Origin of the sequence: Fibrobacter sp., from assembly GCA_012523595.1 — a bacterium.
In the GTDB taxonomy this organism is placed as follows: domain Bacteria; phylum Fibrobacterota; class Chitinivibrionia; order Chitinivibrionales; family Chitinispirillaceae; genus JAAYIG01.
The window spans coordinates 1-57,671 of the sequence record JAAYIG010000212.1 but is presented as its reverse complement, the minus strand read 5'-3'; the positions used below and the strand labels follow the sequence as shown (position 1 = coordinate 57,671).

59 protein-coding genes (1 of these 59 running past the window's edge) are annotated in these 57,671 nt (G+C 45.6%); 34 read left to right on the top strand and 25 right to left on the bottom strand.

The features are described from left to right. Positions 1–641, bottom strand: partial view of an Ig-like domain-containing protein gene (locus GX089_15060; protein NLP03813.1) — the 5' end (the start) only. 1,021 nt of this gene lie to the left of the window's left edge; the window shows 641 of its 1,662 coding nt (coding positions 1–641); it begins with the start codon at positions 639–641; its stop codon lies off the left edge, out of view. 164 nt (positions 642–805) lie between these two features. Between GX089_15060 and GX089_15055 the strand changes: the two genes are divergently transcribed. Further along, a complete protein-coding gene (locus tag GX089_15055; protein NLP03812.1) occupies positions 806–2,125 on the top strand; it encodes an ATP-dependent 6-phosphofructokinase in 1,320 nt (439 codons plus the stop codon). Between the two features lie 72 nt (positions 2,126–2,197). On the opposite strand, the gene lepB is transcribed toward GX089_15055, so the two are convergent. Together lepB and GX089_15045 are read right to left on the bottom strand one after the other, a co-directional pair. Beyond that, the gene (lepB, locus tag GX089_15050) at positions 2,198–3,205 is read right to left on the bottom strand and encodes a signal peptidase I (GenBank protein NLP03811.1); all 1,008 of its coding nucleotides are present in this window, start codon (positions 3,203–3,205) and stop codon (positions 2,198–2,200) included. A 168-nt stretch (positions 3,206–3,373) separates the two neighbouring features. Next, positions 3,374–4,153, bottom strand: coding sequence for an inositol monophosphatase (locus GX089_15045; GenBank protein NLP03810.1), 780 nt, complete (start codon positions 4,151–4,153; stop codon positions 3,374–3,376). A gap of 388 nt (positions 4,154–4,541) precedes the next feature. Between GX089_15045 and GX089_15040 the strand changes: the two genes are divergently transcribed. From GX089_15040 to GX089_14965, 16 genes are all read left to right on the top strand, one after another. Continuing rightward, complete coding sequence (locus GX089_15040) at positions 4,542–5,096, top strand: hypothetical protein (protein ID NLP03809.1); 555 nt, start codon at positions 4,542–4,544, stop codon at positions 5,094–5,096. 188 nt (positions 5,097–5,284) lie between these two features. Further along, positions 5,285–5,728, top strand: coding sequence for a single-stranded DNA-binding protein (locus GX089_15035; GenBank protein NLP03808.1), 444 nt, complete (start codon positions 5,285–5,287; stop codon positions 5,726–5,728). A gap of 227 nt (positions 5,729–5,955) precedes the next feature. Next, positions 5,956–6,621 (top strand): hypothetical protein, encoded by a 666-nt coding sequence (locus GX089_15030; protein ID NLP03807.1) that lies wholly within the window; start codon positions 5,956–5,958, stop codon positions 6,619–6,621. 273 nt (positions 6,622–6,894) lie between these two features. Next, entirely contained in the window at positions 6,895–7,383 is a 489-nt protein-coding gene (locus GX089_15025; protein ID NLP03806.1) for a DUF177 domain-containing protein, read from the top strand. A gap of 37 nt (positions 7,384–7,420) precedes the next feature. Then, positions 7,421–7,600 (top strand): 50S ribosomal protein L32, encoded by a 180-nt coding sequence (gene rpmF / locus GX089_15020; protein ID NLP03805.1) that lies wholly within the window; start codon positions 7,421–7,423, stop codon positions 7,598–7,600. A 31-nt stretch (positions 7,601–7,631) separates the two neighbouring features. After that, positions 7,632–8,588 carry a phosphate acyltransferase PlsX gene (gene plsX / locus GX089_15015; protein NLP03804.1) on the top strand — a complete coding sequence of 319 codons (957 nt, stop codon included), beginning with the start codon at positions 7,632–7,634 and terminating at the stop codon, positions 8,586–8,588. A 60-nt stretch (positions 8,589–8,648) separates the two neighbouring features. After that, positions 8,649–9,551: a ketoacyl-ACP synthase III gene (locus tag GX089_15010; GenBank protein ID NLP03803.1), complete on the top strand. Its 903-nt coding sequence runs from the start codon at positions 8,649–8,651 to the stop codon at positions 9,549–9,551. A 20-nt stretch (positions 9,552–9,571) separates the two neighbouring features. Continuing rightward, complete coding sequence (fabD, locus tag GX089_15005) at positions 9,572–10,495, top strand: ACP S-malonyltransferase (protein NLP03802.1); 924 nt, start codon at positions 9,572–9,574, stop codon at positions 10,493–10,495. Between the two features lie 28 nt (positions 10,496–10,523). After that, complete coding sequence (gene fabG, locus GX089_15000) at positions 10,524–11,264, top strand: 3-oxoacyl-[acyl-carrier-protein] reductase (protein NLP03801.1); 741 nt, start codon at positions 10,524–10,526, stop codon at positions 11,262–11,264. 73 nt (positions 11,265–11,337) lie between these two features. Further along, on the top strand, positions 11,338–11,562 hold the full coding sequence (locus GX089_14995) for an acyl carrier protein (protein ID NLP03800.1): 225 nt from the start codon (positions 11,338–11,340) through the stop codon (positions 11,560–11,562). Positions 11,563–11,639: 77 nt separating this feature from the next. Next, a complete protein-coding gene (gene fabF / locus GX089_14990; protein ID NLP03799.1) occupies positions 11,640–12,896 on the top strand; it encodes a beta-ketoacyl-ACP synthase II in 1,257 nt (418 codons plus the stop codon). Next, the gene (gene rnc / locus GX089_14985) at positions 12,847–13,683 is read left to right on the top strand and encodes a ribonuclease III (GenBank protein ID NLP03798.1); all 837 of its coding nucleotides are present in this window, start codon (positions 12,847–12,849) and stop codon (positions 13,681–13,683) included. Before fabF ends, rnc begins: the two co-directional genes overlap by 50 nt. Next, positions 13,664–14,818, top strand: coding sequence for an acyl-CoA dehydrogenase (locus GX089_14980; protein ID NLP03797.1), 1,155 nt, complete (start codon positions 13,664–13,666; stop codon positions 14,816–14,818). Before rnc ends, GX089_14980 begins: the two co-directional genes overlap by 20 nt. Before the next feature lie 95 nt (positions 14,819–14,913). Further along, positions 14,914–15,576 carry a ribulose-phosphate 3-epimerase gene (gene rpe, locus GX089_14975; GenBank protein ID NLP03796.1) on the top strand — a complete coding sequence of 221 codons (663 nt, stop codon included), beginning with the start codon at positions 14,914–14,916 and terminating at the stop codon, positions 15,574–15,576. Next, a complete protein-coding gene (locus GX089_14970; GenBank protein ID NLP03795.1) occupies positions 15,551–16,504 on the top strand; it encodes a hypothetical protein in 954 nt (317 codons plus the stop codon). The genes rpe and GX089_14970 overlap by 26 nt, the downstream gene beginning before the upstream one ends. Before the next feature lie 60 nt (positions 16,505–16,564). Beyond that, positions 16,565–17,707 (top strand): class I SAM-dependent RNA methyltransferase, encoded by a 1,143-nt coding sequence (locus GX089_14965; protein NLP03794.1) that lies wholly within the window; start codon positions 16,565–16,567, stop codon positions 17,705–17,707. On the opposite strand, the gene GX089_14960 is transcribed toward GX089_14965, so the two are convergent. The 3 genes from GX089_14960 to msrA form a co-directional block, all read right to left on the bottom strand. Beyond that, entirely contained in the window at positions 17,704–18,609 is a 906-nt protein-coding gene (locus GX089_14960) for a DUF2156 domain-containing protein (GenBank protein NLP03793.1), read from the bottom strand. The two genes, GX089_14965 and GX089_14960, sit on opposite strands and share 4 nt — an antisense overlap. A gap of 115 nt (positions 18,610–18,724) precedes the next feature. After that, entirely contained in the window at positions 18,725–19,051 is a 327-nt protein-coding gene (locus GX089_14955) for a 4a-hydroxytetrahydrobiopterin dehydratase (GenBank protein ID NLP03792.1), read from the bottom strand. Continuing rightward, the gene (gene msrA, locus GX089_14950; GenBank protein ID NLP03791.1) at positions 19,048–19,596 is read right to left on the bottom strand and encodes a peptide-methionine (S)-S-oxide reductase MsrA; all 549 of its coding nucleotides are present in this window, start codon (positions 19,594–19,596) and stop codon (positions 19,048–19,050) included. Before msrA ends, GX089_14955 begins: the two co-directional genes overlap by 4 nt. Positions 19,597–19,693: 97 nt before the next feature. Here msrA and waaF point away from each other — a divergent pair, with 97 nt between their 5' ends. Next, a complete protein-coding gene (gene waaF, locus GX089_14945) occupies positions 19,694–20,641 on the top strand; it encodes a lipopolysaccharide heptosyltransferase II (protein NLP03790.1) in 948 nt (315 codons plus the stop codon). Between the two features lie 7 nt (positions 20,642–20,648). After that, positions 20,649–21,353 carry a hypothetical protein gene (locus GX089_14940; protein ID NLP03789.1) on the top strand — a complete coding sequence of 235 codons (705 nt, stop codon included), beginning with the start codon at positions 20,649–20,651 and terminating at the stop codon, positions 21,351–21,353. Positions 21,354–21,359: 6 nt separating this feature from the next. Here GX089_14940 and GX089_14935 read toward each other — a convergent pair whose 3' ends face one another. Genes GX089_14935 through GX089_14920 form a run of 4 tightly spaced genes read right to left on the bottom strand, consistent with a single transcriptional unit; the run spans position 21,360 to position 25,384 of the window. Then, positions 21,360–22,085, bottom strand: coding sequence for a 16S rRNA (uracil(1498)-N(3))-methyltransferase (locus GX089_14935; GenBank protein ID NLP03788.1), 726 nt, complete (start codon positions 22,083–22,085; stop codon positions 21,360–21,362). 2 nt (positions 22,086–22,087) lie between these two features. After that, entirely contained in the window at positions 22,088–22,849 is a 762-nt protein-coding gene (locus GX089_14930; GenBank protein ID NLP03787.1) for a lytic transglycosylase domain-containing protein, read from the bottom strand. Beyond that, a complete protein-coding gene (locus GX089_14925; protein ID NLP03786.1) occupies positions 22,849–23,472 on the bottom strand; it encodes an STAS domain-containing protein in 624 nt (207 codons plus the stop codon). The genes GX089_14930 and GX089_14925 overlap by 1 nt, the downstream gene beginning before the upstream one ends. After that, the gene (locus tag GX089_14920) at positions 23,462–25,384 is read right to left on the bottom strand and encodes a DUF1926 domain-containing protein (protein ID NLP03785.1); all 1,923 of its coding nucleotides are present in this window, start codon (positions 25,382–25,384) and stop codon (positions 23,462–23,464) included. The genes GX089_14925 and GX089_14920 overlap by 11 nt, the downstream gene beginning before the upstream one ends. Before the next feature lie 169 nt (positions 25,385–25,553). Here GX089_14920 and GX089_14915 point away from each other — a divergent pair, with 169 nt between their 5' ends. Continuing rightward, complete coding sequence (locus tag GX089_14915; protein NLP03784.1) at positions 25,554–28,445, top strand: pyruvate, phosphate dikinase; 2,892 nt, start codon at positions 25,554–25,556, stop codon at positions 28,443–28,445. Between the two features lie 60 nt (positions 28,446–28,505). Here GX089_14915 and thpR read toward each other — a convergent pair whose 3' ends face one another. After that, positions 28,506–29,045 (bottom strand): RNA 2',3'-cyclic phosphodiesterase, encoded by a 540-nt coding sequence (gene thpR / locus GX089_14910; GenBank protein NLP03783.1) that lies wholly within the window; start codon positions 29,043–29,045, stop codon positions 28,506–28,508. Positions 29,046–29,156: 111 nt separating this feature from the next. Here thpR and GX089_14905 point away from each other — a divergent pair, with 111 nt between their 5' ends. After that, a complete protein-coding gene (locus tag GX089_14905) occupies positions 29,157–30,734 on the top strand; it encodes an NAD(P)H-hydrate dehydratase (GenBank protein NLP03782.1) in 1,578 nt (525 codons plus the stop codon). A gap of 127 nt (positions 30,735–30,861) precedes the next feature. Here GX089_14905 and GX089_14900 read toward each other — a convergent pair whose 3' ends face one another. From GX089_14900 to GX089_14870, 7 genes are read right to left on the bottom strand one after another with little or no spacing between them, the layout of a single operon-like run. Then, complete coding sequence (locus tag GX089_14900) at positions 30,862–31,083, bottom strand: T9SS type A sorting domain-containing protein (GenBank protein ID NLP03781.1); 222 nt, start codon at positions 31,081–31,083, stop codon at positions 30,862–30,864. 49 nt (positions 31,084–31,132) lie between these two features. Further along, positions 31,133–31,312: a hypothetical protein gene (locus GX089_14895; GenBank protein ID NLP03780.1), complete on the bottom strand. Its 180-nt coding sequence runs from the start codon at positions 31,310–31,312 to the stop codon at positions 31,133–31,135. A gap of 53 nt (positions 31,313–31,365) precedes the next feature. Further along, positions 31,366–31,584, bottom strand: a complete 219-nt coding sequence (locus GX089_14890) for a hypothetical protein (GenBank protein NLP03779.1) — start codon at positions 31,582–31,584, stop codon at positions 31,366–31,368. A gap of 55 nt (positions 31,585–31,639) precedes the next feature. Beyond that, complete coding sequence (locus tag GX089_14885) at positions 31,640–32,395, bottom strand: type III pantothenate kinase (GenBank protein NLP03778.1); 756 nt, start codon at positions 32,393–32,395, stop codon at positions 31,640–31,642. A gap of 10 nt (positions 32,396–32,405) precedes the next feature. Next, on the bottom strand, positions 32,406–33,140 hold the full coding sequence (locus GX089_14880; GenBank protein ID NLP03777.1) for a biotin--[acetyl-CoA-carboxylase] ligase: 735 nt from the start codon (positions 33,138–33,140) through the stop codon (positions 32,406–32,408). Continuing rightward, positions 33,137–34,006, bottom strand: a complete 870-nt coding sequence (gene nadC, locus GX089_14875; protein ID NLP03776.1) for a carboxylating nicotinate-nucleotide diphosphorylase — start codon at positions 34,004–34,006, stop codon at positions 33,137–33,139. Before nadC ends, GX089_14880 begins: the two co-directional genes overlap by 4 nt. Beyond that, positions 34,003–36,141, bottom strand: a complete 2,139-nt coding sequence (locus tag GX089_14870; protein NLP03775.1) for a hypothetical protein — start codon at positions 36,139–36,141, stop codon at positions 34,003–34,005. Before GX089_14870 ends, nadC begins: the two co-directional genes overlap by 4 nt. Before the next feature lie 212 nt (positions 36,142–36,353). Between GX089_14870 and GX089_14865 the strand changes: the two genes are divergently transcribed. Further along, positions 36,354–37,979: a glycosyltransferase family 39 protein gene (locus GX089_14865; protein ID NLP03774.1), complete on the top strand. Its 1,626-nt coding sequence runs from the start codon at positions 36,354–36,356 to the stop codon at positions 37,977–37,979. 54 nt (positions 37,980–38,033) lie between these two features. Here the strand turns inward: GX089_14865 and GX089_14860 are convergent, their stop codons facing one another. The 4 genes from GX089_14860 to thiC form a co-directional block, all read right to left on the bottom strand. Then, complete coding sequence (locus GX089_14860; GenBank protein NLP03773.1) at positions 38,034–39,389, bottom strand: hypothetical protein; 1,356 nt, start codon at positions 39,387–39,389, stop codon at positions 38,034–38,036. Positions 39,390–39,709: 320 nt separating this feature from the next. After that, entirely contained in the window at positions 39,710–40,840 is a 1,131-nt protein-coding gene (locus tag GX089_14855) for a ribose-phosphate pyrophosphokinase (protein ID NLP03772.1), read from the bottom strand. A gap of 16 nt (positions 40,841–40,856) precedes the next feature. Continuing rightward, positions 40,857–41,699, bottom strand: a complete 843-nt coding sequence (locus GX089_14850; GenBank protein NLP03771.1) for a hypothetical protein — start codon at positions 41,697–41,699, stop codon at positions 40,857–40,859. 11 nt (positions 41,700–41,710) lie between these two features. After that, positions 41,711–42,991: a phosphomethylpyrimidine synthase ThiC gene (thiC, locus tag GX089_14845; GenBank protein ID NLP03770.1), complete on the bottom strand. Its 1,281-nt coding sequence runs from the start codon at positions 42,989–42,991 to the stop codon at positions 41,711–41,713. Positions 42,992–43,297: 306 nt separating this feature from the next. Here thiC and GX089_14840 point away from each other — a divergent pair, with 306 nt between their 5' ends. Next, a complete protein-coding gene (locus tag GX089_14840; GenBank protein NLP03769.1) occupies positions 43,298–43,696 on the top strand; it encodes a hypothetical protein in 399 nt (132 codons plus the stop codon). A 106-nt stretch (positions 43,697–43,802) separates the two neighbouring features. Here GX089_14840 and GX089_14835 read toward each other — a convergent pair whose 3' ends face one another. Continuing rightward, positions 43,803–44,120, bottom strand: a complete 318-nt coding sequence (locus GX089_14835; GenBank protein NLP03768.1) for a hypothetical protein — start codon at positions 44,118–44,120, stop codon at positions 43,803–43,805. Here GX089_14835 and GX089_14830 point away from each other — a divergent pair. The 8 genes from GX089_14830 to GX089_14795 all read left to right on the top strand — a co-directional run bounded on the left by GX089_14830 (position 44,119) and on the right by GX089_14795 (position 54,043). Beyond that, positions 44,119–45,483 (top strand): BamA/TamA family outer membrane protein, encoded by a 1,365-nt coding sequence (locus GX089_14830; GenBank protein ID NLP03767.1) that lies wholly within the window; start codon positions 44,119–44,121, stop codon positions 45,481–45,483. The two genes, GX089_14835 and GX089_14830, sit on opposite strands and share 2 nt — an antisense overlap. A gap of 229 nt (positions 45,484–45,712) precedes the next feature. Continuing rightward, the gene (locus GX089_14825) at positions 45,713–47,107 is read left to right on the top strand and encodes a hypothetical protein (GenBank protein NLP03766.1); all 1,395 of its coding nucleotides are present in this window, start codon (positions 45,713–45,715) and stop codon (positions 47,105–47,107) included. A gap of 25 nt (positions 47,108–47,132) precedes the next feature. After that, positions 47,133–47,378 (top strand): hypothetical protein, encoded by a 246-nt coding sequence (locus GX089_14820; protein NLP03765.1) that lies wholly within the window; start codon positions 47,133–47,135, stop codon positions 47,376–47,378. Beyond that, positions 47,365–49,854, top strand: coding sequence for a DUF3536 domain-containing protein (locus GX089_14815; GenBank protein ID NLP03764.1), 2,490 nt, complete (start codon positions 47,365–47,367; stop codon positions 49,852–49,854). The genes GX089_14820 and GX089_14815 overlap by 14 nt, the downstream gene beginning before the upstream one ends. Before the next feature lie 139 nt (positions 49,855–49,993). Further along, on the top strand, positions 49,994–50,227 hold the full coding sequence (locus GX089_14810; protein ID NLP03763.1) for a hypothetical protein: 234 nt from the start codon (positions 49,994–49,996) through the stop codon (positions 50,225–50,227). A 748-nt stretch (positions 50,228–50,975) separates the two neighbouring features. Further along, entirely contained in the window at positions 50,976–52,754 is a 1,779-nt protein-coding gene (locus tag GX089_14805) for a BamA/TamA family outer membrane protein (protein NLP03762.1), read from the top strand. Positions 52,755–52,944: 190 nt separating this feature from the next. Next, positions 52,945–53,130 (top strand): hypothetical protein, encoded by a 186-nt coding sequence (locus tag GX089_14800; protein ID NLP03761.1) that lies wholly within the window; start codon positions 52,945–52,947, stop codon positions 53,128–53,130. 124 nt (positions 53,131–53,254) lie between these two features. Further along, positions 53,255–54,043 carry a UDP-2,3-diacylglucosamine diphosphatase gene (locus GX089_14795; GenBank protein NLP03760.1) on the top strand — a complete coding sequence of 263 codons (789 nt, stop codon included), beginning with the start codon at positions 53,255–53,257 and terminating at the stop codon, positions 54,041–54,043. Here the strand turns inward: GX089_14795 and GX089_14790 are convergent. Next, positions 54,004–54,495, bottom strand: coding sequence for an HIT domain-containing protein (locus GX089_14790; GenBank protein ID NLP03759.1), 492 nt, complete (start codon positions 54,493–54,495; stop codon positions 54,004–54,006). The genes GX089_14795 and GX089_14790 overlap by 40 nt on opposite strands. Before the next feature lie 17 nt (positions 54,496–54,512). After that, complete coding sequence (locus tag GX089_14785; GenBank protein NLP03758.1) at positions 54,513–55,457, bottom strand: hypothetical protein; 945 nt, start codon at positions 55,455–55,457, stop codon at positions 54,513–54,515. Positions 55,458–55,789: 332 nt separating this feature from the next. On the opposite strand from GX089_14785, the gene GX089_14780 reads away from it, so the two are divergent. The 3 genes from GX089_14780 to GX089_14770 form a co-directional block, all read left to right on the top strand. After that, positions 55,790–56,485 carry a hypothetical protein gene (locus GX089_14780; GenBank protein ID NLP03757.1) on the top strand — a complete coding sequence of 232 codons (696 nt, stop codon included), beginning with the start codon at positions 55,790–55,792 and terminating at the stop codon, positions 56,483–56,485. Further along, a complete protein-coding gene (locus GX089_14775; GenBank protein ID NLP03756.1) occupies positions 56,482–56,682 on the top strand; it encodes a hypothetical protein in 201 nt (66 codons plus the stop codon). Before GX089_14780 ends, GX089_14775 begins: the two co-directional genes overlap by 4 nt. A gap of 27 nt (positions 56,683–56,709) precedes the next feature. Then, positions 56,710–57,671: hypothetical protein (locus GX089_14770; protein ID NLP03755.1), on the top strand; the 962-nt coding region annotated here is incomplete at its 3' end.

The following is a 57,671-nucleotide window of genomic DNA, read 5'->3' as shown; positions in this document are numbered from 1 at the left end:
ATGTAAACCTGTTCGGTTACAGGCTGCAGGCGTGAGTCATTGTTCAAATCGAGATAACCGATTATTGTGTAAATTCCAGTTTTTATGTTGTTAAAACTGAAGTGACCTGTGCTGTCTGTCTGCAGGAGATATGACGGGGGGCCGGAAAACCCCGAATCGGCTTTTTCCTTAGGAGAGAACAGTGCGATTCTGGGCTGCAGAAGGTTTTTTGATGGGTCAACAACGCATCCGCTGATTGCCCCGCTGTCAAGAGTCGGACCTGTGGAGAAAATGAGGCTGTAAGGGGTTGTCACAGGGTTGCCCCTGAGATCCTTCAGCATCGAACCTACTTCCACATGGTAAGTTGTGGATTCTGCCAGTTCTGTAACCGGTTTTATGATCAGTGAATTGCCTTTTATTTTGGATTTAAACTCAACCGGAGGAAAGATCGATATACCCTTATCTGATTTTTTATCGATCCATTCGGAAAAGGTGAATCTGATTTCTGTGTTCCTGTTGACATTTACCGATTTTAAATCCGGACTGACAGAGAGGACAACCGGACCGGTCTTATCATCCGGACCGCCTCCTGGTGTCATCTGATGTGCACAGGAAAGCACAATCAAAAGGCAGAGTGTTGAAATGATTCTTTTATTGAGCATCACTGAAAAATAACTTAATAGCCGATGTTTTCACAACTTACATGGAATCAGAGATTCCGGGAAACAGGAGGGAAAAGAATTATATTAAGGTATACAGTAGAAACTGAATTATCCGAGCAGATAAGGAAATCCTTTAATCAAGTAATCAAGGTCAGAACCAAGATATGAGTTTCATTATCTCCACACTGGGATCCGCTAAAGTACCCTCACCTGTTTCTTTATCTAAAAAGATGGGTGATATGATCGCAAACTATGTTTCCGATGACGAGCTGATTATTTACGGTATTAATGCTCAGCCTGGAAAAACCTACACTCCCAAGAGAGAGGAGCTTGTGGAGAAAGCCGGGCCCCGTGAATATATCTACTTCGATCCATCCAAAGTGCATGCGGGGATTGTCACCTGCGGGGGGCTTTGTCCGGGTTTGAATGATGTTATCAGAGCTATAGTGATGACTCTGTGGTATCAGTATGGGGTACGTAAAATTTCCGGTATCAGGTTTGGATACAGGGGATTTATTCCGGACTATGGTCTGCCTGTAGTTGAACTTAATCCCGATGTTGTATCTGATATTCATCGCATGGGTGGAACAATTCTGGGATCATCGAGAGGAAATGGCGAGCGCACGTCCGACATCGTCGATTCTATTGAACGGATGAACCTGACGATTCTATTTACTATAGGTGGCGATGGGACACAGAAGGGTGCCTTGAAGATTGCTGAGGAGATTGAACGGAGGTGCCTTAAAACTGCTGTGGTGGGAGTTCCCAAGACGATTGACAATGATCTCAGTTTTATTGAAAAGTCCTTTGGTTTCGAGACCGCGGTTTCCAAGGCTGTAGAGGCGGTTTCCGGGGCACATGTCGAGGCACACGATGCTGTAAACGGAATAGCTGTTGTCAAATTGATGGGGAGAGAATCGGGTTTTATAGCTGCGCATACTGCCCTTGCCTCCAACGATGTCAATTATGTTCTTGTCCCGGAAATCCCTTTTGATCTGGATGGGGAGAAGGGACTCCTTGCGAATCTCAAGAAGAGGCTTGAGCGTCGTAAACATGCACTCATTGTAGTTGCCGAGGGAGCCGGACAGGAGCTTTTTCCCGATTCCGAGGTGGAGCGTGATGCTTCAGGGAACAGAAAACTGGGAGATATCGGGTTATTGCTCAAACAGAGGATATCCTCCTATTTCAAGGAGCAGAATATTGAGATCAATTTGAAGTATCTTGACCCCAGTTACATAATCCGCAGCACGGAATCCAATCCCAGTGATTCTGTTTACTGCACACGTCTTGGGACAAACGCAGTACATGCTGCAATGGCGGGAAAAACCAAGATGCTGATCAGCCTTATACATAATACTTATGTACATGTGCCGATGAAGCTGGCGGTATCACAGCGTAATAGGATCGATCCTGAGAGCCCTCTATGGCGTGATGTTGTGCATGCGACCGGTCAGCCGGCGTTGATGAAAAATGTGGAAGTTTAAAATTTGACAGAAGTATAGAAGGAATCTTGCCCGCCTCAGAAGAAATCATGAGGCGGGCTTTTCTGTATCTGCTTAAATCCCGTCCCAGGATCTGATCAGCTTGCCTATGCGATCCCATCGGATCTTCAGAGGAAGCTGCCAGGCAGGGATATGTTTATCGAGCGAAAAGTAAAGAATGAAGGCTTTGGCCTTTATGTAGTTGCGGTTCAGATATCCCCAGTAGCGTGAATCCAGAGAATTGTCCCTGTTATCACCCATCATGAAGTAGTTGTCATACTTGACCTTGTATTCATCGACAGGTTTGTCACCGATATAGATCATCTTTCTAATATCAACTTCCCTGTCCGGAAATGATTGTTTTACATAAGAAAGCAGGTCTTCGAGTACAGTCCAGTCATCATGCTCGAATTTTATATCGCTGAATGCGATGCGGAATTCCTGTTTTGTAAAAGGATCGATCATCCGGATTGTCTGATTGTTTGAGAACTCTCCATCGAGGTAAAGCTGAAAGTCCGCTCTGACTTTGGCACGCGGGTTTTCCTGACGCATAAGATGTTTGAGAAACAGAAACTCCCTTGTATCCAGATCAGCGACTTTTATGATGTCGCCTTTGGCGGGTATTCTCAGAGGTCTGAAATTTGTAATTCTGCTGTCAAGTTGACCGTCATTGAGATACTTACCCCTGGGTGGTATCTGAATCTCTTTGCCGTCTACAATAAGCTTCTTCCCGTGGATTTCGATTATTGACCCCGGTCCGGCGACACACCTTTTGATATAATCTTTCTTGTCGGTACCAGGATATTTGAATATGATTACATCACCGGTTTTGGGATCTGTTACTGCAGGGAAACGGGTGGTTATCCCAAGCTCCTGGGAGAATGGTACGATAGGGGCGCCGTACATGAATTTGAGGCCCAGAAGGAAATCTCCAACCAGCAGACTGTCTTCCATGGAACCTGTAGGAATTTTAAATGCCTGGATTACATATACTATGGCGATCAGCGCCATAATGAGTGCGGAACCCATCTCACGGATGAAATGAAGAATTCCGGCTTGCTCAGATCGTCTGGTATTGGACAAAACGCCCTCCGCTTCGGGTTACAGTTGACAGGAACAGGTATATAATTCGAAATGAATCGGTGAATATTTTACTCGTACTTCTGCCTTGCGTGGTTTCTGTGTAGCATTATCCGTGCCGGGTTTAAAATATGTCATTAGCGAATCCGGATGATATGAAAAGTGAAACATTCACTGTATTTCCTTCGGTTCCCGGAAAAAATCCAGTACCTGGCTGTGCAGAATGCCATTTGAGATTACGAAAGACCCGTTATACACGGAATGGTTTCCGTTTATGTCTGAGAATTTGCCTCCTGCCTCTGTTACAATGCAGGCTGCGGCAGCGCAGTCCCATGCTTTATCCAGCAAGTTGACAGCAAAATCAATTTTTCCTGCTGCCGCACAGACATAGGAAAATGCATCCATGAAACCGTAATTGTAATCACATTTGCTGAGAAGTGAGAGCAATTGTTTGCCTGCCCGGTAATCGGATTTTTCCAGAAACCCAAGGGCACTTCCCATCGAGTTTTCCAAACGCTCAACTGTGGAGACGTGAATCTTCTGATCGTTGAGAAAGGCTCCTCCGTTCCTGAATGCCCAGCAGGTTAGAGACATTGCCGGAAGGAAAATCACTCCCAGAGATGGAATCCCGCCATCTTCAAGAGCGATAAGCACGCTGAATGTCGGTATTCCCCTGATAAAAGGGCGTGTGCCGTCGAGCGGGTCAACTATCCATCTTCTGCCGCTTGTTCCATTGTGATTGCCGGTTTCCTCTCCAAGGAATCCGTCCTGAGGAAAAATTTTCAGAAGCTGGTCACGGATCATTGCTTCACATTGTTTGTCAATTTCTGTGACCGGTGAGCGGTCTTCCTTTAATTCTATGGTTTTGAGCTTGTGCTGGAATTGAAGCTGTAAGTCTCCTGCATTTTTAGCGATGTCAAGTGCAGCCGATATCTCTGATTTGTAATTCATTTCTACCTCGGGAACCTGGAAACCTGGACTCAGGAGCCTGACATGGAACGTGACCTGCGGGGGCTATTTGCATGCCGGTTGCTGAAATCTGAATAAAATACAATAAACCGGCAAGCGACAGTTCATTTTCCTGATATTTCGGTTATTGATGGATATATTGGCAAGCAAATATAGCATTTTATAAATCCTGCACTTATCGGGGGCGGAATTGAAATCGGAACTATGTATTTTCATATAATAAATTAGGTATGGAAGAAAAGAAGGAACAGATATATAATAAGGAAAGTGCCGGTCTTCGGCGCTGTTGACGGGGTAAAGCTGCATGGCTTCGGGCCTGTAAAGCGAAATGTTTTCCGGAACAAGAAGGACCAGGAGTAATGATTGATATATGAGATCGGGCTGTATTAATATGGCAGGCTTGATAATGGTTGTTTTTCCGTTTTTCATCCTGGCTTCAGAAGTGCCGACAGTTGAAGTGCGGAAAAATCCCCAGGTCAGTCCTCCGAAGATTCAGAATGGGACCATAACTCATTTCCTTTCTATTCCTTTTGATACTTGTCCTGGTGATTACTGGGTTTACTACAATACTTCCTCAGGGAAGATGGTGATTGATTTTTACGGCGTTCAGATCAAATCAGAGAAGCTTGACAGTCTGAAAAATCCGATTGTCGGGGACTTTGAGATAAAAAACATGGAATCTGTGATGTCGCTATCTGGAAAGAGATCTCAGATTTTGTTCTCGCTTGAGAAGGGATGGCATTATGATGCCAGTGTTGCCCCGGAGAATACTCTTCAGCTTAAACTCTGGAGAAAGCTGAAGCAGCCGGAAGTTCTGAGAAAAAAACAGTTCAATATTGCTGCTCCTATTACAATTACCCTTATCGGGGCAGGAATTATCTCCTTTGGCCTTATGGCTTTTACTGATCAAACCACTAACCACTGATTAACCTGATTAAATCTGATTATCTGGTTTGATGATTTTTCTTGATCAGCTAAATCATCTTATAACAGGTAATTGTTGTACAAGATATTTAATCAGTTTAATCAGCGGTTATTACTTGATTTCTATCTTTCTTGAGATCATATTAAGGTACTACATTTATCGTACCCATCATTATTTTAGGAGGTCTTATGATTGGGGTAAACAAAGCCATTCTCATCGGGCACCTGGGGAAAGATCCTGATGTTCGTTCAACAGCAGGAGGACAGCCTGTTGCCACTTTCTCGCTTGCAACTTCCGAGAGATTTACTGATCGTAATGGCCAGCGCCAGGACCGTACCGAGTGGCACACTGTTGTGGCTTGGGGAAAACTTGCGGAACTGGTTGGACAGTATCTGAAAAAAGGGCGCAGTGTATATGTGGAAGGGAGAATCACAACCAGGTCCTGGGATGATCGCGACGGTAATAAGAGATACAAAACTGAAATAGTAGCTACCCAGATTCAGTTCCTGGGTGGAAGCGGCAGCGGACCAAGCCCTGAGACGGATTCCTCATCTTCTAACGCATCATCCTTTGATATGAATCAGGCAATGCCTGAAACTGCTCCGATGGTAGAGGAGGACCTGCCCTTCTGACGAATTCAGGGGGCCGGGAATTTGTGCCCGGCTCCTGATCAGTATTGTTGGTTTAAGAAGAATTTTTTGTTCGTTCTGGGTCAGTATTGGAATTGGAATCGATGCCGATACTGATACCGACCCCGATTAAGAGAACAAACACCTGCATAAACATTGCTAAAAGCAAACAATAATTTCTATATTATATTCTGTTCAGTTGAGTTTTATTCTCCTAAAAAGGAAGTTTAATGCAGATGACAGTAGAAGTGCTTTTGCTGGCGGTCGCTTGTGGAATAACATTACTGGCATACATGATCGCAATCAATGCTCATGGTCCCACACGCCTTAGTCTGTCATATTTTATCGCTACGGTTATGCTGGCAGGAACTGTCTGGGGCATTGTAAAGTATGTCAACACTGACCTGGATGCCAAAAAAATGGAGGAGTTCAAAAGGCTGGAGGCGGAGAAGCGGATAGCCGAAGAACGGATCCAGTCGCAGGAAGAGGCATTGAGGGCAAACAAGGAAAGAACAAATTACATCACCAGGATCAATTCTATCATTTCTATGGGAACTGGCTATGCGTCCTCTATGATCAGCGCTGATCTTCAGGACAGAAGCATCGATCTGGATGCTCTAATCCGCAGGGCTGTTGAGGCGAGAAAGAACACTGATCAATTGAAAAATGATTTTGAAAAGGTTGCTGCCAGTGACTCGCTTTTTCCAGGACCAACTCCGCTTATAAAAGAGGCGATGGGATTACTTGCTGAGGCTTCCTACTATTATCGCTCCTACTACTATTCCGAAGATTCGGAGCAGGAGAATCTCCGGGAGAAGATCCTTCGTCAGAAAGCCAGGGCTGCATACGATAAATTTCAGAAGGCCAACGCTTTGATCGCTTCATCGGGAAATTAACTGGTATTTTTCTGTTGCTTCTCTGCCGGTGATATAATTGATTGTCGGGGTCGATTTTCTTTTCTGATCTTGAAAACACCTCAGAGAGGAATTATTTTGTAGAACTTTATATCCGGATCCCGCAGTCAAGCTGGAGAATAATACCTCGCGCGCATTCTTCCTCAAGTGCTGGTTGCAGGAATCGGGTTAAGGCACCATAATAAAAATCCGGTAATTCCTTCGGGGGATATCCGAAATACTACGTGTGGTATTAGATTTTTATTAAGGAGTGATATGAAAATCGATTTACGGACAATTCCGGAAGGCTATTCGAAAATTACTCGAGATTCTGATCTGGAGTCTGTGAAATCCGATCTGCCTGGATTTGCCGAGAAAATCAGGTGTCATGCAGAAGTCAACCGTTCGGGATCGCAGATTTTCATGCATCTGTGGTACAGCGGTGTGTTCGATGTAGAATGTTCAAGGTGTCTTAATGTTTTTAAGCTGCCGCTCAATGGTGATATTCGGCTGATATTGAGAGAACAGCAGGGCAGGTTTGGTGCTTCTCTGGATGATGATGAGGTTGATTTTTATTTTGACAACCGCACTGATCTTCTGGACATCAGTTCATCGATTTACGATGAGATAATGACAAACATGCCTCTCAAGCCGTTGTGTTCAGAGGACTGTAAAGGGATTCACCTGGAGACCGGTAAAGAATCAGAGCAGGAAGCGATTGATCCCAGATGGGAAGCTTTAAGACGCTTGAAGAATAAAGAATAGAAATAGTATATACAGCATATTTAAATAAGGAGGAGACATGGCTGTTCCTAAAAAACATCACTCCAGAACCCGTCGTGACAGGCGGCGCAGTCATCTGGCCTTAAAGCCCTCAAAGCCGGTGTTGTGTTCGCACTGCAAGCAGCCCAAGACTGCGCACAGGGTTTGTCCAAATTGTGGCTATTATGCCGGGATGGAAGTCAGGCCGCCGGAAGATTAATAAAAGTAAGGCAATTCCTGGTATAGCAGCAATGGAAAATATTCGCCTGGCCATTGATGTTGAAAGTGGGGATTTTGGGCCGAAGGTAATCATTGCCGGTCTTTCGGAGGCGCTCAGGGATGGGGGTATTCGTTTCAAGGCGCTGTTGTGCGGAAATGGAAGCCGGATCAGAGATGCACTGGATGAGGCTGGTATTAATGATCCAGGAATTGAGATTGTTCATTGCTCCGACTCCATTTCTCCTCATGACAAGAGGGCCAGGGTGTGGCGGCAGCGTGTGGATTCCTCTATTATCAGGTGTATCACACTGCAGAAAGAAGGGAAAGCTGATGCTTCAGTCAGTGCCGGAGATACCGCTATTCTCATGGGTGCGGCATTATTTATTTTGGGACGGTCTGAAGAAGTGTCGCGGCCTGCTTTGGCTGCTTTCCTTCCAACGACCCGGAAAAAGCCGGTTCTCCTTTTAGATGTTGGGGCAAATTTGAACTGCAGGGCAGAGCATCTGGTTTCTTTCGCAAAAATGGGGCACAGCTACGTCAGCAGGTATCTTAACAAGAAGGCTCCTTCAGTTGCACTGCTCAATATCGGTAAGGAATCGCACAAAGGAACAAGAGCTGTTTGGAATGCTGATCAGATCCTCAGAAGTGAAGTAAAAGACTACATAGGTTATATCGAAGGTGATGGGGTTTTGTCTGGAACTGCTGATGTAGCGGTTTGTGACGGTTTTATAGGAAATGTACTTCTGAAAACCTGTGAGACTTTCCATAAGCTTGTTAAATCTGTTCTTGGGCGCAATGATGAGATGAGGAGCCGGATGGCTGTGCTGGATCCGGAAAACTACGGAGCAGTACCATTTCTGGGAATAGGTGGTACAGTGCTCAAAGCACATGGCGGATCCTCTTCCCGCGCAATAGCTAATGCTGTTCTTACTGCTGTAAGAACAGCAAAAAATGATGCCGTCTTCTCTGGCGACCGAAAGGTGTTGTAAGTGGCAAAATTTAATCGCGCAAGGATTGTTTCAGTTGGCTCATTTGTTCCTGAGAATGTGATGGATAACCGGGAATTCGAAAAGTTCCTTGACACATCCGATGAATGGATTGTAACCCGGACTGGAATCCGCCAGAGGCATATTGCTCCTCCTGAACAGGCGATTGCAGCTTCCGAACTGGGTGCTAAAGCTGCCCGGTCTGCTATGGAAAAAGCGAATCTTAAACCTGAAGACATCGATGGAATTATCTGCGCTACTTTTACTCCCGACAATTTTTTTCCCTCTACTGCCTGTGCCATACAGGCCAAGCTTGGCTGCAAAAATGCGTATGCGTTCGATGTAAGCGCAGCCTGTGCTGGTTTTGTATACGCCCTCACTATTGCAAATGGGCTGATTCTTTCCGGACGTGGAAGTAATGTTCTGGTTGTGGGCGCAGAGGTGATCTCAAAGACTCTTGACTGGACAGATCGTTCCACCTGTATTCTTTTCGGGGATGGGGCAGGGGCGGTAGTTGTTCAGGGCTGTAATGATGAAAAGCGGGGTATTCTTTCCACCTTTCTTATCAGCGACGGTAACCTGGGAGACATATTGGAACTTCCGGCCTGGGGTGAGAAGCGTACCATGAAAATGAGGGGGAACGAGGTTTTCAAGCATGCTGTCCGTTTGATGTCCGAAGCCTCAAACAAGGTTATCAATGACGCAGGCCTTGCTCTGGATGACATCGACTTTTTTATTCCTCATCAGGCAAATGTCCGTATTATTCAGTCTGTTGCGGAGAGTTTAAAGCTTCCTGTGCAGAAGGTGGTTACCAATCTTGACCGATATGGAAACACCTCTTCTGCATCGATACCTCTTGCTCTTGAAGAAGTTTGGAATAAAGGTGCCATATCAGAGGGAACCAGAGTGCTTTTTACTGCTCTTGGCGGAGGAATTGCCGTAGGCAGCGCATTGATCCGGTTCTGATTTAACAGATGGAGAATACAATGAGATGGTCTTTTTTATTTCCCGGACAGGGATCACAGGCAGTAGGAATGGGCAAGGACCTTTATGATGCTTTCCCTGAAGCACGTCAGGTATTTGATTCCGCTAATCAGATTCTTGGCAGAGATCTTGTCTCTATTATTTTCTCAGGACCGCAGGAGGAGTTGACAGCCACACAAAATACCCAGCCGGCTCTTTTTACTGTTGAGGCTGCAATATGCAATGTGCTTAAGGCCAAAGATATTCTCCCTTCATATTGTGCCGGGCATTCTCTTGGTGAGTACAGTGCTCTTTATGCTGCAGGAGTTCTTACATTTGAGAGCGGATTGAAAGCGGTTGCTTTCAGGGGGGAGTTGATGGCCCGGGCTGGAAAGACCTCTCCTGGTACTATGGCTGCGATAATCGGGTTGAGCCGGGAAAAGATCGGGGAGGTACTGAAGGCTGAGGCAAGTGGAATCGTGGTACCTGCAAATGAAAATTCTCCTGACCAGACAGTTATCTCCGGTGAGGTTGAGGCTGTCAAGGATGCATGTGAGAAGCTTAAATCCGCCGGTGCAAAAAGAGCCATTCTTCTTCCGGTAAGCGGTGCTTTCCATTCACCTCTTATGCAGGCTGCGGCTGATGAGTTTTCATCAACACTGAATGCCCTTGCTTTCCGCGATCCGGTTTGTCCGGTAATCACCAATGTCTCTGCTAAACCGGAAACTGATCCGGCTGTTCTCAAGGAACTCCTTGCAATGCAGCTTATCTCTCCGGTGCGATGGGTTGACTCCATGAACACTCTGGCTGGTCTGGATTGTGGTACTTGTATAGAGGCAGGACCGGGAAGTGTGCTGAAGGGTTTAGCTAAAAAATGCAGTGAAAAACTGAATGTTGTTCCTAGTGATACTGCTACAAACATATATTCTCTGCTGACAAATTCCTGAAATCGTGTGCAAAAGGAGTGAATTCGTGATTGACCTTTCATCAAAAACTGCTCTGGTTACAGGTGGCGGGCGTGGTATAGGAAAAGAGATTGCAATGAGACTGGCAAAAGCCGGCTGCGATGTTGCAATCAGTGATATCGATCTTGATACTGCCCAGTCAACAGCATCCGAAATAGAAGGTACCGGCAGAAGATCGCTGGCTATAAAGGGTGATGTCTCCAGCAGTTCAGATGTCGAGGCGATGTTTGCATCTTTTCTTGAGAAGTTCGGCAAACTCGACATACTTGTGAATAATGCCGGAATCACCAGAGATGGTCTTCTTGTCAGGATGAAAGAAGCGGACTGGGATCTGGTTTTGAGTGTAAATCTTAAAAGTGCTTTTCTCTGCTGCAGAGAGGCTGCTCGTCCGATGATGAAGGCGCGCACAGGGAAAATCATCAATATCGCTTCGGTTGTGGGTCTTATGGGAAATGCTGGACAAGCCAATTATTCTGCCTCGAAGGCGGGTCTTATCGGGCTTACAAAAACCCTGGCCAGAGAATTTGCATCCCGCTCCATAAATGTCAATGCTGTCGCACCCGGGTTTATCAGGACTGCAATGACAGACAAGCTTTCAGATTCCGACAAGGAGAAATTAACAAGCCAGATACCGATGCAGACTCTGGGAACACCCCTGGATGTAGCGAATGCGGTTCTGTTTCTCAGTTCCTCTCTGGCCGATTATATTACAGGACAGGTATTGACCGTTGATGGCGGACTTGTTATGTAGAGTGGGGAATAATCATTTTATAGTAATTAATAAGAAAACATTTTCTTTCTGAAAGGAGTTTATCGTGAGCGAAATGGAAACAAAAGTCAAGCAGATCATTGCTGAGAAGCTGGGTGTCAGTGAAGATAAAGTTAATCCGCAGGCTTCATTTGTCGATGATCTCGGTGCGGATTCGCTTGATCAGGTTGAGCTGATAATGGCTTTTGAAGATGCTTTCGACGTAGAGATCCCTGATGAAGATGCGGAAAAGCTCAAGACTGTAAAAGATGCCATGGAATATCTCTCAACCAAGGTGTAACTTAAAGAAAAAACTCGCTTACCGGAATGCGGTAAGCGAGAGTGAACACTTCACTAATTTGCGGGGTTTTTTTGCTCATGTCTAGAAGAGTTGTGGTTACCGGCCTCGGACTGACCAGTCCGGTAGGGAATGAGATTGATACATTCTGGAGTTCTTTGTGTTCTGGAAAGTCCGGCATCGGTCCGGTCACTTTGTTTGACACAACAGAATATCCATGTAAGATTGCCGGTGAGGTAAAGGATATCGATTTCAGTCAGTATGTGGATGTAAAAGAGGTGAAACGTACTGATCGTGCTATCCTTCTGGCCATTGTTGCAGCTAAGAAAGCACTCGATAATTCCGCACTCGACATGAGTTCTCTTGACATGGAAAGATGCGGCACAATTATCGGTTCCGGGATTGGCGGTCTTTCCACTCTGGAAACTGAACACTCAAAACTGGTTCAGCGCGGTCCAAACAGGGTTTCTCCGTTTCTGATTCCGATGATGATTCCGGATATGTCTGCCGGAATGGTATCGATTTCCTCCGGTTTCAAGGGACCTAATTACGCAGTGGTCAGTGCCTGTGCATCAGGTGCTCATTCAATCGGTGACGCTTTCATGATGATCAAGTGCGGGCTGGTTGATCTTGTAATGGCCGGTGGTACAGAGGCTGTGATCACTCCACTGGCTTTTGCCGGGTTCTGTTCCATGAAGGCTCTTTCCACACGCAATGAAAATCCCACAAAAGCAAGCTCTCCCTTCGATGTAAAGCGTGATGGGTTTGTCATGGGTGAGGGTTCTGGAATAATTATTCTTGAGAGTCTGGAGCATGCGCTTGCCCGCAAGGCGAAAATCTATGCTGAAATGTATGGGTACGGAGCATCAGGTGATGCTTACCATCTCTCCGCTCCTGCTCCTGAGGGCGCGGGCGCTCAGACTGCTATCAGGATGGCTCTGAGTTCAGCAAACCTGAAGCCTTCTCAGATCGATTATATCAATGCCCACGGTACATCTACTCCGCTGAATGACAAGCTTGAATCCAATGCTATCAGAAAGGTTTTCGGTGAAGCGGCGGATTCTGTGGCAATCAGTTCGACCAAGTCTATGACCGGACATCTCCTGGGTGCCTCCGGTGCAATCGAATTTATTGCCTCCGTACTGGCTATCAAGAATGAAACTATACCGCCCACCATCAATTACGAAAATCCTGATCCGGAATGCGACCTGAACTACACTCCAAATGTGGCTGTAAAGAAGAAAATCAGGTATGCTTTAAGCAATTCATTTGGTTTTGGGGGGCACAATGCCTGTCTTGCGCTTGGCAAATATGAATCCCCTGAAGCCGGCAATTAAGTTTATTAGATCGATTTTCGGATCAGCTTGCAAGGTAAAGGCTGAGGGTTCAATTGAGCGGTTGCAGAATACACTTGGATACCAGTTCAAATCCATCGGTTTACTCAGGCAGGCGCTCACACATAAATCATCCAGCAGTCCGGAAGACACAATGGGGCTGCAATCCAATGAGAGATTGGAGTTTCTGGGGGATGCAGTGCTGAACTGTCTTGTTACTGAATATCTGTATCTGACTTACCCGGAAAAAAGCGAAGGACAGTTATCTAAAATCAAATCGCTTATTGTCAGCCGGAAAATCCTGGGAGAAATTGCTCTTTCTCTGGAGCTTGGCAAATACCTGATCTTCGGCCCTTCGGAGGAGAAATCCGGCGGCAGAAATCGGCTGTCAACTCTTTCAAACGCTTTCGAGGCGGTTCTGGGAGCGGTTTTTCTGGATGGAGGGCTGGAGAAGGCGAAAGCGGTTCTGGCGAAATATCTTTTCGGGAGGATTCCCGAATTTTTAAAAGATGAGCGTAATATCAACTTCAAGAGCCGCATTCTGGAACTGTCTCAGAAAGACGGGTTCGGTATACCAAGGTATGAGACAATCGCCGCTTCCGGACCTGATCATGCAAAGGAGTTCAGGGTAAGGATCGATATTGCAGGATTGCCGATGGGTGAAGGGACTGGTCCGAATAAAAAGATAGCTCAGCAGAAAGCTGCACAGATCGCAATAATGAACTACAATAAAAAAGAGATAATTTCCCGTCTCAAAGGAGCAGGTAAAGATGAACTGGTTTCTGACTGAAGAGCAACAGATGATTGTTGAAACAGCGCGTGAGATAGCGCAGAAGAAAATCCTTCCGGTACGCGAGAAGTACGACCATGAGGGGATTTTCCCCTGGGATGTTGTGGAGGCTCTGGCAAATGCTGATATGTGCGGCCTTTACATTCCTCAGGAGTACGGTGGATTCGGCGGTGGTGTTTTTGAACTGTGCCTGGCTGTAGAGGAACTCTCCAAAGTCTGCGGTGGCATCTCACTGGCTATGGCTGCAACCGCTCTTGGAACTTTTCCTATTCTGCTTTTTGGCAATGAAGAACAGAAACAGAAGTATCTTCCTGGAATCGCAGCCGGTAAGACGATTGCCGCTTTTGGACTCACTGAAGCGAATGCAGGTTCTGATGCTCTGGGTATGAAAACAACAGCAGTTCTCGATGGAGATCACTATGTGTTAAATGGCACAAAACAGTGGATCACAAACGGTGAAAACGCTTCTGTGTATACGGTGATGGCCAAAACCAATCCTGCCAAGGGAGCACGTGGTATCAGTGCTTTTATTGTTGAGAAAGGTACCCCCGGTTTTACTTTTGGTAAGCATGAGGATAAAATGGGTATCAGGGCATCGAGTACAACTGAACTGGTATTCCAGGACTGCCGTATACCAAAGGAGAATCTGCTGGGCAGAGAGGGTATGGGTTCCATTGTTGCAATCAACACCCTGAACTATTCCCGTCCTGGTGTGGGATCACAGGCTCTGGGAATCGCTGCCGGTGCACTTGAGGATGCGATTGCTTATTCACGCCAGAGAGTGCAGTTCGGGCAGTCGATCTCCTCTTTTCAGGCTGTGCAGCACATGCTTGCAGATATGGCTACTCAGGTGGAAGCTGCAAGAGCTCTGCTTTATGCAACAGCGAAGACTATCGATGCCGGTGAGAAGCATTTCGCAAAAGAATCTGCCATGTCAAAGCTTTTCTGCTCCGATGTCGCGATGAAGGTAACAGTGGATGCAGTGCAGGTAATGGGTGGTTACGGTTACATGCGGGAATACCCCATGGAGAAACGCATGCGTGATGCGAAGATTACCCAGATTTACGAAGGTACAAACCAGATACAGCGTAATGAGATTGCATTGCAGCTTATCAAAGGTGCTGCTTCCGCATGATCTTCCGGGGTGGCGATACCGCCACCCCTTTTCAGCTTCAATTCCTCCAGTATTCCAGAACCTGACCAGCGGAGTTAAATGTGAAATCCAGGAAAATCGAAATAGCGCCATCCATTCTCTCTGCAGATTTCCGCAGTCTTGAACGTGAAGTCAAAGCAGTACAGGATGCCGGAGCGGACAGAATTCATTGTGATATCATGGACGGGCATTTTGTGCCCAATCTGACCTTCGGGCCTATTGTTGTGGAGGCGGTTAAAAAATGCGTCTCGATTCCTCTCGATGTGCATCTTATGATCTCCAATCCTGACAAATACATCTCCAGTTACTGTGATGCCGGAGCTGATATCCTTACGGTTCATGCTGAGACCTGCACCGATCTGGGATCTGTAATAGAGGAGATCAGGAAAAAGAAGGTTCGCGCAGGTGTGACTGTCAACCCTGACAAGCCTGTCGATCTGTTTATTGATTTGATCGATAAGATCGACCAGGTACTTATCATGACTGTTTATGCCGGTTTTGCCGGACAGAAGTTTATACAGGAAATGACAGGCAAGATAAAGAGCGTTTTTGAAACGATCTCTGCCAGGGGATTGTCAACGGATCTGCAGGTTGATGGAGGGATTAACGACAGTACCGCAGCAATCTGTGCCGGATACGGTGCCAATGTGTTTGTTGCCGGAAGCTATATTTTCGGTGCACAGGATTACCGTGAAAAAATAGAGGCGATCAGAAATGCGGCAAAGGCATCACAGGCTTAGGGCAGCTCTTCAATCAGCTTTAGCTGCTTCATTGCCCTTTCTTCTTTTCTGCATTGGAAATACAGCCCAGCCTGAATTCCCCGATCTCATAGAATTTGAAAGCGTATGGCAGTATCTGAAGGTCTACAGCATCTACCAGGACAGAGTTCCGGAGGAACCTTTTCTCTACAGTTCTCCGGAAGAGATGCTCAAATCACTCAATGATACTCTTCGGGAGAACAACTACACAGATTACAATTACTCACGTTTCGGACGTTCAGCTTCTATTTCAAATAAGAATAATAATAATGTGGTATCTATAGTCACATTCAGGGTTGTAAATGATACGACCGGGTTAATTGATATAGATAGTTTTACCACCGGAATTACTTATTACCAGTTTTTATCCTGTCTTCAAGATGTTGAAAAATACAAAAACCTCATTGTAGATCTGAGCGATAATGCAGGCGGAGATATTGAGGAAATGGATTCTATCATTGAAGCCTTTCTTCCTGCGGGTAAAGAATATATTCTGGCAAGGGAGCGCAAGTATGACAAGAGATCACATAAAGCTGAAACCCTTGAATGGCATCCTTGGGTCACCAAAAGAGCTGCCCGGAAGGAACTGGAGAATAAGAATATTACAGTACTTGTAAATGATAGAACTGCCAGTGCATCGGAAATCCTGGCTGCAGCCTTGAAGGATTGTTATCCTGCGAAGCTTGTCGGACAGAGGACTTACGGTAAAGCAATTGGCCAGATAATTCTCCAGAGGAGGGACCACCGGCCTACTCTGCAGATCACTTATCTGCAACTCCGTCGTATAAACGGTGATGATTACCACAGGGTTGGAATACAACCGGATTCTCTTGCTATTACAAAACAGATTCCTGCTTTGGGCAAAACCTATGCGGCAGGATATAAAATCATATCAGAAGATGATTTATAACCGGTGGATTACTGAAATCACTTCCTGCCCGTAATCCAAAGATACAGACTCCTGGAATTTATGTCTGCAAAATTAACAATAGAAAAGATGGTTTACGGTGGGTATGGGCTTGCACGTACCGGATCGGGTGTGGTGTTTGTACACGGTGCATTACCCGGAGAGGAAGTCGAGGTATCGGCAGAGTCCAGGGTCAATGGTTCGACTATTGCCATTGCCAGAGAAATCCTCAAAGCATCTCCAGCAAGACGGGAGCCGCCATGCAGGTATGCGGGAGAGTGTGGAGGGTGTGACTGGCTGCATATAGAATATTCGGAACAGTTGCTCTGTAAAAAGGAGATCCTCATTGACTGTTTCAGACGAATAGGGAAACTTGAAATACCCGAACCGCAGGTTTTTTCCTCTCCCCAGACCGGATACCGTATCAGGGCCCAGATAAAGGTAAGCCGCAGTGCTTCAGGTTTCTTCAAAAAAAAGACAAACGAGATAGTGGAAATCCTGAATTGTCCACTGCTCTCTGATTCTCTGAATTCTCTGCTGGAAAGCGATCTTCCCGTCCGGTTGAATCCGGAAAAAACTGTCAATTTCAAGGTCATTGCAGGGGAGAATGGTGTTGCCTCTGTCCCGCCTCTCAAGAACCTGACATCCGATAAAACTGAGATCCGGGCAGGAGAGAGTGTTTTTATAGTGAATGGCAACAGCTTTTTTCAGGGTAACCGCTATTTACTTGGGCAGATGGGGCTCTGGGGAGCTTCAGAGGACACAGACAGAGGAAATCTCGTAGATCTCTACGGAGGTGTTGGTTTCTTTTCGGTGATGATGGGAAAAGGTTTTAAAAGGATTGTACTTGTTGAATCGTTGAGAGAGAATATACTTGAAGCAGAGAGAAATTTCGGGCTCAATGGCTTTACTAATTTTAAAGTTGTACATTCAGAGGTGGAAAAAGCAATAGACGCTGTTCCTTCAGAACCTGATTTGCTCATTGTCGATCCTCCCAGACCGGGGCTGACCAGAAAAGCCCGGGAGGCTGTCCGGAGTATCAAAGCACAGGAAGTTCTATATGTATCCTGCAATCCTTCAACACAGGCCAGGGATGTGCATTTTTTTGTTAAGGAATGCGGGTACAGAATAAAAAGATGTGCCCTCTTTGACCTCTACCCCAACACTCATCATCTTGAATCACTGATGCTGCTTGCAAGGGATTAAGCCATCATTATTCTGTATTTTTTCACCATCGTTACCGGGTAGTATGATTTCTTTGCTTTTTGCAGGCCCGGATTACCCAGATCCTGTTCCCGGTTAACAAACCGGGTTCCGGAGAGTTCTTTACTGCAGAATAACTGATTAATTGCTGCATAGATTCCATGAAACTCACTGCTGGCTTTTTCAATGTGAATCACTGCGGTGTCCCTGTTGAGCATCTCTGCAAATGTAAAGGCCTCCACTCTTCCGTTAATCCTGATAACCGCTCCCATCAACTGGAATCTCCTGTAATTGAGGATGATTTCACGTGTGGAGATCCACTCCGCTCTGAGAGCCTGGGTGCTGGAGCAGTGGTGATCCCTGCACCAACGGTCGCAAAAATCAAGACAGTCGCGGATCAATGATTCGGTAAATGGTTCCCAGGTAAATGAGTATTCTCTTAAAAAACGGTTAAGATGGTTTCTCTTAGAGTGATACTTTCGTCCCTGAAGACTGGAAAGATCTTCTGTCCTGTAAACATAATCGAAATGCTCTCTTGTGGGTTCGATTTGAAAACTGCCGTTATCCCGGAGTTCATCGATAAGACGCTGGTCTGCTCTGATAATGCAAGGGGTGGATTTGTTGTCCAGAGAGGAGAGCCAGTTGATGAATGCTTCGACTATACGCAGTCTGGGGCCGTTTCCTACCGGTTGATAGCCGAAAGTTTTTCCTTTCTCATCCACGGTGACAAGCAAAAAATTATCAAGCACAGACCATCTGAAATTGTAATACTTTCTCCATAAAAAAAGATTCGTAAAGGACATCTCTGATGTTTCGGGTTGATAATCCAGGAAAAAAGGCTCGATGAGAGCCCGGTCTTTAAGCTCCAGAGGCTTAAAATCCGGAAAAGGTGGGTATTTTGTCATTTTTGTCCGGTTTCTTTTTCGGGGTTGGTATCTTACTATCGATACCGATACTGATGCCGATACCGATGCCGATTTTGAGTGGTATAGCAATCAGTGAAATCAGGTTAATCAGTGGTCAAAGATCATCGAATTTTGCCGCCATTATAAAATCATTCATGGTGAGGCCTCCGACTTTGTGCGAATAAAGATCCACGACAAGATTGTTGTAGTACAGATGTAAATCAGGGTGATGTTGTTCTGACTCCGATATCTCTGCAATTTTCCTGATCAACCTCACAGCATCCATAAATGTTTCCGTTTTGATAGTTTTTGTGAGTTTGTGAGTCTTTTCCCGGTCAATCTCCCATCCCTTTAACTCCCTGAGAAGCTCTTCCTCCTGATTCTGATCTAAAGCCCTGGTGTCCTTATCCAGTGGAGTGCAGTGTTTTTCCTTCAGACTCATTGTTTCCTCCCGAATTTCTGTTTCCACATTCTCTCAATGAACGCCGATCTTCCGGATCCTGTTTTGTAGGCCTGATAATGCTGCGGGTTTTTCTGATAAAACTCCTGATGGTACTCCTCGGCAGGGTAAAACCTGGAAGCCGGCACAATTTCTGTGACAATCGGCTTGTCGAACATTTCTGATTTTTCAAGTTCCATTTTTGATTTTTCCGCCAGTTCTTTCTGTTTCTCATCATGATAAAAGATAGCTGTACGGTATTGAGTGCCTTTATCGGAAAACTGCTGATTCTTTGTTGTAGGGTCGATATTCCGCCAGAAGATTTCAAGCAGTTCTTCGTAAGAAACCTTTTCCGGATCAAACTCGATCTCTATAGCCTCAGCGTGACCTGTTCTGCCGCTGCTTACATCCTCATAGGTAGGGTTTTCTTTTGTGCCGCCGGTATAACCGACTCTGGTCGAAATTACACCTTCTGTGGCATCGAAAGGACCCTGCATACACCAGAAACATCCACCGGCGAATGTCGCCAGTTCGGTTTTTTGTGACATGATACACCTCCTTCTAGTTATACGTCTTTATGAATGTCGGTATTTTTTGCCATTCTTTGGGAGGTTTAGATGCCGATTTAGGATGTATATTCCATCTATGCCAAAAAAAATAGCGGTGCTTATGCCCAATTGGGTTGGTGATTTTGTGATGGCGCTTTCAGTGGTTGAAAGGAAAGCAAAGCAGCCTGAGAGTTCTGTTGTCCTTATAGTCCCTGAGAAACTCTCCGGTCTGGGAAAGCTACTAAGCCCACTCCCTCAGATTGAATACAAAAGGGAAAACCGGAAAGATTTTCTGAATTCCGTTTCCGAGATAAGAAGAGCCTCTTTTGATACTTTTTACCTGTTTCCCCACTCCTTTTCCTCTGCCTGGTTTGCTTTCAGAGCCGGAGTGCCTGTGCGGCGGGGTATCTCTTCTGAACTGAGGGGATTTTTGCTTACGGACAGGCTGCACAGGAGACTGGCTATCAGGAATGAGCATCTCACAAAAGAATACTCATCAATACTGGATGTACCCTATGTCAACCCTGAAGAGTGGAAAGGGGATTTGAGGACAGAAGCAGACCCGAAATACAGTGGTGCGGTTGTGTTATGTCCGGGGGCTGCTTATGGTCCGTCAAAGCAGTGGCCGGAATTCAATGTTCTGGTAAGATTGATGCACGATTCAAAGATAGTTATTCTGGGAGATAAGCGGGACAAGGAGGTTTCATCCAAAATCGCCAGACACATGCCCCATAAGGTCACGGATTTATGCGGAGAGACAACGCTTGAGGAGGTTGTCTCGATCATTGCCGGAGCTTCGGTTGTTATCTCAAATGATTCTGGTTTGATGCATGTTGCAGGTTATCTTGGTACACCGGTGGTGGGGATATTCGGTTCCACAACTCCGAAGTGGACCCGCCCGCTTGGCGCTGAAGTCCGGATCGCATCGGTTTATGAAAAGTGTTCTCCCTGTTTTGAAAGAACGTGCCCTGAGGAGCATTATTCCTGCCTGAAAAAAATTACTGCGGAATCGGTTATGGAACTGGTATCAGAAATCCGCAGATGAAGAGAAGATGATAAAAAGAAAAACTGTTTTACTTTTATTATTCCTTGTCAGTTTTCCTGCGATGGCTGAGGGGGGAAAAGATTTGTGGTTTGCCGGGCTTCGGCTTTCCAATAACCAGCGTTTCTGCTCCTATGAGCTTTCCGGTGGAAAGGAGCAGAAATACCAGAAGGCCAATCTTTATTCTTATGGTGCATCGTTAGGAAGGCAATTCTCTTTCCTCGGGAATTTGCGTTTAAGGGTTCCTTTTCAGATAGAATACGGCAGTGTCATCGAGGACACAGCTGATGCGGTTCCTCTGGATGATAACTCTGTCGAACAGCTTTATTTGTCAGTTGCTCTGTTTCACCTGGGAATTGTTCCTGAACTGCAGGTATCGCTTCCGGTGAGCAGTGACGCTGAAATCTTTTTCTCAGCGGGCGGCGGGGTTCACTATGTCAGGGCGAGGGAGGAGGAAACTATAGCCGGTAATTCATCCGTGAAAATAAACGATCCTTACCTGGAAAGCAGCCGTAATTTCTCTGTGAGTGCCGATGCCGGGGCCGGGTTTGAGATGAAAGTCAAGGACAAACGTCTCTCTATTCAGTATGGCTTCCGCTTTTGGGTACCTGTCAATTACAAGACCAGACGCGACCTTTTTCCCTACAAAGAAATCTCTTACAAGGAGATGTTTTTTACTCACAGCCTGCAGGTTATTCTGTTAGTCAGCCGTTGAGCATTTTCAGTCTGTCAGAAGCCCGGCTACCTGTGCGAGAAGTGCTGATGCTGCAAGCTCGGTCCGCAGCCGTGATGCTGCAATTTTTACATGCAGGATACCCGGGTTTTCGAGAATTTTCTCCTCGGCCGGGCTGAATCCTCCGGGTGGACCGATAAGAAGGTTTATTGTATCGGCATGGATAATTTTCTCTCTGTTCGAGTAAATACTTCTGCCATCGGGATCAGCCGTTATTACTATTCCAGACAAACTGTTCAGATGCGTAAATGCAATCGGCTGGTTCAATTCAGGAATCCACGGAGACAGGGATTGTTTTACGGAGGAGATCATTTTATTCTGAAGCCGCTGAAACTGTTTCTGCCATGCATTTTTCCACCACTGTTTCTGGGAGAATTCACAGATCAGCGGAGTTATTGACGCGGCTCCCAGAGCCGTACAGTCGACAAGTACTGTTTCGAAGGGATCTTTCTCCGGCATGCCGATAAAGAGATGTATCAGCGGTAAAGTTCTGCCTTTAAACCGTTTTTCTTCTATGATGCCTTCCAGTTGATGGTTATGGATTCCTCCATGGATGCATCTGTACATGTTCCCTCTTCCATCGGTGGCAAGAAAACTTTCTCCCTCAGAAAGTCTGAGCACATTTACTGCATGACGGGTTTCTTCCTGATCCAGAACAACTTTATCAGGACTTATCTGTCGTGTAAAGAAAAGAAAATGTCTGTAGTCTCTCATATTCAATCGCAGGCGGAGAATGAGTCGGTAAGTTTCAGTTCCTGCACCGACTTTTGAAACTTGTAGTAATGATGTAGTACCCTTTTATAGTATTTCATGGATAAAGGTTGTTTTCTGGACAGATTACCTCTAATTACTCCGGGACCGGCATTATACGCAAGCAGTCCCAGTTTGAAGTCTTTAAAACGGGAGATGAGTTTTGTGAGATAGGCGACACCAAGCACCAGATTCACCTCGGGTTTCAGCAGGTCATCGGAGCTGAGTTTTCCCATACCCATAAGGTTTGCCATTTCCTGTGCAGTTTCCAGTTTTATCTGCATCAGCCCCAGTGCCCCGCTTAGATTCCCGCTTCTGAATTTTCCCCTTGCACTGGGGTTGAAGAGACTCTCAACCCGGATTACTGCAAGCAGGAGAATGGGATCATACCCGTACTGTCTGCTGTTTGTGTAGATGATTTCAGAGAGATGATATATGGTATGAGGTGGTAATTTACTTCCAATAGAATGGCAGAGCAGTTGTGCAAGGCGGTTTTTTTCAAGGAGAACCTTTTTCTGGTGTTCGAGATAGATCCTTTCACTTTTCAGCGCTGTTATCTGAGAAGCATAACGATGACTGGTGAATTCGTTACGCAGGATAATTAAGCTGAAGGTAAACAGTGTCAGAAGAAGCAGTGTAACACAGATGATACTGACAAATTCAGAAAGCCAGATCTTGCTTCCATGAAATATGATACCGATGCGTAAGGCGCCGGGTGATTTTGGCATCAACGCTCCAAAACTGTGTCCGGAAGGATTCCAAGTTGTTCAAGAGGCTTGATACGCTCTGTAAGTCTGTCTATCTCTATCAGTGAATGTTCTTTCCATTGTGTCAATTTCAGAATTTCGCTTTGCTGCTCCTTGATATGTCTTTTCTGGAGGTGAATGATAAACCCCAGAGTCAGAAACCATCCGCACAGAACTGCAAGCAGAAACAAAGCTACCGGACGGGAGATGCGGATACCGGTTTTTCTGGAAAGGGCTTCACTTCTGCGGCGCAGGCTTTCCAGAAAGCCGCTTGAGGCCAGTATTGAAGAGTCGGGGAAGATAGGGATAATATTTGAGAATTGTGAAAAAGCTTTCCATAAGATTTCATTTTTAAATACCAGTTTAAGTTCCCCGTTTTTACCTTTTATGATATTGAGAAGCTGAAGAAACATCTGCACTACTGAATCATCGATGCCGGTGACTTTTTCCAGGTCGACGATGAAAACCCGGTTGCCATCCTCGAGGAGTACAGAGAATTTTTCCCTGATTTGAGGGATCTGCTCTTTATAGAAGGGACCGGAGAATGTGATCCACACCGCATCGTCCCTTCCCTCGATTGTAATATCCAGAGCATCAAAGCGCATCGATATTTTCTCCTTTTTTCTTGATTTTCCTGCAGGAGATTTTACCGATTATTTTCCACTTCGAGCTGGGTTCGAGGTTGACATTACAGGAAAGCACGATTGTTAATCCCTGGGGCTGAATTCCATGTAGATCGGATGCGGATTGAGGAAAAAACCAGATGTCAACGGGTTTCTGTGTCTGGAAAGTCATCTTTATTCCAGATATCCTGTCCTCAATACTCCATTTCGTTTTCGCTTCCACACAGCAGAGTTCCCATCCCAGTTTTTCTATTGATTCAGATCCGTGCTGAAACCTGACATCACCGCTTGAGAGTCCCTGAAGGCTGATTGAGAACTGGGTAGAGAATTTGAATTTACTGGCTATCAGGGAGGGATTGGAGAGTTGATATACAAAAGACAGCACAGCTCCGTCCTTCTCCAGACCAAAGACCTTTTCCAGGTTTATCGGGTAGAACTTCTCTCCCTGCAGGATGGATCCCTGGCGCAAAAGGGTTGCCTTTACCCCATCGGTGGTTTTTCTTACCTTGTAATCAAACTGGCCTGAAAAGTTGCCCAGATCTTTGCAGGTATCATTGAGCAGGTCTGAGCTCTTTGCTTCCTCTGAGAGCAGCCGGTCAAGAAACCATGTTCTGGATTTTCCCGGTGAGGTAATATTGGGTGGATGATGAAGAGAAGGATTATAGGCAGAGCAGAGATTGAGACTTCGTTCTCTGAAATCGAATTCGAAGATACTGCCGCCGTTTACACAATCTATATAGGTTTTCAGTGCTTTATTTGAGAGGACAATCGACTTGGATCCGTTACGCAGGAAATCGGTTATGCGGATCTGGCCGCCTTTAATGTTTTTCCGGGTATGGAGCGCATTTTCGACATCTATGAGTTTGGAGTAGGACCACAGCCTGTCGTTGAGATTTTCAAAGCCGGATTCTTTTCCCGGCAGCATACGATTTATATCCTGGACAAAATACAACTGTCGTTTCAGAGGGGGAATTCCTTTGGGATCATCAATGGACTGCAATTGATCATTTACTTCCATCAATTTGCGCTGCAGGATTCCGACCTGATCAAATGAGTAGACGTAATTGAAGAAATGGAGATCTGCCTTCTCTCTGACCCCGGTTCGGATACATGGAGGGATGTACTGAAGTCCCAGGGGCGGGGCTGAACTGATAAAGTCGCTGAACCTTACAGGTTGAAAACTCAGAAGGTGTTTATCGATTTCTGAAGCGGCAAAACTCAGCCATCTGAAGGGATCTGATTCACTTTCCGCCTGAAGAGGAACCATGTACTGTAATGCAATGAATTTTGATTGCTGATTATCCAGCTTATCTTGTGAAAAGATCTGATTTACCCATCCTTTGAAATCGGTAGGAGCGGTTGTGGGATAGATGATATCTGTGGTGATCAGAGGTATTGAGTTACCTGCGTATTCAGCCATCCAGTAGCCGCAGGCCGACCTGCTCTGAGGTGGAAGCATTTCACGGCTGAGAATAGTGTAATCGATTCCGCATTTACGGAGCAAATTGATAAAGGAAGGTTCCCAGTTGGAGAATGGGGGAAGGAAGCCGGCTGGTGTTTGACCTGTGAGTTCCGAGAAGACCTGCATACCGCAGGCGATGTTATCTTTTGTTAAGCTGAACGGAGAGAGGCTTAGAAATGGCTCGGTGTAGCCGGTCAGGATCCACTCCAGTGCTCCTTTTTTAAGAAGCTCTCTCAAGTTTGAAAGAAGTAGAGTATCTACGGTCTCAAGTATGTAACCTGGCATGACAATATTGAGTTTGAGATGAGGGTGACTGGAGACAAGGGAGAGGAGATTATCTACGAATCTGTCTGAAGAATCTTTCAGTGCTGCCCGTGGAATCAGTCTGTTTTTGAATGGGTGCAGGAGAAGTGCTATGCTTTCTCGTTTCATATACTATTCAATTTATAATTCTTCTGGATTTGTTTCAATGATGAAATTGATTTTCAGGTGTTGATGTTAATGAATTTAACTTGAAAAGGTAATTAGTAGCATTTATATTCTACTGTTTTAGTTTACGTCACGATTTTTGTTCCATAAACAAACTGCGGAGGATAGCAAGATGCCAAAATATGTCTATTTCTTTGGTGGTGGTAGGGCAGATGGTAATGAGTCAATGAAAAACCTGCTCGGTGGTAAAGGAGCCAATCTTGCCGAGATGGCCGGGCATCCAGCCCTTAAGTTGCCGGTTCCCCCTGGATTTACAATCACCACTGAAGTTTGCACTTACTACTACGATAACAAGCGCAGTTATCCTAAAGAACTGAAGGGTCAGGTGGAAAAGGCTCTGAAAAACGTAGAAAAATTGATGGGGAAAAAGTTTGGTGATACCAAAAACCCGCTGCTTGTTTCTGTAAGGTCAGGAGCCCGCAAGTCCATGCCGGGAATGATGGATACGGTTCTCAATATTGGTTTGAACGACAAGACTATCGAGGGTTTGATTGCCAAAACCAACAATCCAAGGTTTGCTTACGATGCATACAGACGGCTTATCATGATGTATGCTGATGTGGTGATGGAGAAAGCGGAAGGCCTTGAGCCCCATGGCGGCAAAGGGATCAGGAAAACTCTTGATGAGATGATGGATGAGATCAAGAAGGAAAAGGGCTATAAGAGCGACACGGATCTGACAGTTGATGAACTGAAGCATCTTGTTGTCCTCTTTAAGCAGAAAGTAAAGGAAGTGCTGGGTCATCCGTTCCCCGAAGATCCTTATGATCAGCTCTGGGGTGGTATCGGAGCTGTGTTCATGAGCTGGAATGGAAAACGCGCGGTTGAGTATCGTCGTATCGAGAGAATACCGGATGAATGGGGAACCGCTGTAAACGTTCAGAGCATGGTTTTTGGAAACATGGGTGAGGACAGCGCAACTGGTGTTGCTTTTACCCGCAATCCCGGAACCGGAGAGAACAAGTTTTACGGTGAGTATCTGACAAATGCTCAGGGTGAGGACGTTGTTGCCGGTATCCGCACACCTGCTCCAATCAACGACTATTCCAAGAACGAGCAGAGCAGGCATCTGCCCACTCTTGCAGAGAAGATGCCTGGAATCTACAAGAAGCTCGATGCTATCCAGAAGAAGCTTGAAAAACATTATAAAGACATGCAGGATATTGAGTTTACCATTGAGAACGGTACCCTTTACATGCTTCAGTGCCGTGTTGGTAAACGCAATGGAGTTGCCGCTGTACGCATGGCTACCGAGATGTACAAGGAGAAGCTCATCAATGCAGAGACTGCTGTGATGAGAGTTGGTCCCAACCAGCTTGTTGAGCTGCTTCTGCCGATGATCGATCCTGCTGCTGAGAAAGCTTTATCACCCATTGCCAAGGGACTTCCGGCGGGTCCTGGTGGTGCCAAGGGTAGAGCGGTTTTCACCTCTGAGGCTGCTGTAAAGTGGGCGCAGAATGGTGAGAAGGTGATCCTTGTTCGTGAAGAGACTTCACCGGAAGATGTTGACGGGATGCACAAGTCACAGGCGATTCTGACCTCAAAAGGTGGTATGACATCACATGCGGCTCTGGTGGCAAGAGGCTGGGGAAAATGCTGTGTGGTAGGCTGTGCTGATATCGAAGTGGGTGAAAATTCGTTCAAGACCAAATCCGGGAAAGTAGTTAAAGAGGGTGACTGGGTCACTATAAACGGAACTAAGGGCCTGGTTTATGAGGGACAGTTACCGCTGATCGATGTGGATCTTGAGCATAATACTTCCTACAATGATCTGATGAAGCTCTGTGACAGGTTCAGAGTGCTGAAGATCAGAACAAATGCCGACACTCCCAGAGATACCAAAAAAGCAATTCAGTTTGGAGCCCAGGGTATCGGTCTTTTCCGTACTGAGCATATGTTTTATGGTGAGGGTAGTGATAAGCCGCTTTTCCTGCTGCGCAAAATGATAATGAGCAGCACAAAAGAGGAAAGGGTAGCAGCACTGGACCAGCTCTCAGCTTATGTCAAGAAAGACATCAAGTCGACCATGGAAGTACTCAATGGTCTTCCTATCACCATCCGTCTCCTTGACCCGCCGTTGCATGAGTTTGTTCCTCACACCGAGGACAAACTTGCGGCTATAGCTGCTGAATTGAAAGTCAGTCTTGCTGAAGTCAAGAAAAGAGGGGAAAGCCTCAAGGAAAACAACCCGATGCTCGGACACAGAGGTGTACGCCTGGGAGTGACCTATCCTGAAGTTTCTGAGATGCAGATAAGGGCGATTCTTGAAGCTGCCGGAGAGCTGATTAAAGAGGGAAAGAAGGCTTTCCCTGAGATCATGATCCCTGTTACCTGCGCTGTTAATGAACTCAGCAACCAGAAACAGATCGTGGATAGAGTATATGCTGAAGTTTGTAAAAACCTTGGGCTGAGGAAAATTCCTTTCATGTATGGAACCATGGTTGAGATTCCTCGTGCTGCTCTTACTGCCAACAAACTGGCTGATGTAGCAGAGTTCTTCTCTTTTGGAACCAACGATCTTACACAGATGGGTTTCGGGTTCTCCAGAGATGACATCGGAAGTTTCCTGCCCGATTATCTGAATTCCAAGATTCTTCCTGATGATCCTTTCCAGACAATAGACCAGGAAGGAATCGGGGAGCTTATCAGGTTTGGTATCGAGCGTGGCCGCAGTACACGTCCTGAATTGAAGGTCGGTATCTGTGGTGAGCATGGTGGTGATGCCGAATCAGTCAAGTTCTGTCACCGGGTCGGAATGAACTATGTTTCCTGTTCACCGTTCCGTATTCCGATTTCCAGACTGGCTGCTGCTCAGGCGGCTGTGGAAGAGAGGACTGCTTCCAAAGCACCTGCCAAAAAGAGCGCCAAAAAGAGCGCTAAAAAAGCATCCGCAAAGATATCTTCTTCTGCAAAAAAAGTAGCTGCGAAGGCTAAGACTGCAGTTAAGAAACCTGCGAAAGCTGCTAAGAAGGTAATGTCTAAGAAGGCCGCCAGAAAAAGGTAAGCTTTCTTTAGAGTAGTAATTAAAAGGCAAGATTCGCTAAATGCGTTTCTTGCCTTTTTGTTAAGTGGTCAGATAGAATGTGGCTTGCTTCTGATGGTAAGCACCCCTTTTGCTCAAATAGCTGCGATATAGATGAAATTGTGACACTGCAAACAGTTCTGTTGAAAACAGGCTGTTTTGGGCCATAAAGAGCGCTATTTTTTCCAATGGCGGTTCATTGAGACGGGCAATTGTGATGTGGGGATGAAACCGGCGCTGCTCAGGGGCGATTCCGATGGAGTTCAAGGCGCGTTCGATTTTGCCCTGCAATCGGAACAGTTCCGGATTTTCTGCGACTCCTGCCCATAGTATCCGTGGATGTCTTCTGGGTGGGAAGTAACCGACCCCCTTAAGTGAAAGCTCAAATGGTGGCATTGAAATCGTTTTCAGAACTGCTATTATCTGCTCTTCCATGATGTTGTCCACTTCCCCAATAAAACGGAGCGTCAGGTGGATCTGAGAGTAGTCAACCCATTTAGCACCGGGAATTGCCATATAAAGATCTTCGATATCGTCTTTAATGCGCTCCGGTAGATCGATTGAAACAAAAAGGCGGGCCATTGGACCTCCATTGTTATCGAGTTGGCCTTATTTTTGCAGATTTCCCCAGAATATTATACCAGATCTATTTTATATACGTTTTTATCTCTGGAAAAGCAAAGGGCAGATTATATGATTCCAGTCTTGAAGGTTTCACAGATGCGGCAGATAGACAGTGATACCATAGGGGATAATGTAACCCTGGGATATTCATACATGTTGAAGGCGGGAATGGGTCTTCTGAATCTGGCCAGGGAAATGGTTCCGGATAACAGGTCCGGTGAGATCGCTATTATCTGTGGGAAAGGAAATAACGGTGGTGATGGATATGTGGCAGGTAGGATGCTGATAGATGCCGGATATAAAGTGATGTGCTTTTCGCTTTACAACACAGAGGAACTCAAGGGAGAGTGCAAAATCGCTTTTAACGAGTATATAAGCCAGAAAGGCAACCACCTGGTAATCAGTGATCCTGCGGATCTTTCCAACCTCTCCAGGTATAAGCTTATTATTGACGCGATGCTTGGGACCGGACTTCAGGGTGATCCTCATGGATTGTGTGCAATGGCTATAGAGGCTGTAAACATTTCAGGTGTTCCGGTTCTGGCAGCCGATACCCCATCGGGGCTCAACAATGATACCGGGATACCCGGTAATCCCTGCATAAAAGCCGCTGTTACTGTGACTATGGGATATCCCAAAATCGGGCTTTACTTTTACCCTGGGAGGTTAAATGCGGGGAAAGTAGTTGTTCAGGATCTTGGTTATCCGGAAGAAGTTGTAGGGGAGAAGAAGAACTGGCTCTGTTTCCCGGAACTGGAGGACATGGCAGGGTTTTTCCCGAAGAGGCACCCTGCCGGGTCCAAGTATGATCATGGAGTAGTACTGATGCTTTGCGGGTCCAGAGGAATGACAGGGGCAGCCACACTTGCAGCTGAATCGGCATTGAGAACAGGCTGCGGCATGGTTCATCTTGCTTCACCGGAATCTCTCATACCATTGCTTTCCGTAAAACTGACTGAGACAGTTCTTCATCCTGTCAATGAAACCGGAAGCGGAACAGCGGCTTTCAGTGCGATTGATCAGATAAAAGAACTCTCGATTAATAAACAAGCCCTGTGCGTAGGGCCGGGGCTTTCGCATCATGATCAGACTTCACGGCTGGTAAGAGAAATTATTAAAACAATTCCACTTCCCACGGTTCTGGATGCCGATGGAATAAATGCTTTCAAGAACTATACAGAGGAATTGGGAAATCATGCGGGAGACCTGCTGATTACTCCTCACAGAGGGGAGTGGCATCGTTTGTTCGGCAGCCTTCCGGAAGATCCCGCTGAGATTGTAGAAACTCTCAAGAGAAAGGCAAGAGAGTATCAGATGACAATACTGATGAAAGGAGCCCCTGTTATTATCGCCGGATACGACGGAAGTGCCTATATTCTTCCTTTCGGCAATTCCGCGCTTGCTACAGCGGGAACGGGAGATGTTCTAAGCGGAGTAATATTATCTTTGATGGCACAGGGGTTACCGGTTATCTCATCAGCAATTCTTGGGAATTACATCCAGGCAGAAGCTGGAACTCTGGCAAGTAAGCACTATGGTGAGCATTCTGTGATCGCAACGGATGTGATGGGTAATATTTTCAGAGTTATACGATCTATTTCGTATAACAAGCCAGTTTTAAAGCATAAACCGGTTCAATCAGTTTGAACCTGAATTTTACAATTTGAGTTCGTGTTTATTCAGCCTGGTTTTGATTGATGGTGATAGAATAAAAATGGACATCACGGACTGGAATGCAACCCGCAATGTCCACTTTACAGAAGCGCGGAAAACTCTATTCTTTAATTACAAATCTTCCCCGGAACATTTTTACACCGGTTTTTATCTGATAAAGGTATAGACCTTTTGTTAAATTCAGTCTGATCGGATCCCTTACTATTCTACCGGTAAATTCTTTATTCATGAGTAACTTGCCGTTTAGTGAATAGATTCTCAGTGAAGCCTTATTGCCTTCGGGATTGTTGAAAATGAGATTCCGTCCATTGATTTCTATCATCTTCCGGGAGAGATCTTTATTCTCAACAGATTGTGAGGATGCAAGGATGTCAAGATTGGACAGAATTCTGCCCCTCGTTCAATAAAGCTGACTTAATGGTAACCGATGATCTGGAAATACCCGATGAGGGAGGCAGAATAATGCTGGCCAGTGTTAAAGGATAATCCTCATCAACATCATCCTTTATGGCAATAGCAATTTTAAGATGTCTGCTTTTGGAATCTACCATTGAATTAAGTGTAGCGCCTCTCAGTGACGTCTTGATGCTACCCTGGCTGATGTTTACCTTCGAATATACTGGATTGAGAATTCACCTGCAATGAAACCCTTTAAATTGAATCTGATGATGGTTTCTTTCTGGTTTAGCAGATGAGGATGAATCTTTTTAAGCGCGACCTCACGGCCAAGCTTGCTGTCGATTGCAAGAAAAACCGAGGCCATTCCCCCGGAGTTGATTTTTCTGATTATCTGGTAGCGGAACGGTTCCTGATTGTTTTCCATTCTGGCTTATAAATTACCTTTTAAGGTTCTAAAGAGGCAACAAAGGAGATGTTGATCAGGGTGATTGTAAAATGGACATACCGATGAGTGTCATATCAGGGATATAAACAGTCTCGAAATTCACCAGTTTCTCAATAAGGGGCCAGGCGCCTCCGGTTGAGACAATCCTGAAATCTAAAGATGCAAAAGAGCCTTTATAAGACTCCACAATGTGATTCAGAGCTCCGGCAGTGCCATTTAATACCCCGGCCCTGATACACCACTCAGTTGATCTCCCCGGCAGAGAGAATTCCCCTTCCGGCATGATTTCAGGGAGCGCGTCTGTAAATTTATGAAGGCTTTGCAGTTGCATCAGGATTCCCGGAAGGATTGTTCCGCCCTTGAATTCATGATCAACCAGAAGATCCACAGTTATGGCTGTTCCTATACTTATAATAATGAGATTTTTCTCTGGAAAGACGGCGTTTCCGTAAAGCGCATGCGCAATTCTGTCTGCTCCCAGGCAGTTTATATTCTCATAGTCAAACTTTACCGGCAGTTCCGGATTATATTTGAACTCGATAACATTTCCAAAGGTTTTCCGCAGCATTCCGGCTGACCATTCCCTGGCTTTTCTTATCCCGCCAGCAAGAACGATCCGCCCGATATCACCATGGCCTTGCTCTTTAAGTGAGTGCACAGAAGGAAGCAATTGGTGTTCAATTTCTGAAGAGGGAAGATCCAGTCTGCTCATGCACTGCAGCTCTTCAGGGTCTATCAACCCAAGATGGGTTCTTGTATTTCCGATATCGATCGCGATTGTGTATGCCATTGCTCTTTATTCAGAGAAAGTTCAGTGTCCCGGAACCGACATAAATATAATCACTATCACGCCGTATACACAGCCTTCCATCTACTTCCACAGAATGCAGCACCCCCCTGACCTCTCCAATCTCAACCTCCGAACTTTTTCTGTACAGATGATCCAGGTATCTGATGTGAAGAGATATCTGGTCGGCGGAAAGGTTGATATGAAAGTTTTCCAGAATAGAGCGCAGGAGCAGGGTTCTGGAGATGGTTTGTCCGGTTTCGATAAGAACCGAAGTTGCCCTGTCTTTGATCTCAGGCGGAAAATCGCAGGCTTTGATATTTACATTTATACCAAAGCCAATTACCAGGAATTCAGGATTAAACAGATGGTTTTCCAGCAGAATTCCGCAGATTTTCCTCTCTGCCCAGTAAATATCATTCGGCCACTTGATTCCCAATGGAGAATCCGGGAATAGTTTCAGGATGGAATCGTGTATGGCAAGTGAAATTGCCCTGTTGAACTGAAAGTGTCTGCTCAGGTCTGAAATCGGCGTAATGATACTGACCCAGAGACCGCCGGAATGCGATGAGAAAAAGGAGTTTCCAAGCCTTCCACGTCCGGAACTCTGGCTGTCTGCCTGAATCACTGTAATCCCTGATTCGGGAATGTCCTCTAAAGACCGGCCGAAGAGGTTTGTTGAATCGATATTCTCGAGATGGATGAATTTCCGGACAAACGGCAGTCCATTGAGACAGTCGGGTCTCATCCTGCCTGCTTGATCACCAGGTGAATGTCAAGAGCCGGTGCACTGTGGGTGATAGCTCCCGATGAGATGAAATCGACCCCTGTGGCGGCAACTGCGGCAATATTTGACAGCGTTATATTTCCGCTTGCTTCCAGCTCTATATTGGAATGGTTTTTCCTGATATGTTCCACGCATGCCTTCATATCTGCAAGGGACATATTGTCAAGCATAATTCTGTCGGGCAAGTACTCTACTGTCTCCAGGAATTCCTCAAAAGACTGGACTTCCACCTCCACTTTCAGGTCTTTTTTATCTGACCTGAAATCTAACGCCTTTTTCAGAGCATTTGCCGGACCACCGCATCGTTTGACATGAGTATCCTTGATAAGGATCATATCAAAGAGGCCGAAGCGATGATTGAGTCCGCCACCGTGTAAAACAGCTTTCTTCTCAAGGAATCTCAGGCCAGGGGTGGTTTTTCTCGTGTCAAGCAGTTTCGTGCCGGTATGCTCGATAGCTTTTACATACTGGGAAGTGACAGTGGCAATTCCGCTTAACCTCTGCAGAAAATTCAGTATGATCCGCTCGCCTGCCAGAATCCCCTTTATCGGCCCATGCAAGATGCAGATCATCTTTCCAGGCGCGACCTGATCACCATCATTGCAGCATATCTCGATTTTTATTCTGCTGTCGATTTTTTGAAAGAGAGGCTCTATCAGGTATATACCCGAAAGAACGCCATGTGATTTGCATTTAATAACAGCTTCCGCCATATCACTGTCGGAAAAAACAGCTTCCGAAGTTACATCGCCTCTCTCATCGAGATCTTCCCGCAGTGCACAGGCAAGAAGGACATCCAGATATTCTTTTTCACTGTCGATTTTCATAAGAAACCAATCTGCAGACCGGCATAAAACTCCCAAAGCATATCTTCCGGTTCTGCGGTGTTGTTTAAATTGTCAATGTTATCCATAAAGAGTGCTTTTACTCCTGCTTCAATCGCAGTGTTGAGGAATAGCGGTTCTGTCAAAAGATATCCTCCGAATTCAGTGCCCCATGAATATATAAGCTTTCCTCCTGCAGGCAGGGTTTTCCCATGGAACTGCTGAATATACAAATCTCCGTATTTCAGAAATGGTATCAGTTCATTATTAAATCTGCACATCAGTTTGTATGAAAAATCACCTGATACATCGATACTGCTGGTTGAGTCTGTCTGAATCAGCCTGATCTGATGCTTTCCCAGAAAATCCTGTTTGTATTTAAAATCGATATCTATGCCTTTAAATGGATTGGAGTTAAAAGACAGTTGAAAGCCTATAGCCCGTCTGTCATTTGACAGGTAATTGTTCTGGGTTATAAGGGTATCAGATGTGGATGCGCTTTTGATGCGGTAACGGTTAAGGAGGTAATGTGAGTCAAACTGATGAGACATTAGTCTTCCGGTCTCACCGATAAAGCTCAACCCGAGTCCTGTCCTGTTAAAATTGCAGTATACGGTCGGCATTCTCAATATCAGCCCATCATTATGCGGCTGAAGCTTTTGAGCCAGTTCAAAAGAGAGCCGGAGCTTTATCTTGTGATTGGAGATAATATCGGAAGAAAAGTTGAATTCATAAATATGGGCGTTGGAAATGTCTTCCTGCGGATCAGGAACCAGTGTGCCGGATGAAGGTTGTTTAAAGTACCTGAAGTTTCCTGAATTGTCACGATTTTTATGCTGATCCAGGTCAAAATAGTATCCCAGGCCCAGGGAATACATGGATGGTTCCATGCTTAAGTAAATTCCACCGATCTGTGGATTAGTGACATCTGATAAAAAGGCTCTGATGCCGATTTCTGAGATTTGTACCTGACCCTTTACCCCTATCGGATGAAATATCTCCCGGGGGTCCTCATTTGTAAAATCGTTGACTATCAGCCCGTGGCCGAGAGTATAATTCCTGATCGAGCCTGCATAGATATATGTGGAATCTTTACCGATAAGTATATGCTCCAGTTTATCGAGCAGTCCTGCCCTGGACTTAAAGCCGTAATTTATCCTGTCCCGGTAATCTTCAGCAAATCTTAATCTGAGGCCAAGTGAAAATACCGGCAGGTTCAGGGATGGCTGGATCGTTAAAGCTGGATACCTCTTTCCATCGTAAAAACCGATATCAGTGCCTGCTGAAAGGATCAGTTTATTCGATGCGGCATAAACAGGTCGTTGCAACGGTGTATAAAACCTGGTCTCACTTTTTTGACTTTCGAGTATGATTCCGTAAATCCTGTCCAGGCTGAACTGGTTTTTGGGCATCTCCTGATCTGAAGGTTTGTTCGATTCTGGCGGCAGAGTCTGTGAGGGGGTGAGATGGCTTCCGGTCCCGTAATCCTCTGTGGGCTCGATTTTCATCGCCTCCATCTCATTTTCAATAAACTCATCACCAAAAAGGGATTTGAGAAGGGCTGTGTGCCGGTGGGTAATAAAGAGCGGAACCGCAGGTTCTTTACTGGGCAGGACCATTGTGGTCATTCCCGGATGCAGCTCTAAGCCTTTCTGATGAGCGATATTTCTTACGTAAACCAAACCGCCAAGAGAGTGGAATCCGGATTCTCCGGTTTTGATATCCGCGACCGTGGAAACCGAGCCGCTGTCCATTTCACAGACTGCGTTTGCCGTGTAAATTACCGTATGGCATCCTGATACGGTTTTCGTGTAAATTGCACCGCCAAAGAGAGTCAAATTAACTTTTAATACTGAATCCTGCTGGCTTGTTGTCGAAATATTCAGCAGAACCCTGGAGTTTGACCCTAAAATCACCTGGTTGTTATTTCCAAAAGTCAGGATAAGCCTTGTCTGGAAAAAAGTTTCCACAAGGTCATTGTCTGAGAGCTTTGACCCGCTTGAGATCTTTTCCCATTCCCTTTTATCAGGCCTCTGCACCTTTGCGTTGCCTGTAATAGAGTGCACCTCAAAGGTTTGTGCAGAGAGAAGGGAGGTAAAGATACATATCAGGAAGATGTATGCTTTTATTTGACTCATCAGCAGCCGGATTGGATAAATTCTGAACAAAGCTGTCTTAGCTCAAAATAATACCTTTCCAGCGGTCTGTAGTAAAGTGTTTTTCATTATATATATCCTGTAATCGTGCATTTTTGCAGCCATTTTAAAACACTGAGACAATGCGGGGCAGGTGAGAACCCCTGGTATTTTTGGGTCGACAGGGATTTTCTTTTCCTGTATACTCAGGATTGATGAAGGAAAGACCATATCTCCTGCGGCCTCTGCCTCAAGTACTTTTGATTCTGGGTGTCGCAATCCTGTGTTATTTCCCGTTTGCAAATAAGGCTCTGCATATAGATGCTGACATGCTGGTGTATACAGCCCGTCAGATAATCGAAAATCCTGTCGATCCTCCTCTGGGTGATTACGGGCGCCACATGGTTCTGCATGATAAAACTGAAATGCCTGAAACGAGTGTGTTTTTCCGCTGCGGCCACCCCCCCCTTCTTCCTGCAATTCTTGCTTGCAGCATTGTTCTCTTTGGTGACCGGGAATGGGTTTTTCATACAGTTCTGTTTGCGTTTTATGTTCTGGCCATTGTTTCTGTCTGGTACCTTCTGGGAATGTTTTTTTCACCCGGTTATCAATCAGCAGGTACTCTTCTGTGGACGGTTTCTCCGTCTTTGCTTGTAAACAGCCACAATGTGATGTGGGATGTGCCGATCACAGCACTGATGTTGTTGTCTCTTGTTCTTTTCCTTTACGGACTCAGAAAAGACAATGGAATCTTTATTCTGTTTTCAGGAATTGTCACCGGGCTGGCCGCACTTACCAAAACCAATGCCCTGCCGCTCTATTTTCTTTTCGGGCCTTGCCTGATTCTGAAGAGAAAATGGAGGTTTTTACTCCTTTGGTGCATTCCCGCAATATTGCTGCCGCTGATCTGGGTGGGGCATAATATCATTGTGTATAAAAAAATCCAGTACATTTCAATAGGGTGGTTTGGGTTGAGTCCCGGTGATGTACGGTACAGGATAGAGCGTTTTGTAAGCTATGCCGGAGGAGCATTGATACTTCCTGTGTTCTGGTACTGGCTGATGCTGGCCAGAAGAAGTTTTCGAGCCCTGGCAATCACTTCATCCATCGCTGTTTTCTGGGGTGTACTGCTTATTGTAGTACTGAAAGAACCGGTATGGCTTGGTCTGGCATATTCATTTTTTACTGCCAGCGGTATCTGGATTTTGTGGAAATCTGTTTTTGTAAAGATATCCGGAACAGGCGCAGAATCTTACGAAAGCAGACTGATAGGAGCTTATTCACTGTTGTACATAGGAATAATGATAATGCTTCCGTCAGCGATGGTCAGGTATATGCTGCCTCTTATTCCAGTAGGACTGATAGTGCTTGGTGAAGAGATCCGTTTTTTGAAGCATCGCAGATTATTCCTGTCATCTGCAATTCTTTTTTCCTTTGTCTTTTCCATAGCTCTGGCCTGTGCCGATTATTTTCAGAGTGATTCAGACCGTAAACTTCCGTATTTACTGAACAGGAAAGGGTACTATCCTGAGGATACGTGGTATTTCGGGCGTCTCTCCTTTGATTACTATCTCTCGAGGGCAGGATATCGCAATATCAGGATCGATAAGGATAGACCTCAGAAGGGGCACTATCTGGTGGAAAACGTGATACCGGGAGATTACAAGGCACGGGAATTCCTGCAGGGATTGACTGCTGTACCAGTCGATACAATTAACCTTTATAACTGGCCTGTGCGTACCATGGGATTCAAGGGCGGATTCTACGGGGCCGGCCGGATCCCTTATTCTGTCAAGTTCGGGGCTCCTCAGAAATCGTATTGCGTTTTTGTTTTGCAGTGATGATCTCTTCCATCGTCGGTATCGGTATCGGAATCGGTATCGAAATGTAATTTGTTATTCATTCTGCTTCTGCAGGCCTGTTAACTGTTTCCATTGTATGATACCCATGGAAATGACAATCAGAAGAAGCGAAACCGGCATTAGCCACATGAAATTCAGACCATAGTTTCTTGCTAATCCGCTCCATAAGGTAGAGAGACCCTGAAAAGTCTGAAAATCACTGAAATCAATTTTGTCTCCATCTACAAAATTATTCCATTGCTGTATGCTTGAGCAGTAACTTTTAAAGTCACTGCAGGAGTAAATTTCAGGTTTCCCCTGGAGCTTATTGATTAAAAGTTTTTCGGCTATAATGAGGTGGGAACCAGTGACCGTGCGATGATCGGTATGGAAATAGTATATCTGCTGGTACCATACCAGTGCACCTGTCAAATTAATTATAACGGCAGCTGACAATAGAGAGACAAACAGAGCTTTTTTCAAACAGCCTTTGTTCAGTTTACTGATAAATTCGGGAAGAAAGATGTGGGTTATAATAAGGGAGGGGAGAATCAGTCTCGGTCCCCAGCACCATCCTCCATGCCAGTCATGCCATTTTGAATAGAAAAGAAGGTTACCCAGGAACATAAGAAGAACCATAGCAGTAAGATTACGGTATTTTTTCCAGGCAGAATAGATTGACAGAATGCATAAGATAACGAGCGGGGAAAAGAGGAAAAGAGATTTTGATGGGGAGAAAAGCAGCCCGCCGAGACCTGTGAGAAGCGGTGTGGTGAATGCGCTCTGTTCCGCTCCATACCCGGTATCGAAGATGTTTCCAAACCGGTAGATGTTAAGTCCTGCCATGATCAGTACTGCGGCTGCCGGCCAGAATAAGAGTGTCGCAACCCCTGCTGGTGTAACTCTCCTCCGGATAATGAGATAAATCCCCCATCCGATAATGCATCCTGAGTAAATCACATTCCCGGGTTTAAGCAGAATCAGTGCTGATGAGATGAGACCGTATATGTTTCCATTTTTGATATCGAGGTTTTCACCTGAGAGCATTCTTAGCAGAAATACAAGAAGCAGTGCGGTGGTGGGGATTTCAGAATGGGTTATCTTTGAGTAAGGGAGAAGAATCGATCCCGCAGCAATGGAAATGATACTTAAGAGAATGATTTTTCCTGAGTATCCCATTTTACGGAACAATCTGAAGAAAAGAAGAATTGTAAAGGAGGCTATTATAGTATTTGTAAAAACCGCCAATCCATAGAGCAGAAAAATTTCTTCTACAGGGATAACTGTTGCAGTGGTTTTCGCCAGGAAAGCAGCGGGAGTGAACAGAAATGCGTAAGCGATTCCATACTTGCTGTAGGAGAGACCATCACGACCTGTTTTCAGGTTTGGAAAATTCCCGGTGGGTTCCACAGAAAGTTTCCCTTCACAAATAGAAGCTGCTGTGGCCACACTGTATTCAGTGTCCGATGGGAGATTTCCCATTGGAATGAAAATCAGGAAAAAACAAAATGAGAGAAGGAAGTATGTTCTCTCAGGCGGGAATGTCTTCATTATTTTTTTTGCCTAATGATTACACAGAGCGGAAACGCAAAAAGCCGCTGTTTTCTATTTTAGCACTCCGGGAGGGTACGGTTCAACCTCTGTTTTCTGCTTCTCAATCGGGGTCGGTATCGGAATCTGTATCGGAATCGGTATCGAAGTAAATTAGCCTCCGACCACACAATGCCGTTTCACATCAGGTGCTCTTCCGAGAGCCGGAAAAGCTCGCTTACAGACTGATTATAATGCAGATGGTTAATTGTCGCTGCGAATCTTCTGGCCAGAGAATGAACCTTGACAAAACTAAGATTTTTGATTGCGGGAATTTGAGGAACCGAATCTGTGGTGTGAAACTCCTTCAATCCAAACTTCTCATGAAGTTCCACAATTCTGGGAATGTACTCCTCTTTGACTTTAAAATGGCTTACTGCAGCGTATATCTCATGTACTCCGTTCTGGTAAAGCCATCTGCAGGCGTTAATAATGGAGGAGCCTGTCACAGTCTCATCATCGGTAATAATGGCTGTTTTTTTGTCGCTTATGTCCCCGATAATTCCGAGGAGGTTTGCGCGGTCTTTCCCGGGTCTGAATTTATTGGCAATCGCGTATGGGATGTCCATGGCATCGGAGAAGTGCACAGTCATCTTTGCCCCGCCTGCATCAGTTGACACTGCTACGACATCGTCGCGGCCTTTGAATTGACTGAAGATATCCAGAAAAAGATCGAGCCCGCTGAGTGCAACAAGCATCATTTCCGGTTCATAAAAACCGTAAAGAGAGAGAGCATGCGGATGATATGTGAGATGAATATTTGCACCCGCGATCTTCAGTTGATCTGAAAACAGACTGGCAAGCGTTGCTTCCCTGGCAAGGAAACTTGGCTTGTCCTGTCTTGAGTAAGGGTAATATGGTGTAACAACTGTAATGCTTTTTGCTCTGTGTGCTCTCAGTGTCCGGATCACCTGGAGGAGCTGCTGAATATTTTCGTTGACAGTGTTTGGAGAGATGAATTCATGAACGCACTGGAAAACGTAGGCATTGGAACCGGCTACATGCTGTCTGAGCCTGGGGCAGGTCTCCTTGTCGGCAAAAATGGTTGTGATCGGTTCACTGTAACTTCCAAGCAGCGGGATTGATTCCAGTTCACTGTTGTTTTCCCGGAGCATGGCCTCATATTCGCGCCTGACAGATTCGGCAAAGTCGATACCTGAATTACATGCCACGAAGAGGAGCCATCCGTTCGGCCCGGAAAGGCCTCGTTTTTTCAATTGGTCGAATTTTTCAGGAGTAAGGAACTGGCTTGAATATTCTACTCTATCCATTTCACTCTCTTTACTTTCACTTTAAGAATATTCCGCACCACCACTCGTTCTCCGACTCATCTCCAGCTAGTCTGCATCCTATACGGAGCGCCTCTTCGATTGCTTCCTCTCTCTCTTCCTTCAGAATTCCCGACCAGATCATCATTCCTCCATCCCTGAGCAACTCTGACACTGCGGGGAGCAGAGGTTTTGACTCACTTATAAGCATATTCATAATGACAATGTCGAAAATTTTTTGTGGACGGATGCAGTCAAGTGTTCCGATGAGGAAACCGATTTTTCCGTTGGGGGGATTAAGAGAACGGTTTTCAGAAAGGTTTTCCAGGCAGTCTTTATCGATTTCAATTCCGAGAGCTTTTGATGAACCACAGAGATCAGCTACAAAGCAGAGGATTCCGGATCCAGTCCCGATATCAAGCAGCACTTTCCCTTTAAGCCACTCTTTACGGGATAGAAGGGCGCGGCTGGCCAGACGGGTGGTTTCATGATGGCCTGTTCCAAAAGCCATTTTGGGTTCAATCTTGATCCAGGTATCAGTTTTTTCCGCTGAGGGCGGCAGCCAGAGAGGAGAGACCCATACACCTGGAGCCAAAAGGGCCGGCTGCATCGATTCCCGCCATTTTCTGTTCCAGTCCTGGTTTTTTACTTCCTTTAAACTTGTATTCTGCAACCGGGAGCGTCTCTTGAGGTCATCAAAAGCAACCTGAGCAGCTTCCCTGTCATTAAAGTAGGCCGTTACCTGTATACCTTCGGAGACAACTCTCTCCTCGCTTCCCAGTACCCCGATGGAGTACCAGTAGCCTTGGAGAGTGTCGAGTTCCTCCTCAGGGATCGTGCCGCTAACGGAGAAGTATGACAAAAGAATCTCCCTTATGATGTTATGGTTTTTGAGCGCCTGATGGCGCAGAACTCTCCACACATGCTGCAGAGAGAAGAATCATCTGAGGGTGGGAGAGATTGTCGGTAGATTCGGGCTTTTTCCGGATCTACACAGAGTGAGAGCATCCGTTCCCAGTCAAGATCCACCTTTGCTCTGGAGATGGAGTTGTCCCATTCTATTGCGTGGGGATTTCCCCTTGCTATATCTGCAGCGTGAGCGGCAATTTTCGATGCTATAACGCCTTCCCGCACATCATCCAGTGATGGGAGACGAAGGTGCTCGGCAGGTGTGACATAGCACAGGAAATCAGCCCCTGCCATCCCGGCAACTGCACCGCCTATTGCGGCAGAGATGTGGTCGTATCCCGGGGATATATCGGTCACAAGAGGGCCAAGCACGTAGAATGGTGCGTTTTCACACAGTGTTTTCTCGATCTGAATGTTGGCTGCTACCTGATTGAGGGGTACATGGCCAGGACCTTCAACGAACACTCCGACATTTCTTTCTCTGGCCCTTTTGACAAGATCACCAAGAACGATCAGTTCCTCGATCTGAACCCGGTCTGTGGCATCATATAGAGCGCCGGGCCGGAAGCCGTCACCCAGGCTGACTGCCACATCGTACTCTGCAAGCAGGTCAAGAAGCCTGTCGTATTGTTCGTAAAGAGGATTTTCCTTTCCGTTGCAGTGGATCCATTCCATTATTATGGTTCCGCCCCTGCTTGTGGCTCCGGCAAGTCTTTTTACCTCCTTGAAGCGGGAAACAGTTTGCATGTTGACCCCGCAGTGGAGTGTGAGGAAATCGATACCCTGCTTGCAATGTTCCTCGATAACTGCGAACATATCATCAGCAGTGATCTCCAGCACCGATTTGCCGTTTTCCCTGGCTCTCATCGCCATCTCATAGAGTGGTACTGTGCCAACCGCAACAGAGCTCTCCTTCATTATTTCGGTTCTGATGGCTGCGAGGTCACCGGATGTGGAGAGATCCATTATCGCATCCGCACCATGATGAATCGCCACCTTCATCTTTTCTATCTCATCTTCGATTCTTGCATGAGAGGAGGAGGTGCCGATATTTGCGTTGATTTTTATACGGGTAGGTGGACCGATAAGCAGCGGTTCTATTGATCGAAGCCGGTTTTTAACAAGGACAACTGTTCCGTCTGCTATAAGGCTGCAGAGCTTCTCCGGATTGATACCCTCAAGAGTTGATGCCCTTTTGATTTCATCTGTAATAATCCCGGCTTTTGCCTGTTGTACTCTAGTCACTCATCTGCTCCACTTCAGTATTAATGAGATTTTTTTCAGTGTCAAAGAAGAAAATACTGAAAAAGTGTGTGTGTCTCTGAAAAGATAATAAAATAGATCTGTGATGGACATTCTGCGATAAAAATGTGGCACAGCTTATGCAATTTAAACCAGAACCGGCCATATCCTTGTAAAAATTTTGTTCAAATGGTATTATTACCTAAACAAAGCCAATCTAAATGGCGCAGGTTTTTCACTAATGTTGAATGTCGGAATCACCTAATCTATTTTTTGGTAATTTCTTACTGAGCTGGATGGAGGGAACAAATGGCAAAGAAGCTGACCAAAAAGCAATTGGATTATTTCAAGGAAAAACTTCTTTCTGAAAAGCAGAAAGTCCTTGAGGGGATGGATGAATTGCAGCAGAGCAATCTCAAGCAGTCCATTTCTGATTCTGCCGGAGAAATCTCCCGCTACAGTTATCATCTGGGAGATGTGGCATCTTTGTCTTACGGGAGAGAATTCTCTATGGGGCTTGCCGAGCGTCAGCAGAAGTATCTGGAGCAGATCGATGAGGCTCTTCAGAGGATCGACGAGGGAAGCTATGGGGTGTGCAAGGTAACCGGTGAACTGATACCGGTTGAACGTCTGGAAGAAGTACCGGTCGCCAAATACTCCGTGAAAGGTAAAGAGATCATGGAGAAACGTAGACGGCAGGGCGTGTAGGCACTACCTCCCCCCATCTGTTCTTCAGGTTCCCGGCACAACTATGCCGTCGGGAACCAAACCCTGAAAATAACCGGAAATAAAAAAGTCTACATGAAATGCGGGTCTATCTTTCAATTTTCTTGCTTTTTATTTTTCCGGTTCTAATTTCAGGTAAACCATCAAATGAATGTATCTCCTTCCTGTTAAGTAACTCCACCCTTTCTGAATGCAAATCAAAGAATAAGAGCATTGACTGCCTCCAGTTAAAGCGGTTTTCTAAACCGGTACAGGTCCGGAACCTGTTTGATTCTCTTGGTTTCTTCAACCAGCAATGGGATACCCTTTCCAATTCGGTGAGAATCTGCCCCGGCCCACGAAGCTTAATGGTATTGGAATCGATCTCCGGATTTCCGGCCGATTCTATCAAAGGACTTTTACCCATGGATCTTCCTGCTCTATACGATGCCGGAAAGATCAATCAGCGGGCTGCACATATAATCGACTGCATGGCTCGCACCGGTTATCCTTTCGCAACAGTTGCGGTAGAACTGATCAGTTCCGAAATGAGGGACTCCATTTCTGTCAAATTCACCATTGAAGCCGATCAGAAATACCGGTTCTCTTCACCAGAACTTATCGGTAAATACTCGACGAGTAAAAAGCTGCTCCTGAACGATATCACGATCCGGGAGGGTGAAGTATTCGATATGGAAATGGTGAAAGAATCACAGAGACGGCTCAGGTCAAGATCCTACATTGCCGATGTGATTCCCGGGCCTCCGGCGGTACTGACAAACCCCGGACAGCCAGTGGATACTGCCCAGAGAGTTTCTGTCCCGATGGAAATTGTGGATAGGTCCGGTCTGGGGCTGGATGGGGCAATCGGGGTGGAAAGTACTGAGGGTAAACCCCAGATACAGGGAAACCTGCTTTTTTCTTTCCTGAATCTGTTTCATAGTGGCGAATCTGTACAGTTTGAGTATGCAGGTGATAGAACCCAGCAGCGGCTTCAGTTTCACATGTCAAAGCCGTGGATCTTTAATCTGCCTCTGACAGTCAGTGCCGGCGGGGGTATGGAGGTTATCCAGAAACAATATGGGTATGTCTTCGCAAAACTCAGGCTGGTTGGTGAGGCAGGACCGATGTGGCGGGCAGGGATAGGTTTTAATGTCAATGAAACCACCCCTTCACAGGACACTATTGGCGATTATGGTACTTTTTACGGTGCTGACCTGATTCTGTATCGCATTCCCGAAGAAAACAGGGCTGGACAGTTTTCAAGCGAGATTCTAATCGAAACCGGAAGCGGGATGGCGAAAAAAAGCAAGCGATACACCCGGTCTCATTTTGATTTTTCCGGCGGGATTCACTTGCCGTTGTTCAGAAATCAGGCTGTGGTCACAAGGCTTGTATCAAAGCATATTATCACCGCGGAAAAAGAGCTTGTGCCTGCAGAGATGTACAGAGTGGGTGGAGCAAATTCAATCCGGGGATATGCTGAGAACGAGTTCCCTTTCAGAACCGTTGTATATGGGCAACTTGAATATCTTCTATATTTCATAAAAACCGGATCTGTATTTATTTTCACTGATGGAGGAGCTGGCTTCAAGCAGGAAGTCGGTTTGCGCTATGACCACAGTTTCCTGCTTGGATACGGCCTGGGGGTGCGCCTCCCGTCAAAACTGGGGAGCATGGAGATTGGTTGGGCGCGCAATTACAGGGAAAAGCGCGGGATGGGGCGTATCCATTTCCGAATAAAAAACACACTCGCTGAAGTTGCAGGAAAAATCCAATCCGGGTTTTGACGGGTCGAAAGTGAAATTCAGATTTTTATACCTTCCAATTTTCTTCACAATCCTTTTTGCTGCTGCCTGTTCCCGGGCTGCTGATAAGAATGGGTCAGCATGCCTTCCTGGATCTGAGCCTGCAGACACTTGTCTTTGCCGTTTACTTGAGGGGGTTTCTTCCAGTGATTCCGTTCTGGCGTTCTTAAAAAAGTGGTCTGCGAAAAATCATTTGAGTAATGAGGCACTGGTGAATTGTTACAAGAGCAAACTGAGGAGTCATGCCCGCCACTGGCAGGAAATCATCAGAATCTGGGAGAAAAGCAACGGTACACCCTATGAAGTCTTTGTTTCGCTTGTAAATTCCGGAAAGCAGGAAGAGGCAGACCGGATTTTCACTGTTTTTGAAAGTGAGGGTAAGCTCGATTCTCATGATCTGCTCAGGTGGGCAAAGGTGAAGAGCGTAATTGGTGATTTCAAGAGAATTCCAGGTCTTGTCTGCCGGTTTATTGATGCTGAACCGAGGCTGACATCAGTAGCTTTAAACCAGTTTAATGGTTTTCTGGATGAGATGTCGCCATCAGCAGCCGACAGCGCCATTAAAGGATTTCTCAGTTGCGGTCTGGCCAAACCGGGATCGGATTCCGCAACGATCATTTCCTGGACAGCTGATGCTTGTTCGAGGCTTGGTTTTTATGATCTGGAGATTGAAATACTCAGTCTCTCTCGTTTGCCATCTATACAAGAGAAGCTCCTCGATGCTGCAAAGAACAGGTTTTCAAGACGAAAATACAGGGAGGCTATAAAGGCAGCGAAGAAGTTTTATGAAATAAAACCGAACAAAGAAGCTGCCACAATCATTTATCGCTCTTTCCGGGAAACAGGTGCTGATGATTCGGCGATTACCTGGATCGAACGTACCGGATACAGAACCGATAATTCCATTGCCGAAGCCGTGATTCTCTATCAGAATGCAGGACAATTCAACAAGGCGTCAGCACTTATCGATTCGCTTCCAAGATCTCTGGGACGGGACACACTTATCCTGAGGCAGTATTTGTTTACAGGTGAGCGGGAAAAGGCCGCAGATGCAGTCAAAAGTTCGACTTTTTTAAACAAATCGGAGAAACTGACCGTATTGTGGAAAATCCGGACACTTCTTTTCAGCCGCAGGATGGATGAGTTTCTGGAATACCTGAAAAAAGTCAAAATCGTGCCTTCATGGGATAATGCCGGGGAACTGCTTTCATATAAGTACCGCATGCAGAGATTGGCCAAATCCACTGTAGCACTTGATACGTGGGCAGAAATCGAATATAATATCTACATCGGCAAACCTCAGCAGGCAACAGGAGTTTTAGCAGAAGCGAAAGTGTCCGATGATCTCAAGGGACATCTTATTCTTCATCTTGCGGGGGCTTTGATCGACAGAGGGGAAAACAGGGCTGCTTTAAGCCTGCTTTCAACCTGGAAAGAGTCCAAACCTACTCCGGAATTTCTCTATTATAAAGGAGAAGCATTATTCCGCACAGGTGAAACAGACAGTGCCATGGGAATAATGAAGCGGATAGTCATGGAGTTCCCAGGCGATATTTTTTCCGGTAAAGCACGCATTTTCCTTTCTGAAATCAACTCGAAAATGTAATCGGAACAGTTTCAAAGGATTTCTCATGAGCATCAGATGGATCAGGAATGTTCTTATCGATGGCCAGAAAAGCACACTGGAAATTCAGATTGGAGACAAGAGGATAGGAGATAAGTGTTATACGAGAATAAATGATGAGGTAGAGAAGTGGTTCGACAATTTTCATGATACCAGGAACGATATAATAGAACAGGGGATCGGGATACTCAAAACCCGCCTGGAAAACAGAAGTGTGACATACCCGGACGGAAGAAAATATGACTGGCAATGATCAACCAAAAAAATATGTGATAGTACATGGACATTTTTACCAGCCCCCGCGGGAAAATCCATGGATCAACAGAATAGAGCGGCAACCATCCGCCGCACCTCATCATGACTGGAATGAGCGGATCTATGATCAATGCTACCGGCCAAACGCCTATTCGCGTCTGCTTGACTCAAAGGGAATGATTGTTGACATCTACAACAATTATCTCAGCATGAGTTTCAATTTTGGGCCGACACTCTTTTCATGGCTCGAACAGTTTCATCCCGTGACTGCCCGGCGCATCATCGAATCTGATGCCGAAAGCTGCAGGAGATTCGGGGGGCATGGAAACGCTATTGCCCAGGTTTACAATCACATTATAATGCCTCTGGCCTCACGACGGGACCAGCTCACGCAGATACGATGGTCCAAACACTTTTTTCAGAAGCGGTTCGGACGTGATCCTGAAGGGATGTGGCTCGCAGAGACCGCTATTAACATGGAAACGGTAAACTGCCTTATTGAGGAGAACATCAAATTTGTAATATTGTCTCCAAGTCAGGCGGAGTGTTTCAGGCCGATGCAGGAGAACGCACAATGGATCTCCACTGTGAGCCACGGGATAGACACCAGGCGCACTTACCGTATCTTTCCCAGGAATCGGGATGGACAGCGGCTGCCAGGGCATCTCGATGTGTTCTTTTTTGATGAGGGCCTCTCCAAAGAGGTCAGTTTCGGCGGTCTGCTTAAGGACGCCCATATTCTGGGGAATAAGCTGAGATCATGTTATGATGAAAGCAGTGTGACTGATCAGGTTGTAACAATTGCCACTGACGGAGAGACCTTCGGTCATCATAAACCTTTCGGTGACATGTGTCTGGCGTATTTTTTCAAGAATGTCGCCAGTAAATTCGATATGATTCCCGTGAATTTCGGTTATTTCCTGGAGAAGAATCCTCCGCAGTACGAGGTCAACCTTAAGGATTCCTTTGGTGAAGGAACAGCCTGGAGCTGTGCGCATGGTGTAGGCAGATGGAAGAGGGACTGTGGTTGTCAAACGGGAGGAGAGAGTCACTGGAAACAGACCTGGCGCGGTCCCATGAGAGATGCTCTCACCAGACTTCAGGAGAAAATCGATAACGAATATCAGACTCAACTGGAGAAGTATGAAGTTGACCCCTGGGAGGTCAGAGACAAATACATAACCATCTCAGGGGAACCATCAATAAAGAAATTCAAAAGTTTCCTGGAAAAACAGTGCGGATTTACCGGGCTTGACAGAGCGCAGACCCTGAAGATCAGAAGGCTTCTGGAGGCTCAGAAATACTCTCTTTTTTCCTTTACCTCCTGCGGATGGTTTTTTTCAGACATAAGCGGTATCGAATCGATACAGAATCTTGCCTATGCCTGCCGTGCGCTTCAGTTGGGCCTGCCTGAGTCTGAAAGAAAGGCTGCTCTGGAAAGTTTTCTTGCCGACCTGGAGAAGGCGCCAAGTAATCTGCCCAATACCAATGGAAGAACACTGTTTGAAAAAGAATTGCTTTCCTATTTTGAACATGGAAAGATTATGGCTTTTTCAGCAGCGATTCAGAAGACACTTGGTATCAAAAAAACAATGCAGTTTGAGCTTTTTGGTTATGCTGCAAAACTGGATCAGGTTCTGGCAACCAAAAATGGTGCACTCTGCTATGATGCTTACAATATCGAGCTGGAGAACGAATCAAACGGTGAATGCGATGTCTGGTCTGTACTGGTTGTCAACAGGAGCAATTCAGAAATTACCGGCTGGGTTCTGCCCTCATCATGCCTGCCGGAGAAAAAATCTCTGCGTCCGGAGATCTGGATGGGTCATGCTGAGGCTAAATCCTACAAATTTGCCGATACTTTTGTTTCATCGCAGCATGAGCTGACCAGCTTTTTGCTGCATAAGATTACCAAAGACACCGATGCACGGTTCAGTATATGGATGAAGAAGAATGAGAAGGAACTGGCTCTTCTCTCTGGCCTGAGCTCCCTTATTCCCGAATATTGCAAGGCTCCGCTCTCTTTTGTTTATCAGGAACAGTGGAACCGGCTGATGGCGAGACTGGAGACCTGTGGAAACGAGGATGCGATTTTTGCAGAGCTTCTCGAACTCACAAGAACTGTTCAGAGGTTCGACATTCCGCTTAATCTGGAGGGCTCCGCTGTTATTCTGGAAAAATTACTTATCCTGGAACTGAACAATCTCGCTAAAAATTTGAAGGAAAAGCACTGTGATCGGATAAGGTTTTTCCTTAACCTGGTGGACCGGTTCTCTATTCCTGTTTATAAGCACAAGCTGGAGGATATTTTTAATCCTATATTAAACAGCAGCATACGCAGCCTTTACCTCAAGGTTAAAGAAAACGAGGGGGGCACTGTGCGTACTGAAGACAGGGAGTTGCTGCTGAAACTGCTGAGTTTTGCCAGGCGCATGAATTTCAATACAGATGCTTTTGAATTTAGCGAAAAATAACAGAAGAGCGCAAAAAACGCTTTTTTATTACATTGCATTTACCTCCTGTTTTAGATATATTTAAGATTGGTACTGCTTGTCGATTGATATGAATTTTAAAATAAGGCTAAATATGAACGAAGGAATGATCTTCTTTTATTTGATTCAGATATTTATTCTTCTTTTGGGGATCTCCATCGGGCATAGTGTGTTGCTCCTGAAGATCCGCAAAGAGGAAAACCGCAAAAGGGAATTGGAACTGGCGCTGCTTGAGAAGAGGGCTAATGTGTTGGAGCAGGGGAAGAAAGTGGCCCATGATATCGAGGAGGCGCTGTATCAGGCCAAGATCCAGCAGGAAATCGACGATATAATAAAGAAGAGCGATTCTCATTGAGAATTGTATAGAGACCAGCCTTTTTTGTTACTTTTTCCAGTTTAATATGTTGGGGAGTGTTGGTGGAGGGTGGCACCTTTTATAGGGGTGATTTAAGCGCTTAAGTAAAAAGGGACGGACTATGTTTTTACTTTTATAAACGCTTAAATGAAAGGGGATGGACTACCTTTTTTCTTTTAAGGGCTTAGGTGTATTCCCTTAAGTAGGCTCTCAATTCTTCCTGACGCAAAAAGTAAAAAGATAGTCCGTCCTCTGCCCGGTCTTGGGTCAATTTTTCACCTCGGAGGAGAAATAGTGACTTAATGAGTTTAAATTGAACATTGCTCCCAGTCTCAAATCTCCAGGAAAATATTCGAATAGATTGAGTTTCCTCCTTAAGTAGGCTCTCAATTCTTCCTGGCGCAAAAAGTAAAAAGATAGTCCGTCTCCTGCCCGGTCTTGGGTCAATTTTTCACCTCGGAGGAGAAATGGTGACTTAACGAGTTAAATTGAACACCATTTCACAAGCTTAACATCTCCCAGGAATCATTCAAACAGATTGAGTTTTTCCCTCAGACAGGTCTTCAGCCTGTGCTGTTATATTTCGCATTTTCAGGTTTTTTTTCCACACAGATGCTGGGTTTGCCACCCTTTTAAAACAAACCCTTAATTTCCCCGGTGCATAAAAGTAAAAAGATAGTCCGTCCCCAGCCCCCCTGGCATAGGTATTCCCTTTGCTTACCAGGAACACCTCCCCAAAGGCCAAAATGTGAAATGGATTCTTCTCACCGCCTTCATTATCTCAGCTATCCCGGCTCAGGAGCGATGGCTGGTCGGTGATATCAATATTTTTGGAAATGATTCCATAAAAGAAAAAGAGCTTCTGGAACAGATGATCCTGCAGCCGGAGAGAATTTTCCAAAAATCCGAATTTACTCTGTCCCAATTGATAGATGATATTGCCGCACTTCAGGAATTCTATATGAGAAATGGCTTTTTCAGGGCCAATGTGGGTTTGGCCAAACTAAACCATGATTCCTCCCGGCAAAGAGTTGATATTTTTCTCTTTATCGATGAGGGGCAGCAGGCTCAAATAGATACTGTGATTATCAGCGGTGATGCCGTTGTTGAAACCCCCGGACTGCTAAGGTCAAGCAAAATGGAGCCGGGCAGTCCTCTTATGTTAGACGGGATCGATTCCCTGCAGGAGGAGCTAAGGGTGAGTCTGAACAGTGAGGGTTTCATGTTTGCCGATGTGGTGTGTGGCTATGAATTGGATTCTAATGGCAGCATGGCAAAGGTGAATTGTGAAATCGACCGGGGGCCGCTTGTGGTGGCCGGGGAGTTTGATTTCCTGGGGTTGGACAGGGTCAGGGAGGAGGTTGTGGCACGTGAGCTTAAATTCCGAAGCGGACAGGTGTTGACATCCGAATCGATTCAGAGCTCGATTGATGGCATTTACAGCACAAGCCTGTTTGATTTAGCAGCAATAGAGCCTGTCGACACTTTCTATACACCCGCTCGGGAGGATACTGTGGTTGTTCCGGTATTGATTCAGGTGCGTGAACTGGAACAGATGTTTCAAGTGCAGATCGGGGGTGGTTATCAGTCTGCGGGTGGGTTTTACGCCCAGGTGGAGACATCTTACCGTAACTTTTTCGGATTGGGGCATCGTTTGACCGGATCAGGTGAAATCTCCTCTAATTTTTCAGGGTTGCGGCTGACCTATTTCTATCCATGGGTTTTCTCATATCCACTGGATGCTGATTTTACTGCTTATATCAACCGCAGGGAGGAGGATGCGTTTTTTGGGGTTTTTTATGGTGGTGAGGCTGCTTTGAGTGGAGAATTCAGTGAGTTTAACAGTTTTCGTTTATGGAACCGTCTGGAGCGGGTGCATTGGCTGAGAGATCCTCCCGGGCAGAATCCGGATCTCAACACCTTTCTTCTGGGACTATGGCTGAGAAGAGATACCAGAGACAATATTTTTATGCCTGGATCGGCAATTTATATGCATTTGGAAGAACAGATAGCCGGACCGGGTTTGTCGTGGAGCAATCAGTTTTACAAGACCATAATTGATCTCCGGGCATATCTGGGTTTTCCGGACAGAAGGTGGGGGATATCCTCAGCGATAGTGGCCGGGTATGTAAATGGGTATGGTAGAGATGGCCGGTTTGTGCCGCCAAATGCACTTTTTTATACAGGTCAAGATGGTATAAGGCCGGTGCGGGGATATGACGAGGAAGAGGTTTCGCCGGTAAACGATCAGGAGGATATTATCGGCGGGAAACTGGCATTGACTGTAAATGCGGTTGAGTTTCGTTTTCCCGTTTACAGATGGCTTGGAGGAGCGTTGTTTGCTGATGCAGGAAATATCTGGGAGACCTGGGGTGATTTTTCCCCGGGAGATCTGCGCTGGTCGGTGGGTTTGGGAATAAGGTTTGCATGGCCTTTTCTACTTTTAAGGCTTGATTATGGGGTAAGGCTCGATGGGGACTGGGATCTTGACGGAAAACTGGAAATTGCTGCCGGGCTGCCTTTTTAAAGGAATTCTGATTTCGGAAAATTGAATTACATACAATTTTTTTTGATCACAATGCGTAGTTACGCTCAAATGTAAAAAGGACTCTCAATAAAAAAAACAAAAAGGTATTGACAAGATGTTTAGAATTCATTATTATTTGATCTGCATTTTTCTTCAAGCTACAGAAAGGCGCGGAGGGAGGTGATACTGAGTGATTTTAGATGAACAATTCGATGCTGATGAAATTCTGCGCGACGTAGATGAAAGATATCTTGAAGATGATATTCAAAGTGAAGAGGACATGCGTGAATTGAATTTCGGCAATGTCCATGATGAAAATGCAAATTTTGACGATATGGCCAGTGATTTAGACAGTACAGATGACCTCTGGGAATAAACCGGGGTTTACTGTCAATCACACACCGGTTTCGTTTTCAGGGCGGACACCTTTGTTCGCCTTTTTTCTTGCGTGCATCGTCGGCTCACGATAAAACTGTTTGGGGATTTCCGGTTATTGTCCGATGGAAAAAGATACCGTTTATTTGATTTCTGATGCGCATTTTGGAATCGATCTGCAAGGATGTGAAAAAAGAGAGGCAGCCTTTTTCAAATGGCTGCAGGAGATCTCCCCGGAGATGTCCCAGTTGATCATTGTAGGTGATCTCTTTGATTTCTGGATCGAATACAAATCCTCTATCAGGGCCGATTATTTTCAGGTCCTTCATGCTTTGAAAAAGGTTTCCGAGCAGGGAACTGAAATACACTATCTCGCAGGGAATCATGATTTTGCCCTGGGATCTTTTCTCAAAGAGGAAATTGGTATAATCATTCATCACGGGAACTACAACGCAGAAATTCAGGGGAAAAAGGTTCACATCTACCATGGTGACGGGCTTATAAAAAGGGATGTCGGATATCGGGTTCTGAAAAAGGTTCTGCGTAACCACTTTAACCAGAAACTTTATAAACTGATTCATCCTGATCTCGGGGTGGCACTCGGGACGTTGGTATCCGGCTCAAGCAGGAAATATCTCAGGCCTCTGCTAAATGAGAGCATAATAAGGGAGTACAGGCAGCATGCTCTGGATCTGTTAAAAAAAGGCAATGATATTGTGATCTTCGGCCATACCCACAAGGGAGAGCTCTGCAGGTTTGATTCAGGTATTTACTGCAATACCGGATCGTGGCTTATCAACTACAACTTCGCAAGTATGAAAAACGGTGAGATACGGCTCTGGCGTTACAGAGAGGGACTCTCACCTGGAGAGATTTACTGCAGCGATTTGAAAAACGGCAGCAATGAATCGTAGCACTCTGAAATCCCCTGTGATATAACCCTGGTATCTCCCAGCACCGGCATGAAATTGGTATCTCCGTTCCATCTTGGAACTATGTGCATGTGTATATGCTGATCGATACCTGCTCCGGCAACCCTGCCGATATTCATTCCGATATTAAAGGCGTCAGGATGTATTGCCTCTGTAAGAACTTTCTTGCAGAGGCAGAGAAGATCCCACAGTTCGGATGAACTTTCTTTATCAAGGGTGAGCGGATCGGATGTGTGCATATGGGGAACAACCATCAGGTGCCCGTTGTTGTAAGGGAAAAGATTCATAATGACAAAGCAGTTTTTCCCTCTGTGAAGAATCAGGTTGCTCTTGTCATCTGATTGTTTCGGCTTTGTACAAAATATACAGCCGTCCTCTTTTTTACTTATTTCCTGGATATATTTCATTCTCCAGGGTGCCCACAAACGATCCATTAAAACCCTTTCATGATTTAAAATGAGAGGCTTATGCCTGTGTTAAGCAGAAATCCTGCTCCGCCCAGGTCTACATTCTTGTCCATGTTATCAAAAGGAATCATCAGTTTCCCGTCCACATAGATCCCCACCGGAATAACCGGAAGCTTGACCATTACACCAAGGTCCAGATGACATCCCCAGTGAGGAGTCATCAGGTTGGAGGTGATCTCTTTTATGATTTTTTTCGCTACCTCTTTGTTGGCAAAGATATCTGTTCCTAACTCTGCCACATCCTTTGCACCCTCGATAGCGTCACCGAGAGCATCCTCGATGAGTCCTTTGTTGAGAATTGGTGTGGCAAAATGCACACTGAGACCTGCTCCCCCGTAAAGCTTCAGCAGCTTGACACTCTTCGGAAACTGTGCTATGTACTTTCTGGCCGTGAGGTCGAAATTGAGTTTCATGTAAGGAGTTTTCTTGAAACCCAGGAAACTCATATCGAATTCTTCCATTGTGATTGGAAGAATATCATATTCTGCTTCAAAAAGATCTTCGGGGCCATCAACTTCAGAAATGTTTACATTTTTAAATGCCAGTGATTTGGGGTATTTGATTGAACCATCATATTCCCACCATCCGAAGTTTGAAGAAAATTCTACCGCGTCAATTAAAGGAATTATGTCAATATAGATTTTGGCTCCAAAGTTAAACGGCGTTCTGTCCCAGCCTGTCCGGTTAATGTATATAGGCAGGTTTTCAGCGGAAATTTCGGTCAACTCTGGAGGCATATTGGCTTGGCTATCTATCGAAGTGATATTAATTTTAAGCCCGGCTAACCCAAGCTGCTCATCTTTGGCGTCGTCCATACGGAGAGTCAGGTCGTTTCCCCAGTGGATTCCGACACCAACGATCGCCATCGATGGAAAGGCCATTGAGAGTAAGAGAACAGAGGCAGAGAGAATCGATCTGAACTGTGACATGGTGGACCCCTTTTTCATTTGCTGAATGAACCGACTGCACCGAAGGATTTCAGGGCAGCATAGTAATATAAATTGTACTTTCTGTGCAGAGAAATTACCAATATCAGCTTTTTGGTTTTCCTTACTATTCAATTCATTACAATCATCCCAATCATTAAAAAACACAAAAATTGTAGTTTATACAGTTGCCCGCAGGGTACTGCATAATGGGTACGAGTTATTCCACAGAGAACACAAAGGAAGAAACTTTCCGATGCTGAGCTGTTTAAGACAATTCAAGTGTCATTATAAGAAGTATCGTTTTCTCCGGTTTAATAACAGGACAGACCAATATGAGTAAAAAATCCGGCATGCTTCTTCTTATTGCGAGTTTACTGTTTTACGGATGTCAGGCTGGTGCATCAGAAGATTCAAGTAAAGCTGTAAATCAAAACCAGAAGTTTAAAATTATAGGGCGAAAAAAGCTGCAGCCTGAAAAGGACTCAGTCATTTCTGCTCTTGAAAACAGACTTTTTAATGCCAGCCCGAAGGGGAGTTATGACAGTGTGAAAATTGCTGCGCGTGCCAGAAGAGACTCGGTGCGTGGTGTCTTTCAGAGTGCAGAAACAGAACTGCAGAGAGAACAGATAATAAATGAAGCCGGAAAACTCCTCACAGATCAGATCGTGTATGAATTGATTCCTTTCTGGTACAGGACACGATGGTCTTTTGAAGGGCATACGGAAGTGCCTCGGAATGGTACTGTGGCCTGCGGGTATTTTGTCTCCACTGTTCTCAGGGATGCCGGGTTTAAAATAAACCGCTTCAAGCTTGCCCAGGGGAGCCCGTCCACCGAGGCTTACTCCATAAGTGTCATGGACAGTGTGAAGCTGCTGGAAGGCCTCCCATACAGTAAAGTACTGGAGTATTTTCTCACGCGGGATGACGGGTTGTATTTTGCGGGCTTGACTACCATGTGGGTCTTATCTTTAAATATCAAGAAAGGCTCTATTTCATACATTCAAACTATCTTGGCAGTAGATGTGTGACTGTAGAGCCGGCAAAAAACTCGGAAGCATTTTTCAGCTATGGAATTTATATAGCGGCTATTACAACTAATAAAAGCCTGATAAAGAGCTGGATACTTAATAACGAGATAAAAATTGTTGATGAAAGAATCTTAAATGAGGAACTTTATATCAGCAAAGAAACAGTAGAAACAAATCTTGACACAGTTCACCATTAATGTGATGATGAAACCACAGGAAGAATCATGAAAAGACTGCCGGAAACAACCATACCCGCCGGAATGTTTACTTTGCTGTTAATATGCAGTGCTTTCAGCCAGTCATCCTGGACCTGGAGGTACCCTTTACCGACAGGTTACAGCCTTTCCTCAGCGGCATGGACCGGAAGTCAATATGTAGTAGTTGGTGACAGCGGAACCATTTTGACATCAACCGATAAAGAGGTGTGGACCCGGCAATCATCTGGAACGACAAAATATCTGACCTCTGTTATCTGGGCAGACAGCCTGCTTGTGACAGTCGGGGAGGACGGAGTAATACTTACATCTCCAGATGGTGTGGTCTGGACAGCGCAGAACTCCGGAACATACTGGACGCTCAGATCTGTAATCTGGACAGGAGAAAAGTATGTGGCTGTGGGAGGATACCACACCATTCTGACCTCTCCTGACGGGATATCATGGACCAAAATTCCTGTTTCCCTTGATGTCGATTTCTATGCTGTAACATGGACCGGAAACCTGCTTGTTGCAGTCGGGTACAGTGGTATCTATACTTCTGAAGACGGGGAGAACTGGGTTTGCACCTATTCATCCGGCAGATTTTACGGTGTTGCCAAAGCAGGAGATCAGATAATTGCAGTGGGCGGATATAATGGCGCTATTCATGCTTTTATGTCTGCAGATGGAACACAATGGAAAAGAATATATGTAAATGATAGCAATTACGGAGTACTCTCTTCAGTCTGCTGGACAGATTCACTGATTGTGGTTACCAGTTTCTCTGGTGTTGTCTACACATCTACTAATGGGACAAAATGGCAGGAAGAATTTACCTGGGCGGAAAGCTTCAGAAATGTGATCTGGACAGGGCAGGAGGCCATGGCAGTGGGAGGGTATGGTGAAATTTACACTTCACCCAATGGATTGAACTGGACAAAAAGATGTTCAGAAAAGATTGAAAGCCTGGGGGCTGTCTGCTGGACCGG

Bases quoted from the DNA above. Each gene is read 5' to 3' on its own strand.
- GX089_15055 (NLP03812.1), top strand. From the start codon at position 806: ATGAGTTTCATTATCTCCACACTGGGATCCGCTAAAGTACCCTCACCT.
- GX089_15045 (NLP03810.1), bottom strand. From the start codon at position 4,153: ATGAATTACAAATCAGAGATATCGGCTGCACTTGACATCGCTAAAAAT.
- GX089_15040 (NLP03809.1), top strand. From the start codon at position 4,542: ATGAGATCGGGCTGTATTAATATGGCAGGCTTGATAATGGTTGTTTTT.
- GX089_15035 (NLP03808.1), top strand. From the start codon at position 5,285: ATGATTGGGGTAAACAAAGCCATTCTCATCGGGCACCTGGGGAAAGAT.
- GX089_15030 (NLP03807.1), top strand. From the start codon at position 5,956: ATGCAGATGACAGTAGAAGTGCTTTTGCTGGCGGTCGCTTGTGGAATA.
- GX089_15025 (NLP03806.1), top strand. From the start codon at position 6,895: ATGAAAATCGATTTACGGACAATTCCGGAAGGCTATTCGAAAATTACT.
- rpmF (NLP03805.1), top strand. From the start codon at position 7,421: ATGGCTGTTCCTAAAAAACATCACTCCAGAACCCGTCGTGACAGGCGG.
- plsX (NLP03804.1), top strand. From the start codon at position 7,632: ATGGAAAATATTCGCCTGGCCATTGATGTTGAAAGTGGGGATTTTGGG.
- GX089_15010 (NLP03803.1), top strand. From the start codon at position 8,649: ATGGATAACCGGGAATTCGAAAAGTTCCTTGACACATCCGATGAATGG.
- fabD (NLP03802.1), top strand. From the start codon at position 9,572: ATGAGATGGTCTTTTTTATTTCCCGGACAGGGATCACAGGCAGTAGGA.
- GX089_14995 (NLP03800.1), top strand. From the start codon at position 11,338: ATGGAAACAAAAGTCAAGCAGATCATTGCTGAGAAGCTGGGTGTCAGT.
- fabF (NLP03799.1), top strand. From the start codon at position 11,640: ATGTCTAGAAGAGTTGTGGTTACCGGCCTCGGACTGACCAGTCCGGTA.
- rnc (NLP03798.1), top strand. From the start codon at position 12,847: ATGCCTGTCTTGCGCTTGGCAAATATGAATCCCCTGAAGCCGGCAATT.
- GX089_14980 (NLP03797.1), top strand. From the start codon at position 13,664: ATGAACTGGTTTCTGACTGAAGAGCAACAGATGATTGTTGAAACAGCG.
- GX089_14970 (NLP03795.1), top strand. From the start codon at position 15,551: ATGCGGCAAAGGCATCACAGGCTTAGGGCAGCTCTTCAATCAGCTTTA.
- GX089_14965 (NLP03794.1), top strand. From the start codon at position 16,565: ATGTCTGCAAAATTAACAATAGAAAAGATGGTTTACGGTGGGTATGGG.
- GX089_14960 (NLP03793.1), bottom strand. From the start codon at position 18,609: ATGACAAAATACCCACCTTTTCCGGATTTTAAGCCTCTGGAGCTTAAA.
- GX089_14955 (NLP03792.1), bottom strand. From the start codon at position 19,051: ATGAGTCTGAAGGAAAAACACTGCACTCCACTGGATAAGGACACCAGG.
- msrA (NLP03791.1), bottom strand. From the start codon at position 19,596: ATGTCACAAAAAACCGAACTGGCGACATTCGCCGGTGGATGTTTCTGG.
- waaF (NLP03790.1), top strand. From the start codon at position 19,694: ATGCCAAAAAAAATAGCGGTGCTTATGCCCAATTGGGTTGGTGATTTT.
- GX089_14940 (NLP03789.1), top strand. From the start codon at position 20,649: ATGATAAAAAGAAAAACTGTTTTACTTTTATTATTCCTTGTCAGTTTT.
- GX089_14935 (NLP03788.1), bottom strand. From the start codon at position 22,085: ATGAGAGACTACAGACATTTTCTTTTCTTTACACGACAGATAAGTCCT.
- GX089_14930 (NLP03787.1), bottom strand. From the start codon at position 22,849: ATGCCAAAATCACCCGGCGCCTTACGCATCGGTATCATATTTCATGGA.
- GX089_14925 (NLP03786.1), bottom strand. From the start codon at position 23,472: ATGCGCTTTGATGCTCTGGATATTACAATCGAGGGAAGGGACGATGCG.
- GX089_14920 (NLP03785.1), bottom strand. From the start codon at position 25,384: ATGAAACGAGAAAGCATAGCACTTCTCCTGCACCCATTCAAAAACAGA.
- GX089_14915 (NLP03784.1), top strand. From the start codon at position 25,554: ATGCCAAAATATGTCTATTTCTTTGGTGGTGGTAGGGCAGATGGTAAT.
- thpR (NLP03783.1), bottom strand. From the start codon at position 29,045: ATGGCCCGCCTTTTTGTTTCAATCGATCTACCGGAGCGCATTAAAGAC.
- GX089_14905 (NLP03782.1), top strand. From the start codon at position 29,157: ATGATTCCAGTCTTGAAGGTTTCACAGATGCGGCAGATAGACAGTGAT.
- GX089_14900 (NLP03781.1), bottom strand. From the start codon at position 31,083: ATGATAGAAATCAATGGACGGAATCTCATTTTCAACAATCCCGAAGGC.
- GX089_14895 (NLP03780.1), bottom strand. From the start codon at position 31,312: ATGGTAGATTCCAAAAGCAGACATCTTAAAATTGCTATTGCCATAAAG.
- GX089_14890 (NLP03779.1), bottom strand. From the start codon at position 31,584: ATGGAAAACAATCAGGAACCGTTCCGCTACCAGATAATCAGAAAAATC.
- GX089_14885 (NLP03778.1), bottom strand. From the start codon at position 32,395: ATGGCATACACAATCGCGATCGATATCGGAAATACAAGAACCCATCTT.
- GX089_14880 (NLP03777.1), bottom strand. From the start codon at position 33,140: ATGAGACCCGACTGTCTCAATGGACTGCCGTTTGTCCGGAAATTCATC.
- nadC (NLP03776.1), bottom strand. From the start codon at position 34,006: ATGAAAATCGACAGTGAAAAAGAATATCTGGATGTCCTTCTTGCCTGT.
- GX089_14870 (NLP03775.1), bottom strand. From the start codon at position 36,141: ATGAGTCAAATAAAAGCATACATCTTCCTGATATGTATCTTTACCTCC.
- GX089_14865 (NLP03774.1), top strand. From the start codon at position 36,354: ATGAAGGAAAGACCATATCTCCTGCGGCCTCTGCCTCAAGTACTTTTG.
- GX089_14855 (NLP03772.1), bottom strand. From the start codon at position 40,840: ATGGATAGAGTAGAATATTCAAGCCAGTTCCTTACTCCTGAAAAATTC.
- GX089_14840 (NLP03769.1), top strand. From the start codon at position 43,298: ATGGCAAAGAAGCTGACCAAAAAGCAATTGGATTATTTCAAGGAAAAA.
- GX089_14830 (NLP03767.1), top strand. From the start codon at position 44,119: ATGGATCTTCCTGCTCTATACGATGCCGGAAAGATCAATCAGCGGGCT.
- GX089_14835 (NLP03768.1), bottom strand. From the start codon at position 44,120: ATGGGTAAAAGTCCTTTGATAGAATCGGCCGGAAATCCGGAGATCGAT.
- GX089_14820 (NLP03765.1), top strand. From the start codon at position 47,133: ATGAGCATCAGATGGATCAGGAATGTTCTTATCGATGGCCAGAAAAGC.
- GX089_14815 (NLP03764.1), top strand. From the start codon at position 47,365: ATGACTGGCAATGATCAACCAAAAAAATATGTGATAGTACATGGACAT.
- GX089_14795 (NLP03760.1), top strand. From the start codon at position 53,255: ATGGAAAAAGATACCGTTTATTTGATTTCTGATGCGCATTTTGGAATC.
- GX089_14790 (NLP03759.1), bottom strand. From the start codon at position 54,495: ATGGATCGTTTGTGGGCACCCTGGAGAATGAAATATATCCAGGAAATA.
- GX089_14785 (NLP03758.1), bottom strand. From the start codon at position 55,457: ATGTCACAGTTCAGATCGATTCTCTCTGCCTCTGTTCTCTTACTCTCA.
- GX089_14780 (NLP03757.1), top strand. From the start codon at position 55,790: ATGAGTAAAAAATCCGGCATGCTTCTTCTTATTGCGAGTTTACTGTTT.